We start from the raw sequence: 56862 nt of genomic DNA, 5'->3' as shown, positions 1-56862 counted from the left end.
GAGATGTGTTTTCTGCCTCAGCCAGCAAAAAAAGGGGGGGGTCGATAAAAACGTCAATACCCGCGACGTCACCGTCTAATGAACAGTTTCAGCTTTTATTAGATCGCCAACAGCTACTCTTATTACAGGCTATTTGAAGAGAATCATGATGCTACTGCACAGCGCCAGTACAATCGGGAGAGGGTGGTCGACGTTGCGTGATACCTGTCCGTAAAAAATACCTTGCAATTAAATCGCGCACTATCTATATTAAAAACATGAAAACGACACCGAACAAAAATGCACAGCTCGCCTTAGACAACCAGTTTTGTTTTGCGCTCTACTCAACAAACCTGGCGCTGCATAAGCTCTACCGGCAGCTTCTGGCTCCGCTGAATCTTACCTATCCACAGTATCTGGTAATGCTGGTGCTGTGGGAACAGGACGACATCACCGTGTCGGAGATTGGTGAGCGCCTGTTTCTGGATTCAGCAACACTGACGCCGCTGCTTAAGCGACTGGAAAGCGCAGGGCTGATTCGCCGTCAGCGTTCACGCCAGGATGAGCGGCAAGTGGTGATTACGTTAAGCGAAAGCGGGCGCACCTTGCAGCAGCAAGCGACGTCCATTCCGCAAGCGATAGGCTGTGCTATGGCCTGTGATAACGCGACGCTGCAAGATATCAAGCAACAACTGGAACAGCTTCGCCAGAATTTTCAACAAGCATGAACTCCTTTTTGCAGGGAGTTTATGTTTAGCAAATAAATAGCACGCTATTTTATAGCAAACAATCAAGATAATTAAGGAACCTGCCATGTCATTAGAAAAAGTCGTCTACACTGCTAAAGCTAAAGCAACCGGAGGCCGTGACGGCCGCGCAACTTCTTCAGACGGCGTCCTGGATGTCAAACTGGGCGTACCAAAAGAGATGGGCGGCGCCGGCGGTGAAGTGACCAACCCGGAACAACTGTTCGCTGCGGGCTACTCCGCCTGCTTCCTCGGCGCTATGAAGTTCGTTGCTGGTCGCGACAAAATCGCTATACCGAAAGATGCGTTTATCGAAGGTGAGGTAGGCATTGGTCCGCTGCCTACCGGTTTCGGTATCGAAGCGAAACTGAATATCCATCTGCCAGGGATGGACGCCGCCGAAGCGAAAAAACTGGTCGATGCCGCGCACATCGTTTGCCCGTATTCCAATGCCACCCGAGGCAATATCGACGTTACGCTGAACATTATTGCGTAACGCGCAAGCCGACACGTTAAACAGCCGGGGATACCCGGCTTTTTTCATGCTGTACTGCCCTTTCCGCTCACTGTGTTACTATGTGTCATTATGCCTGTGCGAAAAAAACACAGAGCGCCTTATCCGTAGTAATCCTGTTTGAGAACGCGTTATGTCTTCCAGAATCCTGACATCGAATGTCATCGGCATTGATGAGTTTGTGCGCGATCACGCCAGTGTCCTGGCCCGCACGGAAGGCGGCGCTGTCGCTGTTTTTGCCAATAACAGTCCCGCGTTTTATGCCATCACACAGCAGCGCCTTGAGCAATTACTGGCGCTTGAAGCACGCCTTGCGCGGCCCGCCAGCGACATTGCCCTCGATGCACAATTTTATGAAGAACCTGCTGCCGCGCCGGTGAATGTGCCGATGGGCAAATTTGCCATGTACGCCGGTTGGCAACCGGATGCAGACTTCCAGCGTCTGGCTGCATTGTGGGGTATTGCGTTAACGCAACCTGTCACGCAGGAAGAGCTGGCCTCGTTTGTTGCCTACTGGCAGGCCGAAGGCAAAGTATTCCACCATGTACAGTGGCAACAAAAGCTGGCGCGCAGCGTACAGATCGGTCGAGCCAGCCAGAATGGCACGGCGAAACGCGATATCAATGCACTGTCAGAACCGGACAATCAAATCCCACCAGGCTTTAGAGGATAACGATGAAAAACGTCGGCGAATTGATGAAGCGACTGCAAAAGATGATGCCCGCCAACACCGAGCCCGCCTTTAAAACGGGCGAGGAACTCATGGCCTGGCAGAAAGAACAGGGCGCAATCCGTTCGGCGGCGCTGGAGCGAGAAAACCGCGCAATGAAAATGCAGCGCACTTTTAATCGCTCCGGCATTCGTCCGCTGCACCAGAACTGCTCTTTTGAAAACTACCGGGTCGAAACGGAGGGCCAGATGCGCGCCCTCAGCCAGGCACGTCAATATGTCGAAGAGTTTGAAGGCAATATCGCCAGTTTTATCTTTTCCGGCAAACCGGGCACCGGCAAGAATCACCTCGCCGCTGCCATCTGCAATGAACTGTTGCTGCGCGGGAAATCGGTACTGATCATTACCGTTGCCGACATTATGTCTGCAATGAAGGAAACGTTCGGCAACCGCGAAAGCAGTGAAGAACAGTTGCTGAACGATTTAAGCAGCGTCGATCTGCTGGTGATTGACGAAATCGGCATGCAAACAGAATCTCGCTATGAAAAAGTCATTATCAATCAGATAGTCGACAGGCGTTCTTCGTCCAAACGCCCGACCGGCATGCTCACTAACAGCAATCTGGAAGAGATGAATAAGCTGCTGGGCGAGCGCGTAATGGACAGGATGCGCCTCGGCAACAGTCTGTGGGTGATCTTCAACTGGGAGAGCTACCGTAGCCGCGTCACCGGTAAAGAGTATTGAGAGTTTTCACCTCTGTGGCGGATCTGCGCAGGTGTATACTCAGCGCTTTAATGAAACATCGGGATATGCACGATATGAAATTCGCCAAACGCCTGCTCTGCGCTTCTACCATCAGCAGCGCCCTGCTAACCAGCGTAGCCAGCGCCGCTTCCTGGCAGGATACGCTCTCCAGCGCCGCCAACCAGCTTAGCCAGCACAACCAGAGCAGCACCGCCTCGCAGCAGGGCGGGTTATCTCTCTCCTCCCTGACTGGCCTGCTTAACGGTGGTAATCAGGCGCTCAGTTCAAAGACCATGAACAATGCGGCAGGCGTAATGACCTGGTGCGCTAAAAACAAACTCTCTTCACTCACCAATACCGAGAATGTGAAAAATCAGGTGCTGGATAAACTGGGGCTCGGCGCCAGCCAGCAGAAACAGGACACCAACTATTTGGCTGGTCTTCAGGGTATGCTGAATACCAAAAACGGCGAGCAGTTGAACCTGAGCAATATCGGCGACACACCGCTGGCAGAAAAAGTGAAGTCTAAAGCCTGCGATATCGTTCTGAAACAGGGCGTCAATTTCCTCTCGTGATCTTCTGCCGCGTTGAGCATTATTTCAGCCTGAACGCGGCCTTTTCCCTTCTCTTTCTCTGTTGCTCCGCCCGTTAACAGACATGATGAACAACGGAATTATCTTTTCCTAAACCATTTCTTAATCAATTTAGAATAAAGTGACACTACAATTGCAGAAGTGTGACATCACCATTAAATTAGTTTTCCTGTTAAAAAAATTATTAATCAGCAATATATCTGGTCTTGATGAGGAGTGACGGTTGTCCGAATTGCTCTCTATTGCTCTGTTTCTCGCCTCGGTCGTGATTTACACCTGTAAAGCGGGGAGAAATAGCTGGTGGTTTACTGCAACGCTGCTGGTATTGGGCCTGTTTATTGTTTTGAATATCACGCTGTATGCCAGCCAGTACTTCACCGGCGACGGCATTAACGACGCAGTATTGTACACCCTCACCAACAGTCTGACCGGTGCGGGCATCAGCAAATACATGTTACCCGGGGCGGGTCTGGTTCTCGCGCTGGTGGCCTTGTTCTGCGCACTGGCCTGGGTACTGCGCCGCCGTCGCCATCGGCCTCATCATTTTGGCTATAGTCTGCTGGCACTGGCGCTGGCGCTGGGTTCAGTCGATGCCAGCCCGGCATTCCGCCAAATCACCGAACTGGTGAAATCCCAGACGCGCGAAGGCGATCCCGACTTCGCCACCTTTTATAAAATCCCTGCGCAGAAGATCCCGGAACCGAAATACAATCTGGTCTACATTTACGGCGAAAGTCTGGAGCGTACCTACTTCAATGAAGAGGCATTTCCTGGGCTGACGCCGGAATTGGGCGCGCTGAAGGCGCAAAGCCTCGACTTTAGCCATACGGAGCAACTCCCTGGTACGGATTACACCATCGCTGGGATGGTCGCTTCGCAGTGCGGCATTCCACTGTTCGCGCCTTTTGAAGGCAACGCTTCCGCTTCTGTGTCCAGTTTCTTCCCGCAGAATCTTTGCCTCGGCGACATTCTGAAAAATTCCGGCTATGAGAACCATTTTATCCAGGGCGCGAATCTGCGCTTTGCCGGGAAAGATGTGTTCCTGAAATCGCACGGTTTTGATTATCTCGTTGGCGCGGAAGAGCTGAAAAGCCAGGTAGCCGATCCCCACTATCGTAATGACTGGGGCTTCTACGACGATACAGTGTTGGATGCTGTCTGGAAACGCTACGAAGAGTTGTCGCGCGCGGGCAAACGCTTCTCACTGTTTGCGCTGACCGTCGATACACACCACCCGGATGGTTTTATCTCGCGCACCTGCGAGCGAAAAAGTTACAGCTATGATGGCAAGCCAAACCAGTCATTCAGTGCCGTCACCTGTAGCCAGCAGCATATCGCAGCGTTGATCAATAAGATCAAAGCGTCACCATGGTTTAAAAACACGGTAATAGTGGTCTCTTCCGATCATCTGGCGATGAACAACACGGCGTGGAAATACCTTAATAAACAAGATCGCAGCGATCTGTTCTTTGTGATACGCGGCGATGAGCCCCTGGAGGATGTTTCCGGGATCAAACGCAGCACACTGGATAACGGCGCAACCGTGCTCGATATCCTCGGCGGTGACAACTTCCTCGGCCTTGGGCGCAGCAGTATTTCCGGCCAATCGCTCTCCGAAGTATTCCTGAATATGAAAGAGAAAGTGCTGGCGTGGAAACCGGACGTAATTCGCCTGTGGAACTTCCCGAAAACGATGAAAGCATTCACGGTGGATAGCCAGAAACAGATGGTCGCCTTCTCGGGTAGCCAATTCCGGTTACCGCTGCTGGTGCGCGTTTCCAGTAATCATGTTGAACCGCTGCCAGAAAGCGAATATTCCGCGCCACTGCGCTTCCAGCTTGCCGACTTTGCGCCGCGCGATAACTTCGTGTGGATCGATCGGTGCTACAAAATGGCGCGCCTGTGGTCGCCAGATCTCGCACTATCTACAGACTGGTGCGTCTCGCAGGGGCAGCTCGGCGGCGAACAGCAGGTTCAACATATCGATAAGGCATTGTGGAAAGGCAAAACCGCGTTTAAAGAGAGCGTGATCAACACCGATCGCTACCAGAATAATGTCAATACGCTGAAGATCCTCGATAACAACATTCGCTACAAAGCCGACAGCTTTGTCTTTAACGTTGCCGGCGCGCCGGAAGAGGTGAAAGCCTTCAATGGTATTTCCCGCCCGGAGAGCTGGGGGCGCTGGTCCAACGCGCAGTTGGGCAAAGAAGTATCGATTGAATATAACCAGCCGCTGCCGGAACACTTCGAACTGGTCATTACCGCCAAAGCGTATGGTCCGAACGCCAACCGCCCTATCCCGGTGCGTGTCGGCGATGAAGAGCAAACCCTGACGCTGGATAACGCGCTCAGCACCACGACATTGCACTTCGATAATCCATCCCGCAGCAGCACGCTGGTAATTGTCCCACCGGACCCGCAATCCACCAACGAAGGGAATATCCTCGGTCACTCGCCACGTCAGCTTGGAATCGGGCTGGCAGAAATCAAGGTACTGAGTGACGAGGGTTAAAGAATCGAAGGCTGGCCGTTACAGGTCAGCCTTCATCTCATACTGGCTGAGCGCAAGCCTGCTGTAACCCGCACGCTCGAACAACGGTGCAAACGCACCGGGCACCACCACTGAGGTGCTCAAACCGGGAAAATGATGATTCAACACCCGCAGAAGTTCGCCAGCAAATCCTCTGCGCCGGTACTCGGGCTCCACATAAATAAACCGTAGCTGCGGCGTCTCCATGTGCGTGGCAATCACCGCAAGAGCATGATTACGGTACTCAAACGCCCGCGCCGGTAATGATGCGGCGGAGAGCGGATCGGTCAACCAGGAGAGCGTAGCATTACTCTCGCAGACCGCTTTGCGCACCACGATCAGCGGATCAATGTCCTGCAACGCGTGCGCTTCACCTTCCACCGCCTTCGCGCCCTGAAAACCATAAAGTGGTTGGACAGTGGTAAAGCCGAGTGAGTGATACAGTGCAACCGCCGGATGATTATCCTGAATGACTTCCAGCCGCAGCAAACGCACGCCTTTATCACGCAACGTGGTTATTAAGGGAGGGAGAAGACGTTTGCCCATCCCCTGCGCCCGATACTGTGGCCGAATGGCGAACGCAGCCAGCCTTGCCGATGCACCGCGTCGGGTGATCAGAGCCACCGCAGCAGGCTCCTCGCTATCCAGCCAGACGCAGGAGTCCACAAGGCTAAGCCCTTCGGCGATAAAACGCTGGGCAAATATCGCTGGCGGCAAAGAAAACGGTATGCTGTAACCTTCAAAACATTGCCCAACCAGGGCGGCAAGTTGCGTACAACTGTAGTGAATGGCAGGGATAGCGACGAAGTTCATAAGGCTTCTCCACAAAATGATGCAGTGAGCATAGCACGGGGAAGCGGGGAAAACGCGCCCTGCCTGACAGGGCGCAAATAACCGTTAGAAAGTTTCCCAGTTGTCACCGGCATCGGTCGCTGTCGCTTTACGCGGCTGCGCGGTTGCCGGAGCAGCCCTGGTAAAACTGGCTGGCGTCGCGCTATTCGGCTTGCGCTGCTGCTGACTAATACGGAATACGGAAACCGCCTGCGTCAGACCGCTGGCTTGCTCTTCCAGCGCCGCCGCAGCAGCAGCGGATTCTTCCACCAGCGAGGCGTTCTGCTGTGTCACTCGATCCATCTCGGAAACCGCCAGCCCCACCTGGTCGATACCACGGCTCTGCTCATCAGAGGCAGAAGCAATTTCCCCCATAATGTCGGTTACGCGGGTCACCGCATTTACGATTTCCCCCATGGTTTCCCCGGCGCTCTCCACCAGCGTAGAACCCAGCTCAACGCGACCAACGGAGCCTTCAATCAGGCTTTTGATTTCACGAGCGGCCTGGGCGCTGCGCTGCGCCAGGTTGCGAACTTCGCCCGCCACCACTGCAAAGCCCCGTCCCTGCTCACCTGCACGCGCAGCTTCAACGGCGGCATTCAGCGCCAGGATATTAGTCTGGAAGGCAATACCGTCGATTACCCCGATGATGTCAGCAATTTTCTGCGAACTGGCGGTAATATCACGCATCGTCTGCACAACATTATCCACCACTTTGCCGCCTTTCTGCGCGGTTTCGGACGCACTCAGCGCCAGGTGGCTCGCCTGACGGGCATTATCGGCGTTCTGTTTTACCGTTGCCGTCAGCTCTTCCATGCTGGCAGCCGTCTCTTCCAGCGAAGAGGCCTGCTGCTCGGTACGGGAGGAAAGGTCGTTATTCCCCATCGCAATTTCACTGGCTCCGCTATAAATCGCATTAGCACCATTACGCACATCGCTGACAGTACGCACCAGTTCACTCTGCATATGACGCAGACTGTCAGCCAGTACACCCATCTCATTAGAACCGTGGACATCAATGCGCTGCACCAGATCGCCGCCAGCAATATGGCGAATGTTGTCGATCAGGTGGTTCAACGGCCCGATCAGCGCTTGTTTGATCCCGGCCCAGACGCCGATGATCACCAGAAGCACCACGATCAGCACCGTAATAATGATCCAGGTAGCTGAGTCGTAAGAGCTTTCGCTATCGCTGACCGCCGTGTCATACAGATGATCGTTCTGCTGCAAATAATTGAGGTACTGCTTCTCAAAACCGTCCTGATAGCGCTGGGTCGGTTGATCAAAGAAGGCATTAATTTTGCCTGCGCTCAACAACTGGATCAGCTCCGCCAGCGCATTGTGGTAGATATCGTAGTTACGTTTAATCTCTGCCGCAGCCTCCTCGCTCTGGCGCGGATCGCGCGGCAGCGCCTGGTAAGCATTCCAGCCTGCTTCCGCCTGTTTCAGAGAAGTGCTGGCAATCTGCATCAGATCAGACACCGTTGCGCCGCTGCCAATATTGTTCTGATCCATCATGTAGCGGATCCCGGCGCGGTTAAGGGTATTACGGGTTTGCAGCAACGCAACCCAGCTCGTGTTCAACGTGGACTGTTGCTGGCGAATGGTTTTCAGGACGGTGAAGTTTTCTTTGTCGTGTTTCAGCGCGTTAAAGAACAAGCCGCCAGAAGTGAGTTGTAAAAGGCCAAATAATCCCAGTACCAGCAATAAACTGGTGACAAGTTTGATGCGAGTTAACATGTTTTCTCTTTCCCTATAGACAGACGTTAGGTTTTCGGCCTACAGAAGGAAAACTTTATGGTTTATCGTGCTATTTTTGTTCGCTTTTTACCGAATAAAAGACAGGCAACCATTTTCCCATGCGTGATCAAAATCACATATTTTCTGACACTTACGCGCCGCTGAAACCGCTCACCGCCCCCCTTTACCGCTCAGCAATCGTTTCTGACCACTGAGCCAAATCATCACCGCTTTGCGCATGTAATTTGTCATGATCACTGCCAGCATTCAGCCAAAACACTACTTCAAGTCCAGTTCACTCATTCTGCAAAAAACCAGGTCTGATATGGATACTAAAAAGCTCTTCAAGCACATACCCTGGGTGATTCTCGGGATTATCGGTGCTTTCTGTCTCTCTGTTGTTGCCTTACGTCGGGGTGAGCACGTTAGTGCTCTGTGGATCGTTGTTGCATCCGTCTCCGTCTATCTGGTGGCTTACCGCTACTACAGCCTTTACATCGCGCAAAAGGTGATGAAACTCGATCCGACCCGCGCAACCCCGGCGGTGATCAATAACGACGGCCTTAACTATGTGCCGACCAACCGCTACGTGCTGTTTGGTCACCACTTTGCCGCCATCGCGGGCGCTGGCCCGTTGGTCGGCCCGGTGCTGGCCGCGCAAATGGGCTACCTGCCCGGCACATTGTGGCTGCTGGCAGGTGTAGTGCTCGCCGGTGCAGTACAGGATTTCATGGTGTTGTTTATCTCCTCCCGTCGTAACGGCGCCTCTCTCGGCGAGATGGTAAAAGAGGAGATGGGCCGCGTGCCGGGCACCATCGCGCTGTTCGGCTGTTTCCTGATTATGATCATCATCCTCGCGGTGCTGGCGCTGATCGTGGTGAAAGCACTGGCGGAAAGCCCGTGGGGTGTGTTCACCGTTTGCTCTACCGTGCCAATTGCCCTGTTTATGGGGATCTACATGCGCTTCCTGCGCCCTGGCCGCGTGGGTGAAGTGTCGGTGATCGGTATTGTACTGCTGGTGGCTTGCATCTGGTTTGGCGGCGTGATCGCCCACGACCCGTACTGGGGCCCGGCGCTGACCTTCAAAGACACCACCATCACTTTCGCGCTGGTTGGTTACGCCTTTGTTTCCGCACTGCTGCCGGTCTGGCTGATCCTCGCGCCGCGTGACTATCTGGCGACCTTCCTGAAAATCGGCGTGATCGTTGGTCTGGCGCTGGGCATCGTGATCCTCAACCCGGAACTGAAAATGCCTGCGGTGACGCAATACATTGATGGTACCGGCCCGCTGTGGAAAGGTGCGTTGTTCCCGTTCCTGTTTATCACCATCGCCTGTGGCGCCGTGTCTGGCTTCCATGCGCTGATCGCTTCGGGGACAACACCGAAACTGCTGGCCAACGAAACTGACGCGCGCCTTATCGGTTATGGCGCCATGCTGATGGAATCCTTCGTTGCGGTAATGGCGCTGGTCGCAGCATCGATTATCGAACCGGGTCTCTACTTTGCGATGAACACCCCGCCAGCGGGTCTGGGCATCACCATGCCGAACCTGCATGAGTTGGGCGGTGGAAACGCGCCGATGATTCTGGCGCAGTTGAAAGATGTGACTGCGCACGCGGCGGCCACCGTCAGCTCCTGGGGCTTTGTTATCTCGCCTGAGCAAGTGCTACAAACGGCAAAAGATATCGGCGAACCGTCAGTACTTAACCGCGCGGGTGGCGCGCCCACGCTGGCAGTCGGTATTGCTCACGTGTTCCATAAAATCATTCCGATGGCGGACATGGGCTTCTGGTACCACTTCGGTATTCTGTTTGAAGCGCTGTTTATCCTTACCGCACTGGATGCAGGTACGCGTGCAGGTCGCTTTATGTTGCAGGATCTGCTGGGCAACTTCGTGCCGTTCCTGAAGAAAACCGATTCGCTGGTAGCCGGCATTGTCGGTACGGCAGGCTGCGTTGGTCTGTGGGGTTACCTGCTGTATCAGGGCGTGGTCGATCCGCTGGGCGGCGTGAAAAGCTTGTGGCCGCTGTTCGGTATCTCTAACCAGATGCTGGCCGCAGTGGCGCTGATGCTGGGCACAGTGGTGCTGGTGAAAATGCAACGCACTAAATACATCTGGGTGACCGTGGTTCCGGCTATATGGCTGCTGCTGTGCACGACCTGGGCGCTGGGTCTGAAACTGTTCAGCACCAACCCGCAACTGGAAGGCTTCTTGTATATGGCTAACCAGTACAAAGAGAAGATTGCCGCGGGCGGCAGTGACCTGACTGCGCAACAGATTGCCAACATGAACCATATCGTGGTGAACAACTACACCAACGCGGGTTTGAGTATCCTGTTCCTGGTCGTGGTTTACAGCATCATCTTTTACGGCATCAAAACCTGGCTGAACGTACGTAACAATAAAGTGCGTACCGACAAAGAGACACCATATGTTCCGGTGCCGGAAGGCGGCGTGAAAACCTCCTCACACCATTAAACCTGATGCCGGATGGCGCTACGCTTATCCGGCGGTTACATGGGTTCCGCAGGCGTCATTGGCGCCGCCAGTTTGGACCCGGACAACGTGCAGCAACCGGAACGTACATGTAGTACATGAGGATGCAAGCACTGTGCGGGTTCAAAATGGCAAGTAAATGAGCCTGCATCTCCGGGCACCACATATATCCGGGAAGAATAATGTTTGGTAATTTAGGCGAAGCTAAAAAGTACCTCGGCCAGGCGGCAAAGATGCTGATTGGTATTCCAGATTATGACAACTATGTTGACCATATGAAGACCAACCATCCCGACAAACCGTACATGACTTACGAAGAGTTCTTCCGCGAACGCCAGCAAGCGCGTTATGGCGGTGACGGCAACGGCGGTGTCCGCTGTTGCTAAAGGAGATGTTATGACCCCAATTGCAGTCACACTCTTGACCGGTTTCCTCGGCGCAGGCAAAACTACCCTCTTACGCCATATCCTCAATGAACAGCACGGCTACAAAATCGCCGTCATCGAAAACGAATTCGGTGAAGTCTCCGTTGATGATCAATTAATTGGCGATCGCGCGACACAGATCAAAACCCTGACGAACGGCTGTATCTGCTGTAGCCGATCCAACGAACTGGAAGATGCGTTGTTGGATCTGCTCGACAGCCTTGATCGCGGTGATATCGCCTTTGACCGGCTGGTGATCGAGTGCACCGGCATGGCGGATCCTGGTCCGATTATTCAGACCTTTTTCGCCCATGAGATCCTCTGCCAGCGCTATCTGCTCGACGGGGTGATCGCGCTGGTCGATGCCGTCCACGCCGATGAGCAGATGAACCAGTTTACGCTGGCACAATCGCAGATTGGCTATGCTGACCGCATTCTGCTGAGCAAAACCGACGTGGCTGGCGAGAGCGAAGCGCTGCGCGAACGCCTGCGCCGTATTAACGCCCGCGCGCCGATTTACACCGTTACTCACGGTGATATTGCGCTGGCGAACCTGTTTAATACCAACGGATTTATGCTGGAAGAGAACGTGGTCGCCGCTAAACCGCGCTTCCACTTTATGGCCGACAAGCAGAACGACATTAGCTCAATTGTGGTGGAACTTGATTACCCGGTGGACATCAGCGAGGTGTCACGCGTGATGGAGAGCCTGCTGCTGAGCTTTGCCGAAAAGCTGTTGCGTTATAAAGGGATGCTGTGGATCGATGGCGAGCCAAACCGCCTGCTGTTCCAGGGCGTGCAGCGCCTCTACAGCGCCGACTGGGATCGCCCGTGGGGCGATGAAACCCCGCACAGCACGCTGGTGTTTATTGGCGTGCAACTGCCGGAAGACGAGATCCGCGAAGCTTTTATGGGCTTAAAGAAATAGCCTGATGGACGAAACGCCTTATCCGGCCAGGGGCTTGCAGAGCCGGACCCGGACCGGATAAGCGAAGCGACACCCGGCAATTATCCATACGTCTTGTTCTGCAAATCGCGCATCATTACCTCGCGTAAAACGGCATTAAGCCTGGTCCTATACCTTTTGCCTGGTCGTTTTAACCATGCTCATAACGCTTAACGCTCCCTTTATCCGCCATGATAAGTAGGTGGGTAGTAGAGGAATCGATGAGCAGAAACCAGAGATTGTAAGCTTCACATCCTTATGCGTCTGTTTTTCACCTCTCCATTTTGGAGAGGTGAAATGCTCTATTACTGCCGCACTACCACCAGTTTCTGGTTCACAAACTCTTTAATGCCTAAATCAGAGAGTTCGCGGCCAAAGCCGGAGCGTTTCACGCCACCGAACGGCAATTCTGCAGCAGTATCGGTCAGCCAGTTGATCCACACCATCCCGGTTTCAATACGGGAAGCCATCTGTTTCGCGCGCGTGATATTGCGGCTGAAGATCGCCCCACCGAGGCCATAATGCGAATCATTGGCCAGACGAACGGCTTCATCATCGTTATTCACCACATACACTTGCGCCACCGGGCCAAAGAATTCTTCAAAGTAAGCCGGATTATCACGCGTGATATGGGTCAAAATGGTCGGTTCAAAGAAGTTACCTTCGCTTTTGGCAGGCTTACCGCCAAGATGCAGTTTCGCCCCTTTTTGTACCGCCTCGCTCACCTGCTGGCTTAGCATATCCAGCGCTTCTTTCGACGAAAGCGGGCCAAGCGTGGTGCTTTCATCCAGCGGATCGCCCAGTTTCACCTGGCGGAAAGCATCCGTGAATTTGCGCAGGAATTGATCGGCAATATCCTGATGGATAATAAAGCGTTTAGCGGCCGTACAAACCTGACCCGCATTCGCCAGGCGCGCCTGTACACCAATTTCCACCGCCTTATCCAGATGGGCGTCATCCAGCACGATAAACACGTCATTCCCGCCCAGTTCCAACGTCGATTTTTTGATGTGTTTCGCCGCCTGCGCCGCTACCGCGCTACCGGCTTTTTCCGAACCTGTCAGCGCCGCGCCCTGCACGCGCGGATCGGCAATAATGGCTGATACCTCATCGGAAGAGATAAACAGATTGGTCCACGCCCCTTCCGGCGCGCCCGCTTCCCGCACCAGATGGGCAAAAGCTTCCGCGCACTGCGGGACAATACTGGCATGTTTACAGAGAACCGGGTTACCGGCGGCCAAATTTGGCGCCAGCACGCGCATCAACTGGTAATAGGGGAAATTCCACGGCTCAACGGCCATGATCACACCAATCGGATGGTGCTCAACCCACGCTTCACCGAGTTCAGACGGGTATTTCACCGGTGCCAGGAAGGTTTTCGCGTTATCGGCATAATAACGGGCGATCTGCGCACAGAGCTGTACTTCACTGCGGCTTTGCGCAATCAGTTTCCCCATCTCACGACTGGCGATTTTTGCCAACGCTTCCTGCTGGTTGTCAATCAGATCGGCCAGTTTGTGCAACACCGTAAGCCGCTGCTCGATATCACCTTTCGACCACGAAGAGTGATACAGCGCATCCGCTTTTGTCAGTGCCACTTCAATCTCGGCATCACTGTGGTTCGCGTACTCTTTAATAAGCTGATTGTTAAAAGGATTCACTGTTTTATAAGCCATATTTCATGTCTCCTTGTATCGTCATTCATTAAGTCTTAAACGCTGGCACAAGTCTTAAGCCTAGTTGATACATGACGTCTTATAAGAATAAACAGGATAAAGATAAGTAAAGATGATGATTAACAGGCAGGTTATAGTGCTGATTTTGGCGGATACGCGTTACGCTATGCTTATGTGATGAACTCACAGGACGCAGCATGCAGCAGACCGTTCGCGGGATCGATCATAGTGGTATTACCGTTCCGGATATCGAAGAAGCCACGCAATTTCTCACCCAGGCGCTGGGCGCCGAACTGATTTATCAGTCCGTTTCGCCGGAAGATAACGACACGCAGCAGAGGACGTTAGTCCTGGTGCCGGGTACGATGGTGAAAGCGGTGAGGATGTTGAAACTCGCGCATGGCCCCGGCATTGAGCTGTTTGAAATGCAGGGACCCTCACAGCGGGAAGCGCAGCGGGCCAATGATTTTGGCCTACAGCACTTTGCGGTTTACAGCGACGATATTGAAAGCGCGTTACAGCGTTTTCGCGCGGCGGGCGGCGAAGTGTTTACCGCGCCACAGCCGCTGAGTTTTGCCACCGAAAAAGGCGAAGGTAATGTGTATTGCTACGGCCGCACGCCATGGGGCAGCATCGTCGAGTTTATCTCCAGGCCCTCGCCGATGCCCTATGAGCGAGAAACGCCAGTGCGCCGCTGGAAGCCGTAACTCAGCCCAGCACGTCCTGTACGCAGGCTTTAAACACTTTCACGCCGAGTGCCAATGCTTCGCGGTCAAAGTGCATTTCCGGGTGATGGAGTCCCGGCATCAGGTTGGCGCCCAGCCCCCAGAAACCGCCTTTCACCTGCGGACGCAGGCGCAGGTAGTGGAAGAAATCTTCACTGCCTGGCGTTGATTTCGGTTCCGTCAATCCAGCGTCACCAAACACGCTGCGAATAGCGCGGGAAACCACTTCCGTTGCCTCATCATCAATGATGGCGGCAGGCATCTCTTTCAGAATACGGATCTCAGCCCGTGCACCATATGCCGCAGCGCTGCTTTCGATAGCGCGCAGCACCTGCTGTTTGAGCGTATCCATAGATTCGTTCTGCGCAGCACGCAGATCCCAGCACACCTGCGCGTTATCGGGAATGGAGTTCGTCACCCCGGCATCGCAGAGAAAACGCGTGGCTTTCGCACTCCAGGTCAGCGACGGCGCAAGGTGAATGCCGTTCACCGCCTGCACCGCGTGCGATGCAGCATCCAGCGCGTTCACTCCCAAATGCGGGCGCGCGGCATGGGCAGCTTTACCGTGGAACATCACTTCAACAGTGGCGGATGCCGAGTAGTACATCGCCGGAACAGCCTGCCCCATCGGGCACTCTTCCAGCGGGCGCAGGTGGAAGCCGAGCAGCATGTCGACATCATCCAGCACCCCGCCCTCGGTGAGGGCAATCGCTCCGGTACCCAGTTCTTCGGCCGGCTGGAAGATAAATTTCAGCTTGCCCTTTTTCACCACACCTTCCGCCATCACTTCCTGGGCGGTAGTCAGCACCACGGAAGAGTGACCATCGTGGCCGCACGTGTGGCGCGCAACATGCTCGCCATTGATGATATGTCCCAGCGCGTCCATATCGGCGCGCAACGCCAGCACCGGACCAGGCTTGCCGCTGTCCAGCAAGGCCACTATGCCGGTGGTGTTATTCACCTGCCGCGTGACCTGATAACCCGCCGCCTCCAGTACGCCTGCGATATAGGCGGAAGTTTTGTACTCTTCGAAGCCCAGCTCCGGGATCTGATGCAGGTAACTAAAGTGTTCTAATGTGCGTGACACGTCTTACTCCTTGGTATTCTTTACTCAGGCAATAACGCGCATGACCAGCATAGAAATAATCGCGTTAAGAATGCTGACGGCCATCAGTAACGGCCAGTACTTTTTCGGGACATCGGCCACACCCAACAGGCGGCCCATATACTGTAGTTGCGACCCCATTAAAAAGATGGCCGGGGCGAGAATGGTAATCTGCCCGACATCAAGCTGGCCTTTACTCAGCAAGCTAATAGCGACGCCGGTTCCTGCGGAAGAGGAGAGCCAGGCGGTGAGCAGCACGGTAACGGCTTCGCCTGGCAGGCCGAACACCCCCATTAGCGGTGCGAAGAGATGACCAATAATCTGCATCACGCCCAGTAAATTGAGCATTTCAGCAATCACATAGGCCATGACGACATTCGGCATCAGGTTATTAATGGCGATATTAAAACCTTTACGTGCGCCGACAACGAAAATATCAAACGGGTTTCCGGAGACTTTGGCGGTATTACTCATGGTCGAAATCTCTCTTATAGACAGTATTTAATGTCAGGCGAACCACGGCAGCGCCAACGAATTTCAGGACAAACATTAAGACCAGTGGAATAATGATCGGAATGGTTAATGAGGCAAACATCGCCGATCCAATCGAGAAGTAATTATTAATTAATCCGGCACCGGAATATTGCCACGCGCCCATAATCACCACATCCTTACGGGCAATTTTTCCGCTGTCGTATAGCTCCTTGGTGAGCGCCGCACCGGCATCGGTACTTTGCAGGTCGGTGATCAACGCCAGCCCGGTATAACCTGGAATGCCAAGCAGCGGTTTCAGCAGCGGCGTCAGCAACTTATGCGCCGCGCGGATCGCGCCGTAGTGGGTGAAAATTTCCAGCAGCCCCAGCGCCAACATGACCGTTGGCACCAGCGAGAGTGCGAACAGGAAACCCGCTTTGGCGCTGATGCCGCCGCTGCCGATAAAGGTGCTGGTTTCCGGCGACTTCATGGTGCCAAAACTACCGCCCAGCGTGGTGAAGTCGAAAGCACCCAGCCACGCCATCCCGTCCACTTTGAAAAAGAAACCGGAAAAAACCAGCAGCACAATGATCAACGAGATCCAGGCACCCAGCCCCACTTTCCACTCGTTTGCCTCTTCTTTTGCCGGTGGCTCCAGCATTTTAGATTCGCTCATAACATCTCTCTTTAAATATAAATTAGATGACCATAGTGTATGAATAAGCAGGATCCGTGCCTGAATGACGAGAAGATAAAATAAATAGCTGTCATTGCGTTTTTTTAGGCAATAAAAAACCCCTCCACAAAAATACAGAGAATAAAAAGCAAAGTTCGCGAAAAATTATTTAATTAAGCCCTGGTGCCACCCCAATAAAATAATCTCTCACCGCTTTGGGGCACCGTTCTGGTGCAATACTATAGGCGCTGTCTTTCATTTCCTCCCGGCAGAATAAAGTAAGCATTAATTTGATTATCTCTATTAAACCGGCACGATAAATGCCCGCAAATGAATGTTATTGTTGCTTTCAGGTCAACAGTTGAGAGAGGAAACGGCGCATGTTTCAGGACAAACCGGTCGGCTATCTGTATGAAGTGGGCATCCAGGGCGGCATTCGCCGCGCGGCGGATATCCTCGGCGTTAATCCGTCGGTGATCAGCCGTCAAATAGCCCAACTGGAACGCTCGCTCCAGCTACCATTGCTGGAGAGGCGCGGGCGAAACGTGGTACTGACGGAAGCCGGCCGACTGCTGGCCGAGGACTATTTCGCCAGCCGCCAGCGGCGGGAGAAACTGGAAAGCCAGCTAAAAGATCTGCGTCATATGCGCGGCGGCACGATTTCGGTTCGCATTGGCGGCGGGCTTATCACCGCCTTTATCGAAGGCGTGATGTGTGAATTCGCCCAGTCTTATCCGCAGGTGTTTGTCGATATCGTGGTGGGTAGTATGCAGGAGATGCTCAATGACATTGTCAGTGGCGAAGCCGATATGGCGCTGGCATTCGGTCCGATCGGCACACCGGAACTCAAACGTCACAGCTTCCAGTGGGGGCCGATTTGCGCGGTCGTGTTACCGCAGCATCCGATCGCCGGGCGCAGCAGTATCACCATTGAAGAGCTGGCAGATTACCCGCTGATCGCGCTGACGGAAAACTTCGGCCTGCAACGTCATATGAATGCGATGTTTAAGAGCCAGGGGTTGCAGTTTCACCCGGCGTACCGCTGCAACCAGTTTTCCACCGCCATGGGCTTGAGCCAGGCCGGGCTGGGTATTTCGTTTATGACCGCTTATGCCGCCGCCGATCCTATTCGCCATGGGTCTCTGGTTGCCGTGCCGCTCGATCATCCTATTGCCAGCAGCGCGCAGTGCCATATGCTACGTAACTCCGACCGCCGCTTCACCCCGGCGGCCCACCATATGTGGCAGTTGTTGCGCAATGCGTTTAGCGACAAATAGCCGCCTGTGATATACCAGCAATCACATCACTAACCGGGGCTGCTATGCCGATCATCCGCGATATTCAACAAACGTTTCGCCGTCTGCCCGGCGTTGAGTTGCGCAGCACATGGCGCAGCCAGCAGGCTTATAAACGCCACAGCCATCCGGAACTGTCGATTGGCGCGATACTCGACGGACAAACCTGCTGCGTCTGCCATCAACAGGAATATCTGCTGCAAGCGGGCGATCTGATTGTCATTCCGGCCTTAACGCCGCACAGTTGCAATCCGCTTGCCGGGCAAGCACGCAGTTACCATATGCTTTATCTGGCCCAGGAAACCTGCCCGCAGCCTGAACCAACATTGCAGGTGATCCGCAACCCGCAACTCTTCCACCAGTATCAGCAAATTGTGACACTTATTGAGCACGGTAACGCGCGGGAGTTACCGGCTGCAATAGATCATTTGCTGAACGCGCTACCCGGCAACGGCAACCTTCCTTCCACACTGCGTCCGCTGAGCCAGCAATTGCAGGCGGCGTTAACCGATAACCTACAATCGCCGCCAACGCTGGATGCGCTGGCGTACGGTTTTTCGCTGCGCAAAGAAACGCTGATCCGCGCCTTTAAGCAGGACACCGGCCTGACGCCCGGCAGTTTTCTTAATATTGCCCGCGTGGAATTTGCCAAAAGCCGCCTGCGCGCCGGAGAAGCGCTGGCCGACGTCAGCTACCAGAGCGGTTTTGCCGATCAGAGCCACTTTCACCGCACCTTTGTGAACTATACCGCCGCCACACCGCGCCAGTACGCCCGATCAATATCCGACAATAAATAGCGCGTCCTCTGCGCTACGGTGACCGCTGTTTTTTCCCGTTGAGGTCACTATGGAATCGCTGTTTCCCTCTACTTTTCCCGCGCTGGCGTTGGCACATTTTGTTGCGCTGCTCAGCCCTGGTCCGGATTTCTTCCTGCTGATCGGCTTGGCCATTCGTTACCGCCTGCGTGGCAGCGCCGGGTTATGTATTGGTATCGCCATCGGCAATGCACTTTATATTGTGCTGGTGATTATAGGCTCCAGCGCCGTGCGCCAGTTTGCACCGCTGTTCACCACCATCGAACTGATCGGTGCGTGCTATTTGTTGTGGATCGGTACCCATTTACTGCGTAGCCGCCCGCAAACGCTGGCCATCACACACGCGCAGCAACAGTGCCCGTCATGGCGAAAACAGTGCCTGCTTGGCCTCGGTTCCGCTTTGCTGAACCCGAAAAATGCGCTGTTTTATCTTGCACTAATGACCGCGCTGCTGGGGCCGGAGGTAACCCTGCTTCAGCAATCGGTAAGCGGTATCTGGATGGTACTGGTGGTGCTGTTGTGGGATCTGGCGCTGGTCACCTTGATTGGCCTACCCATCGTGCAGCAACGTCTGAGCCGCAGCATCTACTGGATAGAACGTAGCGCTGGCGTAGTACTGATGGTGTTTGGGGTGTGGATCCTTGCTGGATTACTCCGCTATCTGCTTGCGATTTAACCTTTTGCATGAATCTGTCGTTGGGTTATATGCTTAAGTCATGGAAAAATTAGCCGAACTTAAGCGCGCCAAACGTCTGGCGCTCTCGCTGTTGCTGGTTGCAGCCGCAACGTTTATCACTACGCTGTTCCTGCCACCGGGTTTCTGGGTGAGCGGGATCAAAGCCATTGCTGAAGCGGCAATGGTTGGTGCGCTGGCGGACTGGTTTGCAGTGGTGGCACTGTTTCATCGCGTACCGTTGCCGTTTATTTCCCGCCATACGGCAATTATCCCGCGCAATAAAGATCGGATCGGCGACAATCTTGGCCAGTTCGTGCAGGAGAAGTTTCTCGATACGAAATCGCTGGTGGCGCTGATCCAGCGCCATCAACCGGCGCAGATGATCGGTGTCTGGTTTAGCCAGCCGGAAAATGCGCAGCGCGTCGGCCAGCATCTGTTGCAGGTCATGAGCGGTTTTCTGGAAATGGCCGATGACTCACGCATTCAGCGCCTGCTGCGCCGCGCGGTGCATAAAGCTATCGATAAAGTCGATTTAACCGAAACCAGCGCCATCATGCTGGAGAGCCTGACGCGCAACAATCGACACCAGAAGCTGCTCGATACCTTAATCGCCCAGCTTATCGCCCTGCTGCAACGGGAGAGCACCCGTACCTTTATTGCCCGCCAGGTGGTGCACTGGCTGGAGACGGATCACCCGGTGAAAGCAAAGCTGCTGCCAACGGAATGGCTCGGCGAGCAGAGTGCGGATCTGGTCTCCGAGGCAGTAAATTCGCTGTTGGATGATATTAACGAAGATCGCGCGCATCAGATCCGCCAGGCCTTTGATCGCGCAACCATCAAGCTGATCGCCAATCTGAAAACCGATCCGGAAATCGCCGAGCGTGCAGACAACATCAAAGAATATATGAAGAATGACGAAGCCTTTAACCGCTATGTCGGCGAGATGTGGGCAGATCTGCGTGGCTGGATGAAAGCGGATATGCAGTCCGCTGACTCGCGCATGAAAAAGCGTATCAGCGATGCCGGACAGTGGTTCGGTGAAACCCTGCTGGCGGACGCTGCGCTGCGCGCCTCGCTGAATGAACATCTGGAGCAGGCGGCGTATCGCGTCGCGCCTGATTTTGCCGCTTTTTTAACACGCCATATCAGCGACACGGTAAAAAGCTGGGACGCGCGGGATATGTCACACCAGGTAGAGCTGAATATTGGTAAGGATCTGCAATTTATCCGCATCAACGGCACGCTGGTTGGCGGCTGCATTGGCCTGATCCTTTATCTGCTGTCACAGTTGCCTGCTCTGCTGCACTTTTCTCCTTTTTGAGCCCCGCGATCAACAAAACCACACATTTATAACGGCTATAATGCGGCATCTTTTTATCATCTCCCGTGTCACGGGGAAGGAAAATCATGTCGCTTATCACCGCACTCCCGGATGTTTTCGAGCAATTCTCCGCCGCCCGCCAAAAAGGCTTTCTCACCGTGATGGAGCTGAAAGAACAGGGTATTCCACTGGTTGGCACCTACTGCACGTTTATGCCGCAAGAGATCGCTATGGCGGCCGGTGCGGTGGTGGTTTCGCTCTGTTCCACCAACGATGAAACCATTGAAGAAGCGGAAAAAGATCTGCCGCGTAACCTCTGCCCGTTAATCAAAAGCAGCTACGGCTTCGGTAAAACCGATAAATGTCCCTACTTTTACTTTTCCGATCTGGTGGTGGGCGAAACCACCTGCGACGGCAAGAAAAAAATGTACGAGTACATGGCAGAATTCAAAGCCGTACATGTGATGCAACTGCCGAACAGCGCCGCGGATGCCGCTTCCCGCGCACTATGGAAAGCGGAAATTTTGCGGCTACAGCAGGTTATCGAACAACGCTTTGGTCAGCCCATTAGCGAAGCTGCGCTGCGTGATGCCATCGCGCTGAAAAACCGCGAACGCCAGGCGCTGGCGAACTTCTACCGTGTCGGGCAACTGAATCCTCCAGCGCTCAGCGGCGCTGATATTTTGAAAGTGGTTTACGGCGCGACCTTCCGCTTCGATAAAGAGGTACTGATTAACGAACTGAACGCTATGGCCGAACAGGTCAGAGCTGACTGGCAAGCCGGTAAACGCCTTGATGCCCGCCCGCGTATTTTGATCACCGGCTGCCCGATTGGCGGTGCGGCGGAAAAAGTGGTACGCGCCATTGAAGAGAATGGCGGCTGGGTGGTCGGTTACGAAAACTGCACCGGGGCGAAAGCGACCGAACGCTGTGTTGACGAATGCGGTGATGTCTATGATGCCTTGACCGACAAATACCTGGCGATTGGCTGCTCGTGCATCTCCCCCAATGACGAGCGCCTGAAGCTGCTCAGCCAGATGGTGGACGAGTACCAGGCCGATGGCGTGATCGATGTGATTTTGCAGGCCTGCCACACTTATGCGGTCGAATCGCTGGCGATCAAACGCCACGTACGCCAGCAGCACAACATTCCTTATATGGCGATTGAGACAGATTACTCGACATCTGACATCGGGCAGCTCAGTACCCGCGTCGCCGCGTTTATTGAGATGCTGTAAGGAGCGGTTGTGGCACTGACCATTGGCATTGATTCCGGCTCGACCACCACGAAAGGCATTCTGCTGGAGGGTGACAGCATTGTGCGGCGCTTTCTCTGCCAGACCTCGTTTCGCCCTGCTGATTCGATTATCGAGGCCTGGGAAACACTGCGTGCCGGTGTAGCGGGAAAACCTTTTTTGACGCTGACCGGTTACGGGCGGCAACTGGTGGATTTCGCTGATAAGCAGGTTACCGAAATCTCCTGTCACGGCCTCGGCGCGCGACTGCTACGATCGGATACCCGCACCGTTATCGATATCGGCGGCCAGGACAGCAAAGTGATCGCCCTGGATGAGAGCGGAAACCTCGCCGATTTTCTGATGAATGATAAATGCGCTGCCGGTACCGGCCGTTTTCTGGACGTTATCTCACGCACGCTGGGCACCCAGGTGGAACAACTGGATATCATCACCGACGGCGTGGAGCCGCATCCGCTCACCAGCATGTGTACGGTGTTTGCCGAATCGGAAGTGATCAGCCTGCGATCGGCGGGCATCGCGCCGGAAGCGATACTCGCCGGGGTGATCAACGCCATGGCACGGCGCAGCGCACATTTTGTCGCGCGTCTCTCCACGCAAGGCCCGCTGCTGTTCACCGGCGGTGTCAGCCATTGCGCCAGCTTCCGCCGCATGCTGGCCGGGCACCTGAACAGCGAAGTGTTTACCCATGATGATGCGCAGTATGCAGGCGCACTCGGCGCCGCGCTGATAGGCCAGCGGCAGGGAAAACGGTCATGAACGAATATCTGCTGCTGTTTCACAATACGCCCGGTGTGCTACAAACCCGCAAAGCGATGCTGGCCGCAGGCGTGACCTTCCGGGTGCAGGATATTCCCCGGCAGTTACGCGGCGGATGTGGATTGTGCATCCGTTTTCACTGTCAGGACGGTGAGGAAAATCAGTGGATCATCCCCGGCGTAACGCAGGCGGTTTATCGCTGTGAGGGCGAGGGTTTCACGCCGGCGGTGTAATTCGCCTTACTGCTCCTCAATCACAAACCGTGTTGCGTCGAAGCGGTTCAAAATAAGGTGCACCAGCCAGACCAGGGTTAAGGTTGCTACCAGCGACACGGTGACGGACACGATACGGTAGAGATCGCTGAACACCAGGTCCGTATCCGGATGGAGGTTTTGACCAAACATAATGCCAATAGTCGTGACGCTGGCGAACCCCACGCCCGCGCCGACTTTTTCCATCACATGCAACCGGGCGCTGAACGCCAGCCCAATACCAATCAGCGGCATCATTAGCAGCATATGACTACTGTGGTTATAAAGAATCAGTTGCACCAGCAGAATATAGAGACAGGAGATCGCAACGCCCACCACGCGCCACAACGAACTGAGCACTGAACCGCGATAATGCATTGGAAACAGGATCAAGATGCCCGCCATCAGCGCCGACAGCGAATCGCTTAAATCGCTGATCTGAAAAACAACAAAAATGATTGTTGCCACGGTGCCGGAAAGCAGCGATTCATGGCGCACACGGGCGGCGCTTTTCTCAATCATCGGCGGACGAGTGCGCGGTTCAACATCCGGGACAAGATAATTCATTAGCGCACTCAGCGCCACGGCCATCACGCTGGCTTCAATATTGGAAAATAGCAGCGTGTGCCAGTCGCTGGTGGGATAGCTCATAAAGTTGAGCATCGTGCTCTGGCACACGACCCCCGCCGAACCGAAGAGAAACAGCGCGCCTTTGCTCATAAAGCGAAAACGCATGACATACAGCCCGAAAACCACCAGCGTCATGATCACTGGCCAGCGCGACAAATAGCCGATGATGAACACCATTTCGATACAGTTCAGCACCGCACTAAAGATAAATTGCTTCGCGACATGGCGGTTAAACACCGGCACCAGCGATAACAACATGACCGGATAGACCACGTAAAACACACCATATTGCGTGTTGTAAAAACTCGACACGCTCAGAGCGATCATCCCGGCGAAGACAATACGCAGCGTCTGGCGAAAATCATTCGGCGTATAGACGATATTACCGTGGGGCGTAAATACGCGCGCCAGCGTGTTAATAGACATAGTGCAACAAACTTACCAGATGGATTTGCAGGCCGGAGAAGAAGCGCGCAAAGACCCCTTCGCTGTTATACAACTGTACCGTTGCACGCGCGCCGGTCGGCAATGGCTTCGGCAATGGTTCATCAAGCGCGATGTGGATCCGCATCCGTTGCGCATCACGCACCCAGCGGTTTGAGGTTTCCGGCGCGGAAAGTTCGCCATTCACCGCTTCCTGGCCCGCCAGGATCCCCGCGTCGCTGCTGGCTACATGCGCTTTAAATACATGGCCTGGCAGCGCATCAAAAACCACTGTGGCATCGGTTCCGACATGGGTATGACGCAGGCTCTTCTCGCGAAAATCCGCCACAATATCGGTTTTATCATGCACCAGCGCCAGCGAAGCACTACCGGCGGCGGCGTAAAAACCGGGGCTTAATTGCAGGTTACTGACAGTGCCATCTACTTCCGCGCGCACCTGAGTCCAGCCGAGGTTCAGTTGCGCCTGTTGGAGCGCATTACGGTATTTTTGCAGCGTCACGTTACGCGCATCATTGTGGTCGCCGCGCTCAATGGTTAACGCATTAATGTTGGCATTGATGTTATTCACCGACTGCGCGCTGGTCTGCCAGGTGGTGCGCGCTTTATCCAGATCGGACTGGGAAACATTGTGCATCGCGCCAAGATTCTGGTAGCGCTCAAAGGTGACGCGATCATTTTGCGCAGTGAGCTGTGCGGTTTTCAGGCTGGCCTGTGCGGCAACGATTTGCGCATCCAGCTGCTGGTTGCTGAGGCGCGCCTGTTCCAGCGCAATTTCCGCCGCTTCGACCTGGTTTTCAAACGGCGTCGGATCCAGTTCAAACAACAGATCGCCTTTTTTTACCTGGTTGTTGTTCTGCACATGAACCTTTGCGACATAGCCAGAAACGCGCGCAGAAACCGGCGTCACTACGCGCATAACGGTGGAATCCGGCGTCAGCGGGATCCAGATATCCGCCACGATAAAATAGACAAACATCAGCAGGAAAGAGGCAATACTCACCCTTACCCAGCGGGCAAATTTTTGTTCTGGCGTCATCATTTTCTTATTCGGTTTTATTATCTTCTTCGCGCATCGCGCGCAAGTTACAGGCGATTTGATTCAGGGTGTCGCTAAAAGCGAGCATCTGCGCAGGCGGGATATTTTCTGCCGCCCGCTCCTGACACATTTCAATCACCTGCGTGATCTTTTCCAGCAGGCGTAGCCCCTCAGCGGTGAGCGTCAGCAGGCGAATGCGTTTGTCGTACGGCGATGTCGTACGCACAAGCAGCCCCTGGCTTTCCAGTTGCGTCAGGGTGCGCATCAGTGGCGGCAACTCAATACCGTGCACTTCCGCCAGCTCGCTGACCGAAACGTTGTCCCCCAACTGGCGCAACTGCATCAGTACCGTCCAGCTCGCCTGAGTGATACCGGTATCGCTCAGCGCATGATCGATGGTCGCGCGCCACTGACGCACCACCATCGCCATCCGCATTCCCAGCGGTCGGCGGGCAAACAGCTCATCTTCGGTCATAAACGTTCCCTTAAGTCACAGGCAGGGGAAGATAATAGTTATCACGGTAAGTATCAAGAAACAGAAGATCGAATAGCATGGATTGTGAAAAGTGCGCACCGGAACAGCTTCAATCAAAAAACACCATTCCCTTGTATGGTTTCTCTCGGCAGGCCGCCAGCCGCTGGGCAAGGTTACCGACGTGCGCTTCGAGTTTGTGTCCGTCTGGATCGAGGAAATACCAGGAGTCGCCTTCACTTTTGTTGACTTTCCAGCTTACAACGCCAGCCTGTTCGAGGCGCGCAACAAACCCGGCGAAATCGCTTTCGCGAATGCTAAAGGCGTAATGCGTGTAATCGCTGCGCTGTGGCGGAACGTATTCACGCTACGCATCCACCGACAAACACAGCCACAGTTCGCCGCAGGTAAGGTAAGCGCCGTTGTCCCAGCGCGCATGCAGTTTCAGCCCAAGCAGTTGATGGTAAAAATCAACGCTGCGGGCAAGATCGCTGACCGCGAGTGTCAGGTGATTAACGTGGCTCAACATGGTTTATCTCCTGTTGCGGTAGCGACGGTAAACACTGCGCTGCGCGGACAAACGCAGTGTTCAATGACAGGTGGATTACTGCGCCTCTTTCACCTCGGTGACGAACTCCGGCAGATCCCAGGTGCCGCCCGCGCGGATATAACGGCACATGCCGGTGGTGGATTCACTGCTTTTACGGAAGGTTTCGCCGTCCCACACCCACTCTGCAGAGGCCCAGCAATCGCCAATACCACGACCGCGCTGCCCCAGCGAAATGATACCGTCGGAATAGTCGGATGCCGCATTAGTGATAAATTGCGGGTTGCCTTTCAAGGCTTTATCCAGTACCCAGTAACCGTAACCTTCGTTGTACGCGCCACGCCAGCAAAGGGCGGAGATCAGGACATGCTTACGGTCAAGCGGCGTTAGCGTAATGTCATTATCGCCATCAATGACCGGTTCTTGCGGTGATGCAAGGCCTTCACACTCGTTATTATTAGGGAGCGCCGCCAGCAGGCGTGGCTTCAGCGCATTGACTTCGGCTGTGGTCAGCGCGCGGTCTTCGCCGCTTTCTACTTTTGCGGCCTGAATGACCGGCGCTGCCACCGCGGGCGTCACCGTGTTTTCGGCTTTATCGCCTTTTTTACTGAGCGCGCCCGTCGTGCCGACGCGTCCCTGCACATCATCAAATTTCAGCAACACGGCATACGCGCCATCGCTGGAGAGCACAAAGGGTTTTGCCGCTCCTTTGAACTCCACTTTGCCGCTGCCTTTTACAGCGTCAATCATGCTGTGCGCCTGCGCGTCCGATAAGCGCCAGGTATCATTATCTTCGGTGGCGATTTCGCCCTGTGATTTACCGTCGATCCACAGCGAGAGCGCCGCCTGTGGCGCGGTTTCATCCGCATCCATCTCGGCCAGCACCACATCCACGGTAACCGGCGTGTCCGGCCCGGCTTTACGGGTGATCAATACCGATCCGCTGGCTTCTTCTTCCGCGCTGTAACCTGCTGCACGGCAGGTAAGCGTGTTGTCGCACACCACTTCCCAGTCTTTATGATCAAACGAGATGCCCGACTGCTCCGCCAGCGCGGGCGCACTCAGCGTCGCTGCCATCACCAGCGCCGCCCAGATACCACTGTTCATGTCATCACTCCATAATGAGGAATGCCGACAGTGTGCAGAAATTATCGATTGGGGAGAAGTCTATTTTGGCGGGATACAGCGAAATGAGGCGAGAAACATTTCCCGCCCCAATATACCCGCCATACTTCAAGCTGCATGTGTGTTGGCTTTTTTATTCGGCTCATCCCTGAGCCTTACCCCTTCGGGGCCGCTGCTGACAGCGTTCAAATCTGCTCCCGGCAGATTTGTCGCTCACCCCAGTCACTTACTGAAGTAAGTGACTGGGATGCAAAGGCGAAGCCAACAAAGAGGCAGTTTGAAGGATAACGTGTATAGATCAATCCAGGTTAAGGTCGCTGTAGGATTTCACCACGCGGGAAACGATGCCGTAATCGATCGCTTCTTTGGTGTTCATCCAGTAGTTACGATCGGTATCCTGCTTCACTTTGTCGACTGGCTGGCCGGTCGCATCGGCGATCAGTTGGTTAACGCGTTCCAGCGTGCGGATGATCTCTTTGGCTTCAATCTCAATATCGCTCGCCTGACCACGAACGCCGCCCAGCGGCTGATGGATCATAAAACGGGTGTTCGGCAGCGCGTAGCGGTGCTCTTTTTTCGCCGCAAGGAAGATAGTGATCCCGGCGCTGGCCACCCAGCCAGTGCCGATAATGTGCACTTCCGGGGTGATGAACTTAATCATATCGTGAATGGTATCAGCCGCTTCAACGTGACCGCCCTGGCTGTTGAGATAGATCTTGATCGGCGCATCACTGATGCCCTGCAACAGCAGAAGCTGGGTGACCACTTTCTCGGTCAGCGCCTGGTTGATCTCGCCGGAGATAATGATCGAGCGGGCATCCAGCAGCTTTTGCTGCATCAGTTGTGAAACGTTGCCGCCCTTCTCTTCTTTTTTCTCGTCTTCTTTATCGTCTTCATCGTTGCTGTTAATAAAGTGCATCTGCTCTCTCCCTTCAGGTTATGGAGCTAAGCATAGCCCAACGCCGAAGAGGCGGAAATAACAAGATGTTATCTCCGCATTTTTATCATTAACCCAGCTCTTCACGACGCAGCCCGAGGTCTTTAAGCTGTTCGTCGCTTAACGCGCGCAAAAACTTGCGCGTTTGCCAGCGTAAGCGCATGGCCTGAAACTTGCGCCAGAGAAAAATAAACCCGGTAAAAGGGCCTTTGTGTCGATTTTCAAAAAATTCCATCGGTACTCTCCTCGCCTGAACAGAGCCCCATTTTCTCTGTAATCCCGCCCTACAATACAGATTCAGAAAATACTTTTCTTTAACATACAGATCGCTTAAAACAGCATCTGAACGGCACTATTTCCGCAAATCTGTACTGGTTTTTAAATCTGTATGGCAAATAAAAGGGATACAGCATGACCCGCTACCAACATCTGGCTACCTTGCTGGCCGGGCGTATTGAACAAGGTTTATATCGCCACGGCGAAAAATTGCCCTCAGTGCGCAGCCTCAGCCAGGAGCATGGTGTCAGTATCAGTACCGTACAGCAGGCTTATCAGGTGCTGGAAAATCTGCAGTTGATCACCCCGCAGCCGCGTTCCGGCTATTTTGTCGCGCCTGGCAAAGCGAAGCCGCCTATTCCGGCGATGTCGCGTCCGGTTCAGCGCCCGGTGGATGTCACGCAGTGGGACGAAGTGCTGACGCTGCTGGAAGGGCGTGAAGACAAAACGCTCGCTACCTTCGGCGGCGGTGCGCCGGATATCACCCAACCGACGCTCAAGCCGCTGTGGCGGGAAATGCAGCGCGTGGTACAACATCAAATCCAGGATGTACTGCGTTACGATACCTTGCCTGGCCGCCGCGAATTACGCGAACAGATCGCCCGCCTGATGCTGGATGGCGGTGCTGCCATCACCGCTGATGAAATTGTGATCGCCAGCGGTTGTCATCCCGCGCTGTCGCTGGCGCTGCTGGCCGTCTGCCAGCCAGGCGATATTATCGCGGTTGAATCACCTACCTATTACGGCACCATGCAGTTGCTGCGCGGGCTGGATATTAAAGCCATTGAAATTCCGACCGATCCTGAAACCGGCATCAGTATCGAAGCGCTGGAGTTAGCGCTGGAACAGTGGCCAATTAAAGGGGTTATCCTGGTACCGAACTGCAATAACCCGCTCGGTTTTATCATGCCGGAAGCGCGCAAAAAGGCGGTGCTGGCGCTGGCGCAACGCCACGACATTGTGATTTTTGAAGATGATATTTACGGCGAGCTGGCGGCAGTTTACCCACGCCCTTGCACCATCAAATCGCTGGATATCGATGGCCGCGTGCTGCTGTGCAGCTCCTTTACCAAAACCGTCGCACCGGGTTTGCGGGTGGGCTGGATTGCGCCTGGACGTTATCTCGACCGGGTATTGCACAAAAAATATGCCGCTATCGGCACCAACACGCCCGGCCCGCAACTGGCGATGGCGGCGTTTATTCGCGATGGTCACTATCACCGCCATGTGCGCCGCATGCGCCAGATTTACCAGCAACATCTGGAAACGTATACCTGCTGGGTGCGCCAGTATTTTCCGTGTGGGATCTGTGTGACGCGTCCACAAGGCAGCTATCTGCTGTGGATCGAACTGCCAGAAACCGTGGATATGGTTTGCGTTTCCCGCACACTTTGTCGGCTGAAAATCCAGATCGCACCTGGTTCGCTGTTCTCCGCTTCCGGCAAGTACCGGAACTGCCTGCGGCTGAACTGCGCCTTGCCACTCACCGATGCAAACCGTGAAGTGATCAAACAGTTAGGAGAAGCGATTCACACCGCGCTAGAGGAGTGAAGAATTTTTGCCCCAAATGCCCCAAAACGTACGGCGCGAGCGCAGACTGGGGCGTAAAGGTGGATGATAAAAAGTAATATGTTACTGCACTACAAAGCGCTTCATCACGCGGCATCAGGTTTTCTGAAACATTAAAACTCGTTGTATATGAATGGAAAATAACGACCAACGGGTAAGCAGTACGCTTTGCACAACATGAGCAACATCACACTCTTATCACGCATCCGGCGCAAGAATAAATTATTCTTATTTTCACCATTCGCAATAATATATTATTCCTTTCAGCACGCCGTCACCACCGCGTAACGGCCAACCCTTTCCGTAACCGTGGAGCGAGACGTTGATGAGCATTGATCTATCCAGACTGACCACCGAAGGCCGCAATACCGCCAGTGAAAACATCGACATGCTCGATACCGAAGCGATGCTGAGGGTGATCAACAGTGAAGACCAGAAGGTGGCGCTGGCAGTGGAAAAAGTGATCCCCGCTATCGCGCAGGCGGTGGATGTGATTGTCGCCGCGTTCAAACAGGGCGGACGTTTGATCTATTGCGGCGCAGGTACCTCCGGGCGTCTTGGCATCCTCGATGCCAGCGAATGTCCCCCGACATACGGCACGCCGCGCGAACAGGTTGTCGGCCTGATTGCTGGCGGTCATCGCGCCATTTTGCAAGCGGTGGAAAACGCCGAAGACAGCCTGACGCTGGGCATTGACGACCTGAAAGCGCTCAACTTCACCGCGCACGATGTGCTGGTCGGCATCGCCGCCAGCGGGCGCACACCGTATGTGATTGCAGCCATGAAATACGCCCAAAGCCTGAAAGCGACCACCGTGGCGCTAACCTGCAACGAAAACAGCGAAATGGCACACATCGCCAATATCGCGATTGTGCCAGTGGTTGGCCCGGAAGTGGTGACCGGCTCCTCGCGGATGAAAGCGGGTACCGCGCAAAAACTGGTGCTCAATATGCTGACCACTGGCGCGATGATCCGCAGCGGCAAAGTCTATGGCAATTTAATGGTAGATGTGGAAGCCACCAACCTGAAGCTGGTACAGCGTCAGATAAATATTGTAATGGAAGCCACCGGCTGCACCAGCGACATCGCCGAACAGGCGCTGAAGGCCTGCGGCGGGCACTGTAAAACCGCCATCGTGATGGTGTTGGGCCAGCTCAGCGCGGAACAGGCGACACATCTGCTGGCCGATAACGGCGGCTTTATTCGCCAGGCGCTGGGCGATGCGGGGATCAAATAATGGCTAAAATCAGCGAACACTTGATTGTGACAATTATCGAAAAGGTCGGCGGGAAGGAGAATATCACTACCTGCGGCAACTGCATGACGCGCCTGCGCCTGACGCTCCGTGACGATTCACGGGTGGAGACAGAGAGCCTGAAAGCACTGCCCGGCGTGCTGGGCGTGGTGAACAGCGACGATCAGTTGCAGATCATCGTTGGCCCCGGCAAAGCGCAAACCGCAGCGGAAATGCTGAATGCAATGATCGGCGGCCACGCCACGCCCGTGGAAGCCCCATCGCTGAAGCGCATCGCCAGTGACACCAAACAGCAAATGAAAGCGAAGCAGACCAGCGGCGTGCATCAGTTTCTGGCGAAGTTCGCCACCATTTTTACGCCGCTGATTCCGGGTTTTATCGCCGCCGGGATGCTGCTGGGTTTTGCCACCTTAATCGAGCAAAGCCTGCTGCTCAACGCGGCAGAGAAGAACACAACAGTGGTGCACCTCGTCGGTTATATGAAGGTGTTTGGTAAAGGCCTGTTCACCTTCCTGCCGATCCTGATTGGCTACAACGCGCAAAAAGCTTTTGGCGGCAGCGGCGTTAACGGTGCCATTATTGCCGCGCTGTTCGTGTTGGGTTATGACCCAAAAGCCACAGTCGGTTATTTCTCCGGTATCGAAAACTTCTTCGGCATGGGAATTGATCCGCGCGGTAACATTATCGGTGTGCTGATCGCCGCAATCCTCGGCGCGTGGATCGAACGCCAGATCCGCAAAGTGGTGCCGGATAACCTCGACATGATCCTCACTTCATTGCTGACGCTGCTTATCACCGGTGCGCTGGCATTTGTGGTGATTATGCCGATTGGCGGCGAGCTGTTTAAAGGCATGTCTTGGCTGTTCCTGCACCTCAACGGCAACCCGTTTGGCTGCGCGGTGCTGGCGGGCCTGTTCCTTATTGCCGTGGTGTTTGGCGTTCATCAGGGGTTTATTCCGGTTTACTTCGCACTGATGGATGCGCAGGGTTTTAATTCGCTGTTCCCCATTCTGGCGATGGCGGGTGGCGGTCAGGTGGGTGCGGCACTGGCGCTCTATTTCCGCGCGGCGCCGCATTCGATGCTGCGTAACCAGGTGCGCGGGGCGATCATCCCCGGTCTGCTGGGCGTGGGCGAACCATTGATTTACGCGGTAACCTTGCCGCGTGTGAAGCCTTTCATCACCGCCTGTATCGGCGGCGCATGTGGGGGATTTTTTATTGGTACCGTCGCGTGGTTGGGTTTGCCCGTCGGCCTGAATACCGTGTTTGGCCCTTCCGGGCTGGTGGCGCTACCACTGATGACCTCCGGCCAGGGCATCTACGCCGGGATGGCGGTCTACGCGGCAGGTGTCGTCATCGCTTATATCTGTGGTTTTATTGCCACCTGGCTCTTTGGCCATAAAAACGTGGATCTCACCTAATCACCGGCAACCACCCGACGCAAAGCCGGGTGGTGTTTAGCATCAGAATGCCCAGGAAACGCTGCCTACAATGCTGCGTTCCGCACCAAAATAGCAGTAAGAGAGCGAGTTACAGGCTGCTACATAGCGTTTGTCAGCCAGGTTATTGACGTTCAACTGCGCGCTCATCCCCTTCAGGCCAACATGGCTCAGATCGTAGCCGACGGCCAGATCCACCAGCGTATAGGATGGCAGCGTATGCATGTTCTGGCGATCTGAGGTAATGCCATTCACATAACGCACACCGGAACCTACCGTCAGTCCGTTGAAAAGCCCCGTTTTCACGTCATAGCTGAGCCAGGCGCTGGCCTGATTGCGCGGCGCATAAACCGCACGTTTCCCCTGTTCTTCCACACTGCTTTTCTTGTAGCGGATGTCGTTGTAGGTGTAGGCGGCCTGCAAACGCAGGCTTTCCGTCAACTGTCCCACTGCTTCCAGCTCTACCCCTTCCGATTCGATTTCACCAATTGAACGGTACGGATCAGTCGGCTCCACTTTAGTGGCGATATTTTCCTGATTGATGCGGTAGAGCGAGGCGCTGTACATCGTCTGTGAGCCTTCTGGCTGGAATTTCAGCCCCGCTTCCCACTGCTTGCCTTTCATTGGCTGCAAAATTTTGCCGTATTCATCGGTAAAACTGGTCGGCGTAAAAGCGGTTGAATAGCTGACGTACGGTGCAAACCCGCTGTCGAACAGATACATCAGCGCCGCACGGCTGCTGAAGTGATTCTGATCCAGCGTATCGCGGGTATCGTTGATCGTGTTGATGTTGGTGATCTTCACCCGATCGTGACGACCGCCAAGCGTCAGCCGCCAGCGATCGAGCGACATCTGATCCTGCAAATAGATCCCGGTCTGCTCCAGTTTGTGTTTTTCCCGGCTGTAGACCGAAATGGACAGTGGATCAGCGCCGTAAACCGGGTTAAATGCATCAATCGCCGGGAAACTGCCATACGAGGCAGTGACATTATTACTGCGCCGCTGATAATCAACGCCGAACAGCAGTCGGTGGTTAATGATGCCGGTATCAACGCTGCCATCAATCTGGTTATCCAGCGTGATGGCCGACAGCGATTCGTCGGAACCGGAATAGCCGCGGTTCAGTTCCGTATCATTCAGCCAGCCTGCGGCATACACCTGGTTGAGATTCACGTTGGTGTGCAGGTAGCGCAGCTTCTGGCGAACCGACCAGCCGCTGTCAAAGGCGTGCTCAACGTTATAACCGACCATATTTTCCCGGCGGTCATAATTGTCGTAATCATCTTCGCCTTCAAAGAAGGTATTGGAGATCTTTCTGCCGGCATGCGAGGTTACCGTGCCTTCATAGGGCAAACCGGAGTGGCTACCACCTTCAGGATCGCGATGCAGATAGGCCATCAGTTCAAGGCGAGTTTGATCGGTGATACGCCACGTCAGGCTCGGTGCGATGGCATAACGCTGCTCTTTTAAAGGGTCGAATTGCGAATCCGCATAGCGGGTCATGCCGGTTAAACGCGCCGCTACGCGGTCGTTATCATCTACCGGCCCGGTGACATCAAAAGCTGCACCGCGCTGGTTGTTATTACCTGCGAACAGTTTCACTTCACCGCCGGGGTCAAACGACGGTTTGCGCGAGTTCAGCGCGACAATCCCGCCCGGCGAGGATCGGCCATACAGTACCGAAGCCGGGCCGCGCACCACTTCTACGCTGTCGAGGAACCAGGGATCGATAACCAGCGAGCTATGCGAGTTGGTGTCGCCCATCAGTTTCAGGCCATCAAGGTAGACGTTATCCAGACTGCCGTCGGAGAAACCGCGTAGCACGATGTAATCAAAACGGTTCGATGCGCCGATCTGGTTGCTGTACACACCCGGCGTGTAACTCACCGCCTGGCGCACGCTGGTTGCGCCCTGCTCTTCATACTGTTGGCGCGTGACAATAGATACTGCCTGCGGCGTTTCGATATCCGGCGTCTCCAGCTTGGTAGCACCACTTTGCATTTGTGAGGTGACCACCACAGTATCGTCAGTGGTTGACGTTTCCTGTGCCAGAACCGATACGTTCATCCCACCGGTAATACAGCCAATCATTAGCGCCAGTCGCGTTTTTGCGAACATGAAAATCTCCAGAAGCCGTTATTATTGTAAATAAGAATTATTACCCTTTTGGCTTCGGCAATAGCTATGCGCGATGACGATTCACCTATGCGCAGTGACAAAACGCACGCAAAAAAGTCGCCATGGTCTATGACGGGAAATCAGGCGAGACGCATTTCGCTGGGTGCCACACCGTAGCGGCGACGAAAAGCGGTAGAGAAATTCGTGGCATGCTGGTAGCCCGACATCCAGGCCGCCTGCTGTACGCTATACCCTTGCGCCAGATAGCGCCGCGCCAGTTCAAGGCGACAATCACGCAGGTAATCAAACACGGAATGGCCGTAAGCCTGGCGGAACTTCACCCGCAAACTGCTGGAACTCATTGCTGCCAGCTGCGCTAATGCGGTGAGGGTGTACTCTTTTTCCGGCTGCTGTTCCAATAAACGACGCACAGTTTCAAGCCGATGGTGCTCGCCGCCAGGCGCGGAACTGCGTTTTTCACGGCCAGGCAAGGGTTGCGACAGCGCATACCCAAGCAATTGCAGCATCACGCCTTCAAGGATCAACTGGCGCGATAAACCCGGTTGCTGACTCTGCTGCGAGTGTTGCAGCCCGGAAAGCAAAAATGCCGGAACGGGCCATAAAAAGGTCGGTGCACCGTACGCTTCCCACTGCTGCAAAAGCGCCGTCAACAGCGGCGATTGCCAGCAACGTAGCGGATCAACGCCCATCGACAGCGTACGCAGGTGGTTATCCGCCTGATGACTGGCGTTCATCACCTGCTGTTCGCTCAGGCGCGAGGTGAATGCCATGCCCGCACGCACGATAAACGCTTTGCCGTTCAGGCGCAGTTGCACACTACCTTCCAGTACCACCAGCATGTAGAGCGGGCAACTGTGCAACGATGTGGTTTCATAGGGTTGAAGGACGCGAATATCCGAGCGGGTAAGATTCAGGCCGGAGGAGAGCGTCATCTCTTCGACTTCCCCCTGAATCACCATACGCTTTTCTTTGTGAAACGATCGGCCAGAGGTCAGCGCCGGGAAACGATAGTCGATCCCGTAGCGCTCGCCAAAAGCGATAAAGTCTTCAATGGAAAAGTCTCTTTTTTTCATAGCCAACAGCCGCTGCAAACCCGTGCCCGACGCCGGGCGAAACGGCTTACACCTTATCATCCGGCCTGGTGTGCTTCAATAATATTGAGAATTATTCTCACATAAATGTGACAAGATATTAACCGCTTCAGCGCGTCCCTAGTGAAGCGATAATCTGCTGGCGCAGCCATTGGTGGCCAGAATCGCGATGCAGTCGTTCATGCCAGAGCATCAGCATATCGAAGCCCGGAAGATCCAACGGCGGCTCGACCACCTGCAAATTGCGGTTGTGCGCCACCAGCCGCTCCGGCAGTACCGCCACCAAATCAGTGCCGGCCAGCGCCTCGAGCATAAACAGGAAATGGGGAACGGAGAGCACCACGTTGCGCTGCAAGCCGCGATCCGCCAGCGCGATATCCGTTGCTGCATGAAAACCGCCGCCTTCTGGCGACACCACCACATGTTCCAGTTGGCAAAACTGCGCCAATGTCGGGCCGCCGTTTATTAACGCCGGATGGTGCACACGCCCGGCCAGCACGTAGCGTTCAGTGAACAATAACCGCTGATGCAGAGCAGGCGGCGCGCCTTCGCGCAGATGGAAAAAGAGATCGATATTGCCCTGTCCGGCCTGATGCTGGATCTGCAATGGATTGAGTTCAAATATCGCCAGACGGCTGCCCGGCGCGGCAGCGCGCAAACGGCTCAGTAAAGGGAGCAGTATCGCCGATTCCGTATAGTCGGTGGCCGCCACGCGCCAGGTGACAGCGGCACGGGCAGGATCGAAAGTGCTGGCTGGCGCCACCGCACGCTCCAGCGCTTCCAGCGCCTGACGCAGTGGTTCGCGCAGTTCGTCGGCTCTGGCGGTCGGCTGCATACCACGCGGCCCCGGCAGCAGTAACGGATCGGCAAAAATGTCCCGCAACCGCGCCAGTTGAACGCTGACGGAAGGCTGAGAAAGGTTCAGGCGCTGCGCCGCGCGCGTTACATTATGTTCGCTCAATAGCACATCCAGCGTACGCAGAAGATTGAGATCCAATCGGTTAAGATTAACCATGACTATACCTGTGATATAAGCAATTAATTTCTACTATATCCGCCATGCTCCTACTCTGACATTCAATTTTGTTGCCTGGAGTTGTTATGAACGTATTGATTGTTTATGCCCACCCGCAGCCCCATTCGCTCAATGGCGCGCTAAAGGATTTTGCCGTACAGCATCTGGAAAATGCCGGTCATCAGGTCGAGGTTTCCGATCTCTATGCCATGCAGTGGAAATCACAACTTGATGCCGATGACAGCAGCTCGCCGCCGCTGGGGGATTTTTATCATCCTTCGTCTGATTCAAAACAGGCGTTTGAGCAGGGAACACAGGCGGACGATATCAACCGTGAGCAGGCCAAACTGCAACGCGCTGATGCGGTGATTTTCCAGTTCCCACTGTGGTGGTTCTCTATGCCAGCGATCATGAAAGGCTGGGTCGATCGCGTTTATGCCTGCGGTTTTGCCTACGGTGTGGGCGAACACAGTGACACGCACTGGGGCGATCGTTACGGCGAAGGGAGCCTGGCGGGGAAACGGGCGATGCTGCTGGTGACCACCGGCGGCTGGGAATCGCATTACGCCCCGCGCGGTATTAATGGCCCGATCGACGATCTGCTGTTTCCTATCCAGCATGGGATCCTGTTTTATCCTGGCTTCGAGGTGCTGCCGCCGCTGGTGTTTTATCGCAGCAATCGCATGGATGAAACGCGCTTTGCCGAATGTTGTACAGCGCTGGCGCAGCGACTGGATACGCTATGGTCAGCAGAACCGCTGGCCTTTCGTCGGCAAAACGGCGGCGATTACCTGATTCCGCAACTGACGCTGCGCCCGGAAATTTACCCCGGTGAAAGCGGGCTATCGATCCATCAACAACGTAAATAATACCCCCTCACCGGTGCGTGCCATGCGCGCTGGTGAGCGTCATCTCCCTCTTTTTTCACCTCGTCACACAATCTATTTTTTTGTAACTTTCTATCAGTTCCAGGGAAAAGCGTTACCCTGAACGCCCGGATTCGTTTATCGTAACCGAAAGCGAGAATGATCACTCTCAATAAAACAACACGAGGGACAGAGATGACGGCCAAACTATCGCAGGAACAGCGCCACCAGCAACGCCAGGACGAGATTATTGCCGCCGCACGCCGACGTTTTCGCATTAGCGGATTCCACGCGGCCAGCATGTCGCAGATAGCCCTCGAAGCTCAGCTCAGCGTTGGGCAGATTTACCGTTATTTCGTCAATAAAGACGCCATTATAGAAGAGATGGTCCGCCGGATTATCGACTACCGCATCGCCGAAATGCAGAGTAAGACAGAAACCCAACACCTGCCGGAAATACTGGCCTGGCGACATACCCTCAGTCCTGACGATGGTGCATTGATAGTAGAGATGGCGGCGGAAGCAACACGCAATCCACGCGTACAGGAGATGCTGGAAGAGGCCAACGCCAGGATGTTTGAAAACGCCTGCAACCATATGCAGAGCCTCTACCCGCAATTAAGCGAGGATCGTATTCGCTGCAGCGTGGAGCTACTGGCAACGCTGGTGGAAGGCACCATGTTTCGTCGCCTGACACCGCAAAAAAGCGATCCGGCGCAAATGCAGGTACTGTACCAGGAAATCATCGCTATGCTGTTTAAGAATTGAATCCCCGGATCTTCGGTTCTGTTGCGATTTCACCGAAGCCGATGCCGTATTTTCATCAAAATAGTATCCCGGGTGCTCAACGGTGAGCGCCGGCTTAATATCAATCACATCAAGAAATTAGCCGCCCGCTTTGGTGTATCACCGCTTTTGTTTATTTCCTGAGACTTAACCCCTCTTCCCGCCCGGCTTTAACCCACGGTGAAACTCATTAATGCGTTTCACCGTTTTAATGGCCTGCTGCGAAGTGGCGGACGCGACCGACAAAACAATCATCTCAAGACACAGTAGCACCGTGCCGTGCAGCGGGATCTTGCCCTTCTCGCCACCGCGCGGTACATGGATTACCACATCCGCTTGCTGGCTAAAACGCGAGTCCGTTGCGTTGGTCAGCAGGATCACCGGAACCCCCAGGCGCCGCGTCTCTTTCAGCGTGGTCAGCCCTTCGCGGTGCGCTGATTTTTGCGCCATCATGATCAGCACATCGCCGCGCTGTAAATTGATCAACTGCTCGGCAAGTGCAATGCCGGTGCGGTTGAGTGGCACCGCAGGCAGGCCAATACGGCTGAATAACCGCGCGGTATACTCCGCCAGGATCCCCGATGCGCCGATGCCGAAAATCGCCACCTGCCGCGCCTCAACCAGCAGCGCCACCGCCTGCGCAATCGCATAGCGGTTATCCGGCGCGGAAAGCACTTCACAAGTGTGCTGATGCCCTTCAAGCACAAAATCGATGCCGGAATTCACATCGCAAGAGAGGGCATTTACCGTGGTACTCATCTTTTCTGCCGAAGAAATGGTCGGGCCAAACCAGTGCTCCAGCGTCTGTTTTAGATCCCGTAATCCGGCAAAGCCCAGTGCCTGAATGGCGCGCACCACCGTGGCATCTGAAGTCTGTGTCGCTGCTGCAATCTCAATCGCGGTATGCTCCAGCACCACATCGCGATTTTCATTGATGTAGCGGGCAACGGCCTGCAAACGCGGTGACAGCGTGTGCGCCCGTGCACGAAAGCGTTCACCGTACACATCCACGCGATTTTTCGCTTTTTTTGTGTTCAGCATCGTTATGGCTCCTTACTTCGCGGCAGGCAGCGGTCGCCCGGCGATTTGTGATTGCACCTGCGCCACCATCAGGCTCAGAGAAGCAAAAGAGTTGGAGATGGCTTCCTCACGGGAAATCAGGACGTAATGCCCGGTACGGCAGGCATTGAGAAAATCACACCAGCCCGGCATCACCGCATCCATCGCCGCCATCTCATCCTGCGGTTTACCGCCAGTATCCCCGCGCCAGGTGGCGAAAACAAAATCCGCGTCCAGCTCCGGTAAACGTTCGGCGCTGACATCGATGCGACCCCCTTCAGGAATGCTGTCGATCAGTTTCGGAAAACGAAAACCCGCATCGCGCAGCACGCGCCCCAGCGAATGATAGCTGTGTAATGCATTGATTTTTCCGTTGTTCGCCTGGATCACTGACACGGTGATTTTGCGGGTGTCGAGAGTACTTTTTAGCGCCGCAATCTGCTCACGGTAGCGGCGCTCAAGGATCTGCAAGCGTGCCTGCGTACCGGTGAGCTGCGACAGCTTGCGGTAGATCTCCGGCGCACCGCCTTGCAAGTGATCGATACTTACCGTTGGCGCGATCTTTTCTAACTGCTCCACCGGCGTGTTGCGGCTCGGCTCCGTAATGATCAGATCCGGTTTCGCGGCGGCGATCGCTTCAATATCGATATCCGCCGTGCCAATAAACGTAATGTCCGAGTTATCAAAATCTACGCCGGTTAGCATGCCGCTGGAGCGCAATGTATGGCTGCCGTCGGCGCGGGTACGCCCGTGGCTGGCAACCGGCGGCACACCTAATTCGATCAAAGGGATGGTGATATCCAGATCGTGCAGCGACACGATGCGCTTTGGATGCAGCGGTACTGTAACCACGCGTCCCAAATCATCAGTGAAGCTTTGTGTCGGCTCAGCAGCGCCAGCGCTCAGGCCAACCAGCAATAACAGTGAAAAAATCAGGCGCATACGGCTCCTTAAGCTTATAAACGATCGCGTCGCCGCCATAGCAACAGCAGGAAAAACGGCCCGCCAATCAGTGAGATGATGATCCCGGCGGGAATTTGTAACGGCGCAAACGCCAGACGGCCTATCGAATCCGCCACCAGCACCAGCAGACCGCCGAGCAGCGCACTGCCCCACAGCAGCGCCCGCTGGCCGCCGCGCAGCAGAAAACGCGCCATATGCGGCGCGATCAGCCCGACAAAACCGATGTTGCCGACGCAGGAAACACTGGCGGCTGTCAGCAACACCGGCGCAACGACCCGCAGCCATGCAAGGTGCGACAGGCGAACGCCAAGCCCGGTCGCCGCCTGATTGCCCAGCAGCGCCACATCGGCGGCACGCGCCGTTAACAGCAAAATCAGCGTCGCGGGCAACGCCCAGCACAGTGCGACGATTAACAGCGGCCAGGTGGCGGCGTGCAGGCTACCAGCCAGCCACATCATGGCCGTCTGCACGTCACGGACATCCGCCGTGGTCATAAATACGCCAATACCGGCAGCGAAGGTCCAGGAGACGCCAATACCCAGCAGCACAAAGCGCGGACGCGAGACATCTCGCGCCAGCGCCATCACCAGCCCGGCGGCGAATAAACCGCCCGCCATGCCCGCCAGCGGACGCCAGACCAGCCCGACTAACGGGAAGCAGAGCACCAGCGTCAGCACCACTACGCTTGCCCCTTCTTTCACGCCAATCAGCCCCGGATCGGCAAGCCCGTTGCGGGTGATGGACTGCATCGCTGCGCCCGCCATACCCAGCATCGCGCCGCACAGCAGCGCCATTAGCACGCGGGGCAGGCGAATATCCCAGACGACGTAGTGCAGTTCAGTGTTCAACGCATCGGGCAGCAACAGCGCCCGACCAATGGTAGAAGCAGGAACCGGTAACGAACCTTGCGTCACACCGGAAAGCAGCAGCATTAACGACAACAAACTCAGGCCTGCCAGCCACCACAGGGCGTGTGGGCGCAGCAAGCGGGAGAAGCCGCCAAGCCGAAAACCACGCAGCCCGGCATGTTCAGGTAAGTGACTCATTTGAAAAACCTCGCCGCCAGCAGAATAAATAGCGGCGCACCCACCAGCGCAGTCATCACGCCGGTGGCGAGCTCCTGTGGCGACAGCAACGTACGGGCGGCGATATCCGCCAACAACAGCAGTAATGCGCCACCGAGCGCCGACAGCGGGACGACCGCGCGCAAATCATCCCCGGCAAGGCGTCGCACCATATGGGGAACCACGAGGCCAATAAACCCTATCGGCCCGGCGACCGAAACGGCCGCACCGCACAACAAAGCAATGGCGGCCAACGACAGCACGCGAGTGCGCAGCAGAGAAACGCCCAGGCCGCGCGCCATATTGTCACCAAGCGCCAGCATATTCAGCGCGGGAGCGAGCCACAGCGCCAGGGCAAATCCAATGCCAGCAACCCGTGACGCTGCCCGCAGCACCGACCAGCTTAGCCCGGCGAGATCGCCTGCCAGCCAGCTACGGATGCCCAGCAGCGTCTGTTCATCGAGGATCAGGATCGCAGCGGTGATGGAGGAGGCAAAAGTAGAAATCGCCACGCCGCACAGCGTCACTTTTAAGGGCGTAAAACCGGATCGCCCGGCAGCAGACAGCACCATTACCAGTGAAAAAAGCAGCGCCGCACCACCTGCGGCAATAAATGCGCGGCTGAAGATGGCATCGCCTACGCTTATCCCCAGCGCCGTTGTGGCAACAACCGCCAGCGCCGCGCCCGAATTCAGCCCGAGGATATGCGGCTCGCCGAGCGGATTGCGGATCACCGATTGCAACAACGATCCGGCCACACCTAACGCCGCACCGGTAAACAGTGCCGCCACCAGCCGCAGTAAACGCAGGCTAATAATGACGCGATGATCAAAATTGTTCGGATCAAAATCCACCAGCGCCTGTACCACCGTGGACGGCGCGATGTAGCGTGCGCCAAGGCCAAGATGTGCCACAGCCGCTGCCAGTAACAGCAGCAACAAGCCAGATGCCGTCGCGCTAATACGCCCTCCTCGTCGGGTAGAAAGCGCAAGCGAACTCATACTCTGGAACCTGCCGGTTTACGAAAAGGCATAAAGAAGGGCTTTCCAGTCAATGGGTTAACTGACATTTGCACCTCCACATCGAAGACGGTTTTGATCAGCTCAGGCGTGCAACTGTCGCCTTCGTCGATCACGCCTTGCAAACGACCCTGTTTGAGGAACACCAGCGTGTCGCCGTAATTCACGGCAAAATTGAGATCGTGCAACACGACCACCACCGTACGGCCGTGAGCGCGGGTTAAGGTCTGCAGAAGTTCGAGGATCTCGACCTGATAGCGCAGATCGAGAAACGTCGTCGGTTCATCCAGCAGGATCACCGGCGTTTGCTGTGCCAGTGCCATCGCGATCCAGCAGCGCTGGCGCTGGCCGCCCGAGAGGCTATCAACCGTTTGCTGGGCAAACTCCGCCGTACCGGTCAGCTGCAACGCTTCCAGCACCGCCAGCTCGTCCTCTTCGGACCACTGACGCATAAAGCTTTGCCAGGGAAAACGCCCGCGCGATACCAGTTCAAAAACGGTCAGACCTTCCGGCACCAACGGCGACTGCGGAAGAATACCTAACTGGCGGGAGACGGCTTTGGTTGGCTGTTGATGAATGGCTTTACCATCAAGCAACACGCTGCCGCCAAGCGGTTTGAGCATGCGGGCGATGGTGCCGAGCAAGGTGGATTTGCCGGAGCCGTTGGCCCCGACCAGCACGGTCATCTTTCCGTGCGGGATAGTGAGTGTGATGTCATCAACGATGATCTGCTTTTGATAGCCCGCCGACAGGCCGTCGAGCACAATCCCCTGTTGAGCTTGCTGTTCCACTCGCTGTGGCATGTTAACTCCTGCGCCGCAACCGCGTGGAAAACCCGTGCGCGCCAATATTTCAAATAAAAATAACTCTCATTCTCTTTACGATTTTGCCGTCTGGCAATGTAGTAGTCAAGTAGCATCATGACAGAATCCAGCCACCTCAAAGCAAGAGTGACTACAGACGACTACATTGAACAAGAGAATTATTAAGCAAAATTTTTCAAATAGTTAAGAATATAAACCTCCGTAATCTCGCTGCGCTTCTCTCCCCCTTTTCCGTTGTAGCAAAATTCTTTCATTTTGCATTTACTACTACATACGCTCGTGTTTGAATGATTCTCAATTACATATCCGACGCCAGATTCGGCGACTTAACGGATAGATTTTGCGCAATCGGGCAATACATTAGAAACGTTCACGTCTGTGTTATGCACAGTTTTGGGAAAAAAGATTAAATGGCTCAGTTCACTCACGGTATCAATGGGCTGAAAGGGCGCGCGTTATTTTCTGCGCTCTTTCTGGGATCATGCTTTACGCCGGTTACACACGCGGTGGAAACAGCAAATAAAACCAACAACGACACCATCACCGTCAACGCGGATGCATCATCGACCGAACAACCCGCGACGTCAGGCTATCAACCTATCAATTCTTCTACGGCGACGCTGACCTCAATGCCGCTGCTGGATATTCCGCAAGTGGTGAATACCGTTAGCGATAAAGTCCTGGAAGATCAGCATGCTACCAGCCTTGATGAAGCGCTGTATAACGTCAGCAACGTGGTGCAAACCAACACGCTGGGGGGAACGCAGGATTCGTTTGTGCGCCGTGGTTTTGGGACCAACCGCGACGGTTCGATCATGACCAATGGACTGCGCACCGTCGTGCCGCGCAGCTTTAATGCCGACGCCTCGCGCGTGGAAGTGCTGAAAGGCCCGGCCTCAACGCTGTATGGCATTCTCGATCCCGGCGGGCTTATCAATGTCGTCACCAAACGTCCACAGACCCAATTCGGCGGCTCCCTCTCCGCCACCTCTTCCAGTTTTGGCGGCGGCACCGGCCAGTTTGATGTCACTGGCCCGATCGAAGGCACGCGGCTGGCGTATCGGCTGATCGGCGAATATCAGAACGAAGATTACTGGCGCGACTTCGGCAAAAATAAGAGTACCTATATTGCACCGTCGTTAACGTGGTTTGGTGATAACGCCACCGTCAATGTGCTCTATTCGCATCGTGATTATCAGACACCATTCGACCGTGGCACGATCTTCGATCCCACGACCAAACAGGCGGTGAATGTCGATCGTAAAACCCGCTTCGATGAGCCGTTTAACATTACCGATGGCGAATCCGATATTGCGCAGTTGAACGCGGAATATCGTTTTAACAGTGCCTGGACCGGCAAACTGGAATATGGCTACAGCCAGGACAAATACAGCGATAATCAGTCGCGCGTAATGGCCTACGACGCCGCCACCGGTAATCTCACGCGCCGCGTAGACGCCACACAGGGATCCACGCAGCGGATGCATACGACGCGTGCCGATTTGCAGGGGAATGTCGATATCGGCGGTTTCTACAACGAGATCCTCACCGGTATTTCGTACGAATATTACGATCTGCTGCGTACCGACATGATCCGCTGTAAGAATGTAAAAGACTTCAATATCTACGATCCGGTCTACGGCCGCGCCAGCAAATGTACCACCGTCTCCGCATCGGACAGCGATCAGACCATTAAGCAAGAGAGCTATTCGGCTTACGCACAGGACGCGTTGTATCTCACCGACAAATGGATCGCTGTCGCCGGGATGCGTTATCAGTACTACACCCAGTACGCCGGTAAAGGCCGTCCGTTCAACGTCAATACCAACAGCAGCGATGAGAAATGGACGCCGAAATTCGGCCTGGTCTATAAGCTGACGCCTTCAGTGTCGTTGTTCGGTAACGTGGCGAAAGCGTTTATGCCGCAGTCCTCTATCGCCAGTTATATTGGCGATCTACCGCCAGAAACGTCAACATCTTACGAAGTCGGTGCCAAGTTTGACCTGTTTGACGGTGTTACCGCCAATATCAGCATGTTTGATATCCATAAACGCAACGTGCTCTACAGCGAAATAGTGGGTGATGAAACGGTTGCCAAAACCGCCGGGCGCGTCCGTTCGCAGGGTGTAGAAATGGATCTTGCCGGTTCACTGACGCCCAACATGAATGTCATCGCCAGCTATAGCTACACCGCAGCAAAAGTGCTGGAAGATCCGGACTACGCCGGTAAACCGCTGCCAAACGTGCCGCGTCATACCGGTTCAGTATTCCTGACTTACGACATCAATAACGTGTTTGCCGGTAACACGCTGACCCTTGGCGGCGGCGGTCACGGCGTGAGCCGCCGCTCAGCCACCAACGGCGCGGATTACTACCTGCCAGGCTATTTTGTTGCCGATGCCTTTGCCGCCTACAAAATGAAGCTGCAATATCCGGTAACGCTACAGGTGAACCTGAAAAATATCTTCGACAAGACGTATTACACCTCGTCGATCACCACCAATAACCTGGGCAACCAGATTGGCGATCCGCGCGAAGTGCAGTTCACCGTCAAAATGGATTTCTAAATCCCCGGCACCACTCTGTGAGAACTCTGCCCCGCACAATGCGGGGCTTTTTTTGTGACATGCTTTTTGTCGCTATCTGCTGGCAACATACTGGTTTCACCCTGAAATTCGCCCAATAAAAACCGGTTAATTATACGGTCACCTTTACGTCATCGTTTTGCAGCATTTTTTTCACAGACTCTCTGGCTTTCGAAACCCGTCAATTCGTGGTTCAAGGCTTATGAGAAAATACTGGCTCCCGTGGCTGATCTTGTCACCCTCTTTGCTGTTCCTGGCGCTGTTCACTTACTTTCCACTACTGCGCTCAGTGTATGACAGCCTGTTCGACACCCGCATCGCCAGCAACGATGCGCCATTCGTTGGGCTGGGTAACTTCGCCCGTCTGCTGGATGACCCGGTGTTCTGGCAGTCGCTGTTCAATAACTTTATCTACCTTCTGCTCACGGTGATCCCAGGCGTAACGCTGGCACTGCTGCTGGCGGTAGCGCTGTGGGAAAACCATCGCATCAACCGCTGGTTACGTACGGCGTTTTTCTTCCCGATGATTATCCCGATGGTCAGCGCCGCCGCGCTGTGGCTGTTTATCTTTATGCCCGGCCTCGGCATGCTCGATCACTACCTCGCGCAGCTTTTCGGGCCAATGAACAATAACTGGCTGGGACGCAGCAATAGCGCGCTGTTGGCGCTTGCGCTGATTGGCGTGTGGAAGTTTGCCGGGTATTACATGCTGTTCTTCCTCGCCGGTTTGCAGGGAATTCCCGCCTCCACGCGTGAAGCAGCGGTAATGGAAGGCGCAACCTCTACGCAGGTTTTCTTCAAAGTCACCCTGCCGTTATTGCGCCCGACCATCAGCTTTGTGGTCACTACCGCGTTGATTTACTCAATTACCCAGATCGACCACGTCGCCGTGATGACGCGCGGCGGCCCGGACAACGCCACCACCGTACTGCTCTATTACATCCAGAACCTCGCCTGGGACACACACGATCTCGGTAAAGCCTCTGCCGCCACGTTTTTAACGCTGGTCGGGCTGTTTGTCTTCTCGCTGGTCAACCTGAAACTGCTTGAGAGAGGAGCGCATTATGAGCGTTGAGGTTACTCCTGTTATCAACCGGGCCGCTGTTGTGCCGCGTCCGCTGTGGCTGCGTCTGCGTCACTCGCGCCCGATCACACTCGCGCTGCTGATGGTGTGCCTTGCGCTGCTGTGGGTAAGCCCGTTTATCTGGATGCTCTCATCCGCGTTTAGCGCCACTACGTTTGGCGACGACATGGCATCGATTCTGCCACGCTTCCCGCTGACGCTGGATAACTTCCGTGATGCGTGGGAAAGCGCCAACTGGCTCAACCTGTACGCCAACACGCTCATCTTTGCCTTTGGCACTTTCTTTGTGCAGTTGCTCACTATTACTACCGCCGGTTACGTCTTCGCCTGCCACGAATTTCGCGGCAAGAAAACGCTGTTCATCCTGTTCCTAGTGCAGCTGATGATCATGCCAGTGGTGATGATGATCCCCAACATGCTGACGCTGAAAACCTTCGGTCTGCTCAACACGCTAACCGGCGTGATGATGCCCTACTTCACTTCTGCGTTTGGCGTTTTTCTGATGCGCCAGGCATTTCTCGCCATCCCAAAAGAGATTGAAGAAGCGGCGCTGATGGAGGGCTGTCGCTGGTGGCAGGTGCTGTTCCGCGTGATGTTGCCGATGTCGTGGCCGTCGGTTCTGGCGTTCGCCACCGTCAGCATTACCTATCACTGGAACGAATATTTATGGCCGCTGATGATGCTCAATGATCCGGACAAACAGGTACTGACGGTCGGCCTGGTTTCCTTCGCCATGGGCGCAGAATCAGGTGGTCAGTGGGGAATGATCAGCGCCGGGACGCTGATGGTTTGCCTGCCGCTGATGGTCGCGTTTATTGCTTTCCAGAAACAGTTTCTCCGGAGCTTTGGCTTCTCCGGTATTAAATAAGGAGTGTAGTTATGTTTTTAGCCCAAATTTCCGACACCCATTTTCGCAGCCAGAACGAGAAGCTGTACGGTTTTATTGATATCAACGCCGGGAATGCCGACGTCGTGTCTCAGCTTAATGCCCTGCGCGAACGCCCGGATGCGGTGGTGGTGAGCGGGGATATTGTCAACTGCGGCCGCCCGGAAGAGTACCGCGTGGCACGCCAGATCCTCGGTGCTCTGGATTACCCGCTGTTTGTCATTCCAGGGAACCACGACGATAAAGCACACTTTCTGGAATATCTGCACCCGCTGTGCCCACATCTCGGCAGCGATCCGCAGAACATACGTTATGCGATTGATGATTTCGCGACACGTCTGCTGTTTATCGATTCCAGCCTCGCCGGAGAATCAAAAGGCTGGCTGACGAACGACACCCTGCACTGGCTGGAAGCGCAACTGAGCGCCAGCAAAGACAAACCAACTGCGGTGTTTATGCACCATCCGCCGCTGCCACTGGGCAACGCGCAGATGGACCGCATCGCCTGTGAAAATGGCCATCTGTTGCTGAAACTGGTTGAGCGCTTCCCGTCGCTGACGCGCATTTTCTGCGGCCATAACCACAGCCTGACCATGACGCAATATCGCCAGGCAACGATTGCCACGATCCCGGCCACCGTGCATCAGGTACCGTATTGCCACGAAGATACCCGCCCGTACTACGACATGTCGCCGCCATCGTGCCTGATGCACCGCCAGATTGGCGATCAGTGGGTGAGTTACCTGCACTCGCTGTCGCATTACGCGGGCCCGTGGCTGTATGACGAAAACATCAGTTGCCCGGTGGACGAGCGCTAATCCCATGTTAAGACTGAACAATGTAAGCAAGCAGTTTGATGGCAAAGCGGCGCTCAGCGCGCTGTCGCTGGATATTCACGATGGCGAATTTGTGGTGCTGGTTGGCCCGTCCGGCTGCGGCAAAAGTACGCTGCTGCGGCTGATTGCCGGGCTGGAGAATGTCAGCGACGGTGCCATCTGGCTCGATAATGATGACATCACAACCCGCTCGCCGCGCGAGCGTAACTTCGCGATGATCTTCCAGAACTATGCGCTGTTTCCACACTTGTCCGTGCGTGACAACATCACCTTCGGCATGAAAGTGCGTAACGAAGAGAAAGCCAGCTGGCAGCCGCGCCTCGATCACGTGGCGCAGATGTTGCAACTCGATGCATTACTGGAGCGAAAACCCGCCAAACTCTCCGGTGGCCAGCGCCAGCGCGTAGCAATGGCGCGCGCCATCGTGCGTAACCCGAAACTGTTCTTAATGGATGAACCGCTCTCTAACCTTGATGCGCGCCTGCGTACCGAAGTGCGCGACAGCATTATGGCGATGCACCAGCAGTTGAAGACCAGCACCATTTATGTGACGCACGACCAGACCGAAGCGATGTCGATGGCCGACCGCATTGTGGTGATGAATGGCGGCCATGTGCAGCAAGTTGGCCGCCCGGAACATTTGTATGCGCATCCGGCAAATCTATTTGTTGCCGGGTTTATCGGCTCCCCGGCCATGAACCTGCTGTCGCTTTCCTGCGCAAATGGCGAGGTACGACTGGATGAGCAACGCCTGCCCCTGCCTGAGCATGCTTCCGCCGCGTCACAAGTGTGGCTCGGCATTCGCCCGGAGCACATCACCGATACGCCGGAAGCGGGCCAGTTGGTGCTGCCAGCTACCGTCATACAGCGGGAACTGATGGGTGCGGATTATCAGCTTCACGTCAGCACCCCCATTGGCAACCTACGTTATATCCGCCGACACCGGGGCGATGTACCCAACAAAGGGGACACACTCAGCGTCGGTTTCTCACCCCTTGATTGTCATCTTTTTGATGCGCAAACCTTGCTTAACTTACACCAGGAGAACGATCATGCATAAGCCTCTGCCAAAAACATTGCGAGCGCTTGCTTACTGTATAAGCTTTGTAATAAGCGGTACTGCACTGGCTCAGGAGAAGATTGATTTCATGTTTCCGGCCCCGGTGGACGGCAAACTGACCATGGAAATGACGCGCGTCATCAAAGCCTTTAACGATTCACAAAAAGAGGTGGAAGTGCGCGGGATTTTTACCGGCAGCTACGACACCACGAAAATGAAAGCTGAATCGGCACAGAAAGCAGGCGAACCGCCTGCACTGGTGATCATGTCTGCCAACTTTACGACCGATTTGGCACTGAAAGATGAAATCCTGCCGATGGACGAGCTGTTCAAGTACGGCGACAAAAAAGCAGGTGATTTCCTGCAAAACGAATTCTGGCCTGCAATGCGTAAAAATGCGCAAGTGATGGGTGTGACCTACGCCATTCCGTTCCACAACTCGACGCCAATCCTCTATTACAACAAAACGATGTTCGACCAGGCGGGCATTAAACAGCCGCCGCAGAACTGGAAAGAGTTGCTGGAGGACGCAAAAAAACTGACTGACCAGAGCAAAGGCCAGTGGGGCATTATGCTGCCTTCCACCAACGACGATTACGGCGGCTGGATCTTCTCCTCGCTGGTGCGCGCCAACGGTGGTAACTACTTCAACGAAAACTATCCTGGCGAAGTCTATTACAACGCGCCCACCACTATCGGCGCACTGCGTTTCTGGCAGGATATGATCTACAAGGACAAAGTGATGCCGTCCGGCGTGCTGAACTCGAAGCAGATCAGCGCCGCGTTCTTCTCCGGCAAACTGGGCATGGCGATGCTGAGTACCGGCGCGCTGGGCTTTATGCGTGAAAACACGAAAGATTTCGAGCTGGGCGTGGCAATGATGCCTGCCCAGGAACAACGTGCCGTGCCGATTGGCGGTGCCAGCCTGGTGAGTTTTAAAGGTATTAGCGATGCGCAGAAAAAAGCGGCGTATCAGTTCCTGACTTATCTCGTCAGCCCGGAAGTGAATGGTGCATGGAGCCGCTTCACCGGTTACTTCTCACCGCGCAAGGCGGCCTATGATACGCCGGAAATGAAAGCGTATTTGAAGCAGGATCCACGCGCCGCCATCGCGCTGGAGCAGTTGAAATACGCGCATCCGTGGTATTCCACTTACGAAACGGTTGCCGTGCGTAAAGCGATGGAAAATCAGCTGGCGGCCGTGGTGAACGATGAGAAAGTTACCCCGGAGGCGGCCGCAGAAGCGGCGCAGAAAGAAGCCGATACGCTGATGAAACCCTATGTGGAAAAAACCGCGCTGCAAGCGGTGAAATAAGATGTTGTGCCCCGCAGGGATGCGGGGAGATTTTCCCTCGCCCCACCCGTAAGCGCTTACTAACCTGATAACGAATACGGTGTGTTAGCTGACAGCGCCCTGAGTAACGAATAAGCAGCCCCCACAAATAGCGATTGTGAAAGTAGGGTTTATTGATCTGCCAGAGATTTCCTTTGTTGCCTGGGCTGTATATTTATTACTCACCCCTATAACAAGGAGCGCACCATGTCTTACACCGAACAGCACTGCCACTCCTGCGGAATGCCGCTCTCTACGCCAGATGCCCGTGGTGCCAGCGACAAATATTGTGCGTACTGTACCGACAGCGAGGGCAATCTGAAATCCTGGGATGAAGCCGTTTCCGGCCTCGCGCAATACCTCGATTCATGGCAGCAAGTGGGCAACGAAGAGGCGCGTAAACGTGCCATCCGCTATCTGACATCAATGCCTGCGTGGGCAGACAAAGCCTGAAGTTATTAGCCTGGTGGCGTCAATCCGGGGTGAAAAACAGCAGTCCCAGTCCCAGCAGCATAAAAAACACCATGCCGCGCCCGGAAGCTGGGACGCGGCTTCTGCGCCACACACCAACAACACGCCGGAAAGCGTGATATAGCCAGTAGCCATAAAAAAAGTAAAAATAAAAAACATTAATATTCAAAGATTAAGAAGATAATATCTTTTACTGCCAAAAAATAACTTGCAATTAAATAGCGCACTATTTAAATTCCTCCCCAGATACAAACACAACCGCGCTTTCATAACCATTTAAGTAGCGCACGATATAATCGCAAAGGAGATAAGAATGTCCCGTTCATTACTGATTGCCATGAGTTTAACCGCCGCCAGCGTATCCACTGCCTGGGCCACCGATGCGCCCACGCCGACTACCGGTGTAGCGAAATTCCTTTCGGTGCTGAACAGCAGCGGCGGAAAACCTATCGAACAACTCTCAGTGCCGGATGCTCGCCAGGTGCTGATCGGCGCACAGAAAGGTGCCAAATTGCCCGCCGCAGATGTCACGGAAAAAACCATAACCGTGAACGGTAAACCGCTGACGCTGACTGTCGTCAAACCACAGGGCGCAACCGGTACGCTGCCGGTGTTTATGTTCTTTCACGGCGGCGGTTGGGTGCTGGGTGATTATCCAACCCATGAACGTTTTGTCCGCGATCTGGTGAACGAATCTGGCGCTGCCGCCGTATTTGTGAATTACACACCGTCACCGGAAGCACACTTCCCGGTCGCCATTAATCAGGCGTATGAAGCCACGCGCTGGGTCGCCGAACATGGCAAAGAGATAGGTGTGGATGGTTCTCGTCTGGCACTGGCGGGTAACAGCGTCGGCGGCAATATGGTGGCGGCGGTGGCACTTCAGGCCAAAGAGCACCACACGCCAGCGATTCGCTACCAGGTGATGTTCTGGCCGGTCACCGACGCACACTTTGATACCGGTTCCTATAACCAGTTCTCGAACGGTTATTTCCTGAGCAAAAACATGATGAAATGGTTCTGGGATAACTACACCACCAAAGAGAGCGATCGCCGCAATATTCTGGCTTCACCGCTGGAAGCAAGCAGCGAGCAACTTAAAGGCTTGCCGCCTACGCTTATCCAGACCGCTGAGCTGGATGTGCTGCGCGATGAAGGTGAAGCCTTTGGCCGCAAACTGGATGCCGCTGGCGTGCCGGTTACCGTCACCCGCTATAACGGCATGATCCACGACTACGGTCTGCTGAATGCGCTGAGCGAAGAGCCAACTGTTCGCACCGCGCTTTCTGAGGCAGCCAATGAACTGCGCGTCCACCTGAAATAAGCGCTCCCGGGAACCCATCCTATGCGGTGGGTTCTTTCATTTTGAGCACATTCGCCTCGTCATACGCGGTCTGCGCCGCCAACACAGCATCCATATTTTTTTCTACCCAGTGCGCCAGCACTGAGACGGTTTCCGTCAGCGTGCGTCCCAGAGGCGTCAGGCTGTACTCCACAGACACCGGCACGGTATAAAACACATGACGGGCGATAATACCGTCGCGCTCCAGTTTGCGCAGCGTCTGGGTTAAAACCTTTTGCGTGATCATGCGGATATCCCGTTTCAGGCCATTAAAACGCACTGGCCCATTTTCCAGACGCGCCAGCACCAGCAAGACCCACTTGTCCGCCAGCCTTGACAGCATATCGCGCGTTGGGCAGCAGTTATCATAAATATCGTAAGGAATGGACGGCTTAATCATAACGACAAATTCTCGTGGTAGGTTTCCTTGAGGAAACGTAGTGCCCTTTGGGTACCCTCTTCCGCAACCGAAGCGGAATGTGTATAACTCATGCTAAGTTTCTATTTGATACTAAGGTGCCAGAAATGGCAAAAGTTCTCCTGTGGATATTGGAAGGGTTTAAAGGATGATTAGTCGGCTGAACAACGCATTTCTCAGTCTTACCACGCACCCGGAGTTTGGCAAGCTGTTGCTGCGCCTGACATTTGGCGTACTGATACTGTTCCACGGTGTAGCCAAAATACAGCATGGCGTAGGCTGGATTTCCGGCATGCTGATCGCGCAGGGTTTACCGGGCTTTATCGCTTACGGTGTATTTGTTGGTGAAATCATTACACCGATAATGATTATTATTGGCCTGTTCACGCGCCAGGCAGCATTTATTTACGCGTTTAATATTCTGGTTGCCACCTTACTGGTCGGCATGGGGAAATTTTTTACCCTGACCAACGTCGGCGCATGGGGTCTGGAAAATGAAGCACTCTATTTCCTCGGCGGATTATGCATTATGTTTCTGGGTGCAGGAAAATACACCCTGTTTCCCGGAACAGGAAAATAATGGTGATCGTAAAAACTCATTTAAACGTTACCTCTCTTCGATAGGAGAAAATTATGTCTATTGTTGTGGTTTACTATTCCGGTTACGGGCACACTAAAGCAGTTGCCGAGAAAGTCGCCGAAGGCGCAAATGCAACACTGATCGCTGTGGATAATAACGGTGATATTCAGGAAAGCGACTGGCAATTACTGAACGACGCCAAAGCCATTATTTTTGGTGCCCCGACGTATATGGGCGGCGTGCCATGGCAGTTTAAGAAATTCGCTGATGCCAGCTCCAAACCGTGGTTTACCCGCGCCTGGCAGGACAAAATATTTGCCGGTTTCAGCAACAGCGCCAGCCTGAACGGTGACAAACAGGTTTCGCTGCAATACCTGCAAACGCTGGCATCACAGCATGGCGGCATCTGGGTGAGCCTGGGCCTGCTGCCGTCGAACACCCTTGCTGCAACCCGCGAAGATATCAACAACCTCGGCGGTTCTGTTGGCCTGCTGGTGCAATCGCCGTCCGATGCCGGTGCCGATAAAATCGCTTCCGGCGATCTGGATACCGCAGTGAAATTCGGCCAGCGCGTGGCAGATGTAGCGCGCCGCTTTAATTAAGTTGTATGTCAGAGCCGGGGAAACCCGGCTTTTTTATTTCGGGCTTCAGAGCGCAAAGTTTTCAACACCATCCAGAAAAAACGCATTCCCTCGCGGCGAATAGACACCACACATCCCGCTTATAATCGATGAAATTTGATTATCCGTTACGGTCTCGGCCCCATACTCAAAACAGATAAAAATTAAATATCATCCGTACTATTTTAATAGCTTGTTATTTAAAAATAATGAAGTATTTGTCTTATGCAAAAAAACCGAAAGCGTCATCAGATTCCTGTATCGAAGACACTGTAAGATATTAATTTTCCTTGGTACCGATCAGGTTATGCGGGCGTTACAGGGATAACGTTTATACCCCGGCGGTGGTGATGAAAGGGTTATGGCTGGAGGCGCCGGGTAAATCGATCAAAGCGTGAAAACGGCGCTCCCGGTTCTGGCCGGGAGCGCTTATAGCCTATCCCATTAGGCTCTAACTTTCGGGATGCACAAAAAAATTAACGATGCTGGTCGGAAGATTTTTTATTTCGACGATAATGTATGGCACTTCAAAACCAACACTAAAACCAAAACCATCGGGCGAGGCAATCATCGCTTTCTCCTATGCGAAAACGCGCTGAACGCGGCTTACTGGCGTCCCCACTTTTCGCAAAACGCGTCTATATTCTCATCCTGAAAATCGCTCAGCCGTTCGATGATGGTCTCCAGCGGCCACTCCCACCAGGCGATCTGTTGTAACTGCTGGCCAATATGCGGGGCGAAGCGCAAACGAATAACCTTTGCCGGAACGCCGCCAACAATAGAGTAAGGTGCCACATCTTTACTGACCACGGCCCCAGCCGCAATGACAGCGCCATCTCCGACTGTCACGCCGGGCAGCACAATAGCAGCATGCCCGATCCAGACATCATTGCCGATGACGACGCGATCGCCACGCCGCTGAGTAAAAAAGTCATGATCGCGTACCGCGCTGGCGGAATAGTACTCCGGGCAATAGGTGATTCGGTGCTGGGATGGCCGGGCCATCGGATGATTGGGTGCGCCAATACGCACATTATTAGCAATTGCGACAAATTTCCCTATCTCAGCATCGGCAATGGTGCAATATTCACCGACATAGGAAAAATCGCCTAACGTACTGTATTCCATCAGGCTATTGGCCAGCACTTCACATTGCTGACCTACTTTACTCTCGCGCATACGCACACCCGGATCGATCCAGGTTTCCGCTAATTTGACATGTTTCATCGTGATTCCCTCTCCTCAGTTGCGCCACTGTATAACGCTTCTGTGTAGGGAAAATGACGCCACTGCGGCCTGATGTGCTAAGCCGCAGGACGAACAGAGATAAAAATCATGCGCTACAGGGGCAATATTCGGCAGAACATAGCGTTGCGCTTTAAACAGTGCCCTCACTCATCGGGAGGGCACTTTTTTGAGGGGGCACGTATCAGAACGATTCCCAGTCAGCCCCGTGGCTTGTTGACGCGGCCGGCCTCAGGTTAAGCTTGCCACGAGCCGCTGATGGTGCATATTTCGGCTTCGCCGTCTCTGAGTTCAGTTTGAAGACGGAAACCAGTTGCGTGAGCTGTTCCGCCTGTTGTTCCAGTGATAACGACGCCGCAGACGACTCCTGAACCAGCGCAGCATTCTGCTGGGTTGTTGAATCCAGCTCCGTTACGGCTTTACCAATCTGATCAATACCTCTGCTCTGCTCCTCTGAGGCGCTTGAAATTTCATTCATGATCCCACTCACGTTGGTGACTGAGGAGACAATCTGCTCCATGGTCGAGCCGGCTTTATTCGCCATCTCGGAACCGGTCATCACGCGTTGCACGGACTCTTTTATCAGCCCCTCGATCTCCT

Annotated in this window: 56 protein-coding genes and 2 pseudogenes (2 of these 58 only partly in view); 33 read left to right on the top strand and 25 right to left on the bottom strand. The window is 54.6% G+C overall.

Annotation, left to right across the window (positions count from 1 at the left end; genetic code table 11):
* From BM427_RS13905 to opgB, 7 genes are all read left to right on the top strand, one after another.
* Positions 1 to 2 carry a 2-nt sliver of a threonine/serine exporter gene (locus BM427_RS13905; protein WP_090122384.1) on the top strand. 472 nt of this gene lie to the left of the window's left edge, so just 2 of its 474 coding nucleotides fall inside the window; its start codon lies beyond the left edge, outside the window; the stop codon is cut by the window's left edge — 2 of its three bases fall inside, at positions 1 to 2.
* 255 nt (positions 3 to 257) lie between these two features.
* Positions 258 to 707: a MarR family winged helix-turn-helix transcriptional regulator gene (locus BM427_RS13900; protein WP_090122773.1), complete on the top strand. Its 450-nt coding sequence runs from the start codon at positions 258 to 260 to the stop codon at positions 705 to 707.
* A gap of 85 nt (positions 708 to 792) precedes the next feature.
* Positions 793 to 1221 carry an organic hydroperoxide resistance protein gene (locus BM427_RS13895; RefSeq protein WP_007373019.1) on the top strand — a complete coding sequence of 143 codons (429 nt, stop codon included), beginning with the start codon at positions 793 to 795 and terminating at the stop codon, positions 1219 to 1221.
* A gap of 151 nt (positions 1222 to 1372) precedes the next feature.
* The gene (gene dnaT / locus BM427_RS13890; RefSeq protein ID WP_090122383.1) at positions 1373 to 1912 is read left to right on the top strand and encodes a primosomal protein DnaT; all 540 of its coding nucleotides are present in this window, start codon (positions 1373 to 1375) and stop codon (positions 1910 to 1912) included.
* A gap of 2 nt (positions 1913 to 1914) precedes the next feature.
* Positions 1915 to 2652, top strand: coding sequence for a replicative helicase loader DnaC (gene dnaC / locus BM427_RS13885; protein ID WP_090122381.1), 738 nt, complete (start codon positions 1915 to 1917; stop codon positions 2650 to 2652).
* A gap of 74 nt (positions 2653 to 2726) precedes the next feature.
* Positions 2727 to 3227, top strand: coding sequence for a YjjA family protein (locus BM427_RS13880; RefSeq protein ID WP_090122771.1), 501 nt, complete (start codon positions 2727 to 2729; stop codon positions 3225 to 3227).
* A gap of 241 nt (positions 3228 to 3468) precedes the next feature.
* Positions 3469 to 5760: a phosphatidylglycerol--membrane-oligosaccharide glycerophosphotransferase gene (opgB, locus tag BM427_RS13875; RefSeq protein WP_090122379.1), complete on the top strand. Its 2292-nt coding sequence runs from the start codon at positions 3469 to 3471 to the stop codon at positions 5758 to 5760.
* An 18-nt stretch (positions 5761 to 5778) separates the two neighbouring features.
* Here opgB and BM427_RS13870 read toward each other — a convergent pair whose 3' ends face one another.
* Positions 5779 to 6591 carry a GNAT family N-acetyltransferase gene (locus BM427_RS13870; protein WP_090122378.1) on the bottom strand — a complete coding sequence of 271 codons (813 nt, stop codon included), beginning with the start codon at positions 6589 to 6591 and terminating at the stop codon, positions 5779 to 5781.
* An 84-nt stretch (positions 6592 to 6675) separates the two neighbouring features.
* The gene (tsr, locus tag BM427_RS13865; protein WP_090122376.1) at positions 6676 to 8349 is read right to left on the bottom strand and encodes a methyl-accepting chemotaxis protein; all 1674 of its coding nucleotides are present in this window, start codon (positions 8347 to 8349) and stop codon (positions 6676 to 6678) included.
* A 325-nt stretch (positions 8350 to 8674) separates the two neighbouring features.
* Here tsr and BM427_RS13860 point away from each other — a divergent pair, with 325 nt between their 5' ends.
* The 3 genes from BM427_RS13860 (at position 8675) to yjiA (ending at position 12199) form a co-directional block, all read left to right on the top strand.
* On the top strand, positions 8675 to 10828 hold the full coding sequence (locus BM427_RS13860; RefSeq protein WP_090122769.1) for a carbon starvation CstA family protein: 2154 nt from the start codon (positions 8675 to 8677) through the stop codon (positions 10826 to 10828).
* A 200-nt stretch (positions 10829 to 11028) separates the two neighbouring features.
* Positions 11029 to 11232 (top strand): YbdD/YjiX family protein, encoded by a 204-nt coding sequence (locus BM427_RS13855; RefSeq protein WP_090122374.1) that lies wholly within the window; start codon positions 11029 to 11031, stop codon positions 11230 to 11232.
* A 10-nt stretch (positions 11233 to 11242) separates the two neighbouring features.
* Entirely contained in the window at positions 11243 to 12199 is a 957-nt protein-coding gene (gene yjiA / locus BM427_RS13850; RefSeq protein ID WP_090122373.1) for a GTPase, read from the top strand.
* Positions 12200 to 12279: 80 nt separating this feature from the next.
* Here yjiA and BM427_RS13845 read toward each other — a convergent pair.
* Positions 12280 to 12375, bottom strand: a pseudogene (locus BM427_RS13845) (BrnA antitoxin family protein); the annotation flags it as partial.
* Positions 12376 to 12522: 147 nt separating this feature from the next.
* Positions 12523 to 13893, bottom strand: coding sequence for an NAD-dependent succinate-semialdehyde dehydrogenase (locus BM427_RS13840; protein WP_090122371.1), 1371 nt, complete (start codon positions 13891 to 13893; stop codon positions 12523 to 12525).
* A gap of 197 nt (positions 13894 to 14090) precedes the next feature.
* Here BM427_RS13840 and BM427_RS13835 point away from each other — a divergent pair, with 197 nt between their 5' ends.
* Positions 14091 to 14600: a VOC family protein gene (locus BM427_RS13835; RefSeq protein ID WP_090122370.1), complete on the top strand. Its 510-nt coding sequence runs from the start codon at positions 14091 to 14093 to the stop codon at positions 14598 to 14600.
* Between the two features lies 1 nt (position 14601).
* Here the strand turns inward: BM427_RS13835 and BM427_RS13830 are convergent, their stop codons facing one another.
* The 3 genes from BM427_RS13830 to BM427_RS13820 are packed head-to-tail and all read right to left on the bottom strand — an operon-like array spanning position 14602 to position 16873.
* On the bottom strand, positions 14602 to 15705 hold the full coding sequence (locus BM427_RS13830) for a M20 peptidase aminoacylase family protein (RefSeq protein ID WP_090122369.1): 1104 nt from the start codon (positions 15703 to 15705) through the stop codon (positions 14602 to 14604).
* Between the two features lie 24 nt (positions 15706 to 15729).
* Positions 15730 to 16197: a YjiG family protein gene (locus BM427_RS13825; RefSeq protein ID WP_090122367.1), complete on the bottom strand. Its 468-nt coding sequence runs from the start codon at positions 16195 to 16197 to the stop codon at positions 15730 to 15732.
* Complete coding sequence (locus BM427_RS13820) at positions 16190 to 16873, bottom strand: nucleoside recognition domain-containing protein (RefSeq protein WP_090122366.1); 684 nt, start codon at positions 16871 to 16873, stop codon at positions 16190 to 16192. Before BM427_RS13820 ends, BM427_RS13825 begins: the two co-directional genes overlap by 8 nt.
* 380 nt (positions 16874 to 17253) lie before the next feature.
* Here BM427_RS13820 and BM427_RS13815 point away from each other — a divergent pair, with 380 nt between their 5' ends.
* The 7 genes from BM427_RS13815 to BM427_RS13785 all read left to right on the top strand — a co-directional run bounded on the left by BM427_RS13815 (position 17254) and on the right by BM427_RS13785 (position 23228).
* Positions 17254 to 18150, top strand: coding sequence for a LysR family transcriptional regulator (locus tag BM427_RS13815; RefSeq protein ID WP_090122365.1), 897 nt, complete (start codon positions 17254 to 17256; stop codon positions 18148 to 18150).
* Between the two features lie 44 nt (positions 18151 to 18194).
* Complete coding sequence (locus tag BM427_RS13810) at positions 18195 to 18965, top strand: AraC family transcriptional regulator (protein WP_090122363.1); 771 nt, start codon at positions 18195 to 18197, stop codon at positions 18963 to 18965.
* A gap of 49 nt (positions 18966 to 19014) precedes the next feature.
* Positions 19015 to 19659, top strand: coding sequence for a LysE family translocator (locus BM427_RS13805; RefSeq protein WP_090122362.1), 645 nt, complete (start codon positions 19015 to 19017; stop codon positions 19657 to 19659).
* Positions 19660 to 19699: 40 nt separating this feature from the next.
* Positions 19700 to 20980, top strand: a complete 1281-nt coding sequence (locus BM427_RS13800) for a DUF445 domain-containing protein (RefSeq protein WP_090122360.1) — start codon at positions 19700 to 19702, stop codon at positions 20978 to 20980.
* An 86-nt stretch (positions 20981 to 21066) separates the two neighbouring features.
* Positions 21067 to 22218, top strand: a complete 1152-nt coding sequence (locus BM427_RS13795; RefSeq protein ID WP_090122359.1) for a double-cubane-cluster-containing anaerobic reductase — start codon at positions 21067 to 21069, stop codon at positions 22216 to 22218.
* A 9-nt stretch (positions 22219 to 22227) separates the two neighbouring features.
* Positions 22228 to 22995: a putative 2-hydroxyacyl-CoA dehydratase activator YjiL gene (gene yjiL, locus BM427_RS13790; RefSeq protein ID WP_090122357.1), complete on the top strand. Its 768-nt coding sequence runs from the start codon at positions 22228 to 22230 to the stop codon at positions 22993 to 22995.
* Positions 22992 to 23228, top strand: a complete 237-nt coding sequence (locus tag BM427_RS13785; protein WP_090122355.1) for a putative Se/S carrier protein — start codon at positions 22992 to 22994, stop codon at positions 23226 to 23228. Before yjiL ends, BM427_RS13785 begins: the two co-directional genes overlap by 4 nt.
* Positions 23229 to 23234: 6 nt before the next feature.
* Here BM427_RS13785 and BM427_RS13780 read toward each other — a convergent pair whose 3' ends face one another.
* The 7 genes and pseudogenes from BM427_RS13780 to BM427_RS13750 form a co-directional block, all read right to left on the bottom strand.
* A complete protein-coding gene (locus BM427_RS13780) occupies positions 23235 to 24302 on the bottom strand; it encodes a DUF2955 domain-containing protein (RefSeq protein ID WP_090122352.1) in 1068 nt (355 codons plus the stop codon).
* Positions 24292 to 25359 (bottom strand): HlyD family secretion protein, encoded by a 1068-nt coding sequence (locus tag BM427_RS13775; RefSeq protein ID WP_090122350.1) that lies wholly within the window; start codon positions 25357 to 25359, stop codon positions 24292 to 24294. The genes BM427_RS13780 and BM427_RS13775 overlap by 11 nt, the downstream gene beginning before the upstream one ends.
* A gap of 4 nt (positions 25360 to 25363) precedes the next feature.
* Positions 25364 to 25831, bottom strand: a complete 468-nt coding sequence (locus tag BM427_RS13770) for a MarR family transcriptional regulator (protein WP_090122348.1) — start codon at positions 25829 to 25831, stop codon at positions 25364 to 25366.
* A gap of 109 nt (positions 25832 to 25940) precedes the next feature.
* Positions 25941 to 26357, bottom strand: a pseudogene (locus BM427_RS13765) (FosA family fosfomycin resistance glutathione transferase).
* 75 nt (positions 26358 to 26432) lie between these two features.
* On the bottom strand, positions 26433 to 27482 hold the full coding sequence (locus BM427_RS13760; RefSeq protein WP_090122346.1) for a DUF1176 domain-containing protein: 1050 nt from the start codon (positions 27480 to 27482) through the stop codon (positions 26433 to 26435).
* A gap of 316 nt (positions 27483 to 27798) precedes the next feature.
* Complete coding sequence (locus BM427_RS13755; protein ID WP_090122343.1) at positions 27799 to 28419, bottom strand: ATP-dependent Clp protease proteolytic subunit; 621 nt, start codon at positions 28417 to 28419, stop codon at positions 27799 to 27801.
* An 88-nt stretch (positions 28420 to 28507) separates the two neighbouring features.
* The gene (locus BM427_RS13750; RefSeq protein WP_090122341.1) at positions 28508 to 28672 is read right to left on the bottom strand and encodes a DUF1127 domain-containing protein; all 165 of its coding nucleotides are present in this window, start codon (positions 28670 to 28672) and stop codon (positions 28508 to 28510) included.
* Between the two features lie 176 nt (positions 28673 to 28848).
* Between BM427_RS13750 and BM427_RS13745 the strand changes: the two genes are divergently transcribed.
* The 3 genes from BM427_RS13745 to murP all read left to right on the top strand — a co-directional run bounded on the left by BM427_RS13745 (position 28849) and on the right by murP (position 32958).
* Positions 28849 to 30264, top strand: a complete 1416-nt coding sequence (locus BM427_RS13745; protein WP_090122340.1) for an aminotransferase-like domain-containing protein — start codon at positions 28849 to 28851, stop codon at positions 30262 to 30264.
* Positions 30265 to 30607: 343 nt separating this feature from the next.
* Entirely contained in the window at positions 30608 to 31519 is a 912-nt protein-coding gene (gene murQ, locus BM427_RS13740) for an N-acetylmuramic acid 6-phosphate etherase (RefSeq protein WP_090122338.1), read from the top strand.
* Complete coding sequence (murP, locus tag BM427_RS13735) at positions 31519 to 32958, top strand: PTS N-acetylmuramic acid transporter subunit IIBC (protein ID WP_090122337.1); 1440 nt, start codon at positions 31519 to 31521, stop codon at positions 32956 to 32958. Before murQ ends, murP begins: the two co-directional genes overlap by 1 nt.
* A gap of 42 nt (positions 32959 to 33000) precedes the next feature.
* On the opposite strand, the gene foxA is transcribed toward murP, so the two are convergent.
* From foxA to BM427_RS13720, 3 genes are all read right to left on the bottom strand, one after another.
* Positions 33001 to 35094 (bottom strand): ferrioxamine B receptor FoxA, encoded by a 2094-nt coding sequence (gene foxA, locus BM427_RS13730; protein WP_090122336.1) that lies wholly within the window; start codon positions 35092 to 35094, stop codon positions 33001 to 33003.
* A 140-nt stretch (positions 35095 to 35234) separates the two neighbouring features.
* Positions 35235 to 36188 carry a helix-turn-helix domain-containing protein gene (locus BM427_RS13725; protein WP_090122334.1) on the bottom strand — a complete coding sequence of 318 codons (954 nt, stop codon included), beginning with the start codon at positions 36186 to 36188 and terminating at the stop codon, positions 35235 to 35237.
* A gap of 127 nt (positions 36189 to 36315) precedes the next feature.
* Positions 36316 to 37221: a LysR family transcriptional regulator gene (locus tag BM427_RS13720; protein ID WP_090122333.1), complete on the bottom strand. Its 906-nt coding sequence runs from the start codon at positions 37219 to 37221 to the stop codon at positions 36316 to 36318.
* Positions 37222 to 37307: 86 nt separating this feature from the next.
* Here BM427_RS13720 and BM427_RS13715 point away from each other — a divergent pair, with 86 nt between their 5' ends.
* A complete protein-coding gene (locus BM427_RS13715; RefSeq protein ID WP_090122332.1) occupies positions 37308 to 38090 on the top strand; it encodes an NAD(P)H-dependent oxidoreductase in 783 nt (260 codons plus the stop codon).
* A gap of 192 nt (positions 38091 to 38282) precedes the next feature.
* Positions 38283 to 38855, top strand: a complete 573-nt coding sequence (locus BM427_RS13710; protein ID WP_090122330.1) for a TetR/AcrR family transcriptional regulator — start codon at positions 38283 to 38285, stop codon at positions 38853 to 38855.
* A gap of 165 nt (positions 38856 to 39020) precedes the next feature.
* Here the strand turns inward: BM427_RS13710 and BM427_RS13700 are convergent, their stop codons facing one another.
* Genes BM427_RS13700 through BM427_RS13680 form a run of 5 tightly spaced genes read right to left on the bottom strand, consistent with a single transcriptional unit; the run spans position 39021 to position 43781 of the window.
* Positions 39021 to 39914, bottom strand: coding sequence for a MurR/RpiR family transcriptional regulator (locus tag BM427_RS13700; RefSeq protein ID WP_090122329.1), 894 nt, complete (start codon positions 39912 to 39914; stop codon positions 39021 to 39023).
* A 12-nt stretch (positions 39915 to 39926) separates the two neighbouring features.
* Positions 39927 to 40874 (bottom strand): iron-siderophore ABC transporter substrate-binding protein, encoded by a 948-nt coding sequence (locus BM427_RS13695; RefSeq protein WP_090122328.1) that lies wholly within the window; start codon positions 40872 to 40874, stop codon positions 39927 to 39929.
* A 14-nt stretch (positions 40875 to 40888) separates the two neighbouring features.
* The gene (locus BM427_RS13690; protein ID WP_090122326.1) at positions 40889 to 41941 is read right to left on the bottom strand and encodes a FecCD family ABC transporter permease; all 1053 of its coding nucleotides are present in this window, start codon (positions 41939 to 41941) and stop codon (positions 40889 to 40891) included.
* Complete coding sequence (locus tag BM427_RS13685; protein ID WP_090122325.1) at positions 41938 to 42960, bottom strand: FecCD family ABC transporter permease; 1023 nt, start codon at positions 42958 to 42960, stop codon at positions 41938 to 41940. Before BM427_RS13685 ends, BM427_RS13690 begins: the two co-directional genes overlap by 4 nt.
* Positions 42957 to 43781, bottom strand: coding sequence for an ABC transporter ATP-binding protein (locus BM427_RS13680; RefSeq protein ID WP_090122323.1), 825 nt, complete (start codon positions 43779 to 43781; stop codon positions 42957 to 42959). The genes BM427_RS13685 and BM427_RS13680 overlap by 4 nt, the downstream gene beginning before the upstream one ends.
* A 431-nt stretch (positions 43782 to 44212) precedes the next feature.
* On the opposite strand from BM427_RS13680, the gene BM427_RS13675 reads away from it, so the two are divergent.
* The 8 genes from BM427_RS13675 (at position 44213) to BM427_RS13640 (ending at position 53381) form a co-directional block, all read left to right on the top strand.
* Complete coding sequence (locus BM427_RS13675) at positions 44213 to 46369, top strand: TonB-dependent siderophore receptor (RefSeq protein ID WP_090122322.1); 2157 nt, start codon at positions 44213 to 44215, stop codon at positions 46367 to 46369.
* Between the two features lie 220 nt (positions 46370 to 46589).
* Positions 46590 to 47462 carry a carbohydrate ABC transporter permease gene (locus BM427_RS13670; protein WP_090122321.1) on the top strand — a complete coding sequence of 291 codons (873 nt, stop codon included), beginning with the start codon at positions 46590 to 46592 and terminating at the stop codon, positions 47460 to 47462.
* On the top strand, positions 47452 to 48339 hold the full coding sequence (locus BM427_RS13665; protein WP_090122319.1) for a carbohydrate ABC transporter permease: 888 nt from the start codon (positions 47452 to 47454) through the stop codon (positions 48337 to 48339). The genes BM427_RS13670 and BM427_RS13665 overlap by 11 nt, the downstream gene beginning before the upstream one ends.
* An 11-nt stretch (positions 48340 to 48350) precedes the next feature.
* On the top strand, positions 48351 to 49175 hold the full coding sequence (locus BM427_RS13660; RefSeq protein ID WP_090122317.1) for a phosphodiesterase: 825 nt from the start codon (positions 48351 to 48353) through the stop codon (positions 49173 to 49175).
* Positions 49176 to 49179: 4 nt separating this feature from the next.
* Positions 49180 to 50253, top strand: a complete 1074-nt coding sequence (locus BM427_RS13655) for an ABC transporter ATP-binding protein (protein WP_090122316.1) — start codon at positions 49180 to 49182, stop codon at positions 50251 to 50253.
* On the top strand, positions 50246 to 51568 hold the full coding sequence (locus tag BM427_RS13650; RefSeq protein ID WP_090122315.1) for an ABC transporter substrate-binding protein: 1323 nt from the start codon (positions 50246 to 50248) through the stop codon (positions 51566 to 51568). Before BM427_RS13655 ends, BM427_RS13650 begins: the two co-directional genes overlap by 8 nt.
* A 225-nt stretch (positions 51569 to 51793) precedes the next feature.
* Positions 51794 to 52039: a zinc ribbon domain-containing protein gene (locus BM427_RS13645; protein ID WP_090122313.1), complete on the top strand. Its 246-nt coding sequence runs from the start codon at positions 51794 to 51796 to the stop codon at positions 52037 to 52039.
* A 331-nt stretch (positions 52040 to 52370) separates the two neighbouring features.
* Positions 52371 to 53381: an alpha/beta hydrolase gene (locus BM427_RS13640; RefSeq protein ID WP_090122312.1), complete on the top strand. Its 1011-nt coding sequence runs from the start codon at positions 52371 to 52373 to the stop codon at positions 53379 to 53381.
* Positions 53382 to 53400: 19 nt separating this feature from the next.
* On the opposite strand, the gene BM427_RS13635 is transcribed toward BM427_RS13640, so the two are convergent.
* The gene (locus BM427_RS13635; protein ID WP_090122310.1) at positions 53401 to 53799 is read right to left on the bottom strand and encodes a winged helix-turn-helix transcriptional regulator; all 399 of its coding nucleotides are present in this window, start codon (positions 53797 to 53799) and stop codon (positions 53401 to 53403) included.
* Between the two features lie 166 nt (positions 53800 to 53965).
* Between BM427_RS13635 and BM427_RS13630 the strand changes: the two genes are divergently transcribed.
* Both BM427_RS13630 and BM427_RS13625 read left to right on the top strand, forming a co-directional pair.
* A complete protein-coding gene (locus BM427_RS13630) occupies positions 53966 to 54397 on the top strand; it encodes a DoxX family protein (protein ID WP_090122309.1) in 432 nt (143 codons plus the stop codon).
* Positions 54398 to 54450: 53 nt separating this feature from the next.
* Entirely contained in the window at positions 54451 to 54999 is a 549-nt protein-coding gene (locus BM427_RS13625) for a flavodoxin family protein (RefSeq protein WP_090122307.1), read from the top strand.
* Positions 55000 to 55623: 624 nt separating this feature from the next.
* Here the strand turns inward: BM427_RS13625 and BM427_RS13620 are convergent.
* Entirely contained in the window at positions 55624 to 56244 is a 621-nt protein-coding gene (locus BM427_RS13620; RefSeq protein WP_090122306.1) for a DapH/DapD/GlmU-related protein, read from the bottom strand.
* 202 nt (positions 56245 to 56446) lie between these two features.
* Positions 56447 to 56862: the end of a methyl-accepting chemotaxis protein gene (locus tag BM427_RS13615; protein ID WP_090122304.1), read on the bottom strand. The gene runs 1498 nt beyond the window's last position; 416 of the gene's 1914 nt are visible here — the last part of the coding sequence; its start codon lies off the right edge, out of view; it ends in the stop codon at positions 56447 to 56449.

The sequence above is a fragment of the Kosakonia arachidis genome, assembly GCF_900116535.1.
Lineage (GTDB): Bacteria > Pseudomonadota > Gammaproteobacteria > Enterobacterales > Enterobacteriaceae > Kosakonia > Kosakonia arachidis.
This window is presented reverse-complemented; position numbering and strand designations above follow the sequence as displayed.

What these genes read in the sequence shown, in the direction of transcription:
- BM427_RS13670 (WP_090122321.1), top strand. Translation starts at nt 46,590, where the DNA reads ATGAGAAAATACTGGCTCCCGTGGCTGATCTTGTCACCCTCTTTGCTG.
- BM427_RS13675 (WP_090122322.1), top strand. Translation starts at nt 44,213, where the DNA reads ATGGCTCAGTTCACTCACGGTATCAATGGGCTGAAAGGGCGCGCGTTA.
- BM427_RS13695 (WP_090122328.1), bottom strand. Translation starts at nt 40,874, where the DNA reads ATGCGCCTGATTTTTTCACTGTTATTGCTGGTTGGCCTGAGCGCTGGC.
- BM427_RS13635 (WP_090122310.1), bottom strand. Translation starts at nt 53,799, where the DNA reads ATGATTAAGCCGTCCATTCCTTACGATATTTATGATAACTGCTGCCCA.
- BM427_RS13820 (WP_090122366.1), bottom strand. Translation starts at nt 16,873, where the DNA reads ATGAGCGAATCTAAAATGCTGGAGCCACCGGCAAAAGAAGAGGCAAAC.
- murQ (WP_090122338.1), top strand. Translation starts at nt 30,608, where the DNA reads ATGAGCATTGATCTATCCAGACTGACCACCGAAGGCCGCAATACCGCC.
- BM427_RS13745 (WP_090122340.1), top strand. Translation starts at nt 28,849, where the DNA reads ATGACCCGCTACCAACATCTGGCTACCTTGCTGGCCGGGCGTATTGAA.
- BM427_RS13750 (WP_090122341.1), bottom strand. Translation starts at nt 28,672, where the DNA reads ATGGAATTTTTTGAAAATCGACACAAAGGCCCTTTTACCGGGTTTATT.
- yjiA (WP_090122373.1), top strand. Translation starts at nt 11,243, where the DNA reads ATGACCCCAATTGCAGTCACACTCTTGACCGGTTTCCTCGGCGCAGGC.
- BM427_RS13715 (WP_090122332.1), top strand. Translation starts at nt 37,308, where the DNA reads ATGAACGTATTGATTGTTTATGCCCACCCGCAGCCCCATTCGCTCAAT.
- BM427_RS13860 (WP_090122769.1), top strand. Translation starts at nt 8,675, where the DNA reads ATGGATACTAAAAAGCTCTTCAAGCACATACCCTGGGTGATTCTCGGG.
- BM427_RS13640 (WP_090122312.1), top strand. Translation starts at nt 52,371, where the DNA reads ATGTCCCGTTCATTACTGATTGCCATGAGTTTAACCGCCGCCAGCGTA.
- BM427_RS13685 (WP_090122325.1), bottom strand. Translation starts at nt 42,960, where the DNA reads ATGAGTTCGCTTGCGCTTTCTACCCGACGAGGAGGGCGTATTAGCGCG.
- BM427_RS13835 (WP_090122370.1), top strand. Translation starts at nt 14,091, where the DNA reads ATGCAGCAGACCGTTCGCGGGATCGATCATAGTGGTATTACCGTTCCG.
- BM427_RS13895 (WP_007373019.1), top strand. Translation starts at nt 793, where the DNA reads ATGTCATTAGAAAAAGTCGTCTACACTGCTAAAGCTAAAGCAACCGGA.
- BM427_RS13690 (WP_090122326.1), bottom strand. Translation starts at nt 41,941, where the DNA reads ATGAGTCACTTACCTGAACATGCCGGGCTGCGTGGTTTTCGGCTTGGC.
- BM427_RS13795 (WP_090122359.1), top strand. Translation starts at nt 21,067, where the DNA reads ATGTCGCTTATCACCGCACTCCCGGATGTTTTCGAGCAATTCTCCGCC.
- dnaC (WP_090122381.1), top strand. Translation starts at nt 1,915, where the DNA reads ATGAAAAACGTCGGCGAATTGATGAAGCGACTGCAAAAGATGATGCCC.
- BM427_RS13825 (WP_090122367.1), bottom strand. Translation starts at nt 16,197, where the DNA reads ATGAGTAATACCGCCAAAGTCTCCGGAAACCCGTTTGATATTTTCGTT.
- BM427_RS13645 (WP_090122313.1), top strand. Translation starts at nt 51,794, where the DNA reads ATGTCTTACACCGAACAGCACTGCCACTCCTGCGGAATGCCGCTCTCT.
- BM427_RS13770 (WP_090122348.1), bottom strand. Translation starts at nt 25,831, where the DNA reads ATGACCGAAGATGAGCTGTTTGCCCGCCGACCGCTGGGAATGCGGATG.
- BM427_RS13625 (WP_090122307.1), top strand. Translation starts at nt 54,451, where the DNA reads ATGTCTATTGTTGTGGTTTACTATTCCGGTTACGGGCACACTAAAGCA.
- BM427_RS13665 (WP_090122319.1), top strand. Translation starts at nt 47,452, where the DNA reads ATGAGCGTTGAGGTTACTCCTGTTATCAACCGGGCCGCTGTTGTGCCG.
- tsr (WP_090122376.1), bottom strand. Translation starts at nt 8,349, where the DNA reads ATGTTAACTCGCATCAAACTTGTCACCAGTTTATTGCTGGTACTGGGA.
- BM427_RS13650 (WP_090122315.1), top strand. Translation starts at nt 50,246, where the DNA reads ATGCATAAGCCTCTGCCAAAAACATTGCGAGCGCTTGCTTACTGTATA.
- BM427_RS13815 (WP_090122365.1), top strand. Translation starts at nt 17,254, where the DNA reads ATGTTTCAGGACAAACCGGTCGGCTATCTGTATGAAGTGGGCATCCAG.
- BM427_RS13880 (WP_090122771.1), top strand. Translation starts at nt 2,727, where the DNA reads ATGAAATTCGCCAAACGCCTGCTCTGCGCTTCTACCATCAGCAGCGCC.
- BM427_RS13620 (WP_090122306.1), bottom strand. Translation starts at nt 56,244, where the DNA reads ATGAAACATGTCAAATTAGCGGAAACCTGGATCGATCCGGGTGTGCGT.
- BM427_RS13870 (WP_090122378.1), bottom strand. Translation starts at nt 6,591, where the DNA reads ATGAACTTCGTCGCTATCCCTGCCATTCACTACAGTTGTACGCAACTT.
- BM427_RS13800 (WP_090122360.1), top strand. Translation starts at nt 19,700, where the DNA reads ATGGAAAAATTAGCCGAACTTAAGCGCGCCAAACGTCTGGCGCTCTCG.
- BM427_RS13855 (WP_090122374.1), top strand. Translation starts at nt 11,029, where the DNA reads ATGTTTGGTAATTTAGGCGAAGCTAAAAAGTACCTCGGCCAGGCGGCA.
- foxA (WP_090122336.1), bottom strand. Translation starts at nt 35,094, where the DNA reads ATGTTCGCAAAAACGCGACTGGCGCTAATGATTGGCTGTATTACCGGT.
- BM427_RS13720 (WP_090122333.1), bottom strand. Translation starts at nt 37,221, where the DNA reads ATGGTTAATCTTAACCGATTGGATCTCAATCTTCTGCGTACGCTGGAT.
- BM427_RS13660 (WP_090122317.1), top strand. Translation starts at nt 48,351, where the DNA reads ATGTTTTTAGCCCAAATTTCCGACACCCATTTTCGCAGCCAGAACGAG.
- BM427_RS13775 (WP_090122350.1), bottom strand. Translation starts at nt 25,359, where the DNA reads ATGATGACGCCAGAACAAAAATTTGCCCGCTGGGTAAGGGTGAGTATT.
- BM427_RS13710 (WP_090122330.1), top strand. Translation starts at nt 38,283, where the DNA reads ATGACGGCCAAACTATCGCAGGAACAGCGCCACCAGCAACGCCAGGAC.
- BM427_RS13680 (WP_090122323.1), bottom strand. Translation starts at nt 43,781, where the DNA reads ATGCCACAGCGAGTGGAACAGCAAGCTCAACAGGGGATTGTGCTCGAC.
- BM427_RS13810 (WP_090122363.1), top strand. Translation starts at nt 18,195, where the DNA reads ATGCCGATCATCCGCGATATTCAACAAACGTTTCGCCGTCTGCCCGGC.
- dnaT (WP_090122383.1), top strand. Translation starts at nt 1,373, where the DNA reads ATGTCTTCCAGAATCCTGACATCGAATGTCATCGGCATTGATGAGTTT.
- BM427_RS13755 (WP_090122343.1), bottom strand. Translation starts at nt 28,419, where the DNA reads ATGCACTTTATTAACAGCAACGATGAAGACGATAAAGAAGACGAGAAA.
- BM427_RS13655 (WP_090122316.1), top strand. Translation starts at nt 49,180, where the DNA reads ATGTTAAGACTGAACAATGTAAGCAAGCAGTTTGATGGCAAAGCGGCG.
- BM427_RS13780 (WP_090122352.1), bottom strand. Translation starts at nt 24,302, where the DNA reads ATGTCTATTAACACGCTGGCGCGCGTATTTACGCCCCACGGTAATATC.
- BM427_RS13760 (WP_090122346.1), bottom strand. Translation starts at nt 27,482, where the DNA reads ATGAACAGTGGTATCTGGGCGGCGCTGGTGATGGCAGCGACGCTGAGT.
- murP (WP_090122337.1), top strand. Translation starts at nt 31,519, where the DNA reads ATGGCTAAAATCAGCGAACACTTGATTGTGACAATTATCGAAAAGGTC.
- BM427_RS13700 (WP_090122329.1), bottom strand. Translation starts at nt 39,914, where the DNA reads ATGCTGAACACAAAAAAAGCGAAAAATCGCGTGGATGTGTACGGTGAA.
- BM427_RS13805 (WP_090122362.1), top strand. Translation starts at nt 19,015, where the DNA reads ATGGAATCGCTGTTTCCCTCTACTTTTCCCGCGCTGGCGTTGGCACAT.
- BM427_RS13900 (WP_090122773.1), top strand. Translation starts at nt 258, where the DNA reads ATGAAAACGACACCGAACAAAAATGCACAGCTCGCCTTAGACAACCAG.
- BM427_RS13725 (WP_090122334.1), bottom strand. Translation starts at nt 36,188, where the DNA reads ATGAAAAAAAGAGACTTTTCCATTGAAGACTTTATCGCTTTTGGCGAG.
- BM427_RS13785 (WP_090122355.1), top strand. Translation starts at nt 22,992, where the DNA reads ATGAACGAATATCTGCTGCTGTTTCACAATACGCCCGGTGTGCTACAA.
- BM427_RS13630 (WP_090122309.1), top strand. Translation starts at nt 53,966, where the DNA reads ATGATTAGTCGGCTGAACAACGCATTTCTCAGTCTTACCACGCACCCG.
- BM427_RS13840 (WP_090122371.1), bottom strand. Translation starts at nt 13,893, where the DNA reads ATGGCTTATAAAACAGTGAATCCTTTTAACAATCAGCTTATTAAAGAG.